43 protein-coding genes and 3 pseudogenes (1 of these 46 running past the window's edge) are annotated in these 57671 nt (G+C 63.0%); 22 read left to right on the top strand and 24 right to left on the bottom strand.

Annotated elements, in window-relative coordinates; all coding sequences use genetic code 11:
• Window positions 1-232 (top strand): annotated as a pseudogene (locus tag AUR65_RS20380) (putative 2-aminoethylphosphonate ABC transporter ATP-binding protein); the annotation flags it as partial.
• Here the strand turns inward: AUR65_RS20380 and AUR65_RS16890 are convergent.
• Entirely contained in the window at window positions 154-1467 is a 1314-nt protein-coding gene (locus AUR65_RS16890) for a DUF6498-containing protein (protein WP_269844100.1), read from the bottom strand. The pseudogene AUR65_RS20380 and the gene AUR65_RS16890 sit on opposite strands and share 79 nt — an antisense overlap.
• Window positions 1468-1589: 122 nt before the next feature.
• Between AUR65_RS16890 and AUR65_RS16895 the strand changes: the two genes are divergently transcribed.
• Complete coding sequence (locus AUR65_RS16895; protein ID WP_058568064.1) at window positions 1590-1937, top strand: hypothetical protein; 348 nt, start codon at window positions 1590-1592, stop codon at window positions 1935-1937.
• A 73-nt stretch (window positions 1938-2010) separates the two neighbouring features.
• Window positions 2011-3435, top strand: coding sequence for a DUF6498-containing protein (locus AUR65_RS16900; RefSeq protein ID WP_058568147.1), 1425 nt, complete (start codon window positions 2011-2013; stop codon window positions 3433-3435).
• A gap of 109 nt (window positions 3436-3544) precedes the next feature.
• Here the strand turns inward: AUR65_RS16900 and AUR65_RS16905 are convergent, their stop codons facing one another.
• The 3 genes from AUR65_RS16905 to AUR65_RS16915 form a co-directional block, all read right to left on the bottom strand.
• The gene (locus AUR65_RS16905; RefSeq protein ID WP_058568065.1) at window positions 3545-3856 is read right to left on the bottom strand and encodes a DUF7521 family protein; all 312 of its coding nucleotides are present in this window, start codon (window positions 3854-3856) and stop codon (window positions 3545-3547) included.
• 1 nt (window position 3857) lies between these two features.
• Window positions 3858-4229 (bottom strand): ArsR/SmtB family transcription factor, encoded by a 372-nt coding sequence (locus AUR65_RS16910; RefSeq protein WP_058568066.1) that lies wholly within the window; start codon window positions 4227-4229, stop codon window positions 3858-3860.
• Window positions 4230-4590: 361 nt separating this feature from the next.
• Complete coding sequence (locus AUR65_RS16915) at window positions 4591-5775, bottom strand: LolA family protein (RefSeq protein ID WP_058568067.1); 1185 nt, start codon at window positions 5773-5775, stop codon at window positions 4591-4593.
• Between the two features lie 178 nt (window positions 5776-5953).
• Between AUR65_RS16915 and AUR65_RS16920 the strand changes: the two genes are divergently transcribed.
• The 3 genes from AUR65_RS16920 (at window position 5954) to AUR65_RS16930 (ending at window position 11378) form a co-directional block, all read left to right on the top strand.
• A complete protein-coding gene (locus AUR65_RS16920) occupies window positions 5954-7519 on the top strand; it encodes a PAS domain-containing sensor histidine kinase (RefSeq protein WP_058568068.1) in 1566 nt (521 codons plus the stop codon).
• A gap of 734 nt (window positions 7520-8253) precedes the next feature.
• A complete protein-coding gene (locus AUR65_RS16925) occupies window positions 8254-11118 on the top strand; it encodes a bacterio-opsin activator domain-containing protein (RefSeq protein WP_058568069.1) in 2865 nt (954 codons plus the stop codon).
• 116 nt (window positions 11119-11234) lie between these two features.
• Complete coding sequence (locus tag AUR65_RS16930) at window positions 11235-11378, top strand: rubrerythrin-like domain-containing protein (RefSeq protein WP_103429269.1); 144 nt, start codon at window positions 11235-11237, stop codon at window positions 11376-11378.
• A gap of 362 nt (window positions 11379-11740) precedes the next feature.
• Here AUR65_RS16930 and fdhF read toward each other — a convergent pair whose 3' ends face one another.
• Window positions 11741-15067, bottom strand: a complete 3327-nt coding sequence (fdhF, locus tag AUR65_RS16935; RefSeq protein ID WP_058568070.1) for a formate dehydrogenase subunit alpha — start codon at window positions 15065-15067, stop codon at window positions 11741-11743.
• The gene (locus tag AUR65_RS16940; protein WP_058568071.1) at window positions 15064-16581 is read right to left on the bottom strand and encodes an NADH-ubiquinone oxidoreductase-F iron-sulfur binding region domain-containing protein; all 1518 of its coding nucleotides are present in this window, start codon (window positions 16579-16581) and stop codon (window positions 15064-15066) included. The genes fdhF and AUR65_RS16940 overlap by 4 nt, the downstream gene beginning before the upstream one ends.
• A gap of 191 nt (window positions 16582-16772) precedes the next feature.
• Here AUR65_RS16940 and AUR65_RS16945 point away from each other — a divergent pair, with 191 nt between their 5' ends.
• Window positions 16773-17048, top strand: a complete 276-nt coding sequence (locus AUR65_RS16945) for a hypothetical protein (protein WP_058568072.1) — start codon at window positions 16773-16775, stop codon at window positions 17046-17048.
• Window positions 17049-17163: 115 nt separating this feature from the next.
• Here the strand turns inward: AUR65_RS16945 and AUR65_RS16950 are convergent, their stop codons facing one another.
• Complete coding sequence (locus tag AUR65_RS16950) at window positions 17164-17544, bottom strand: Rid family detoxifying hydrolase (RefSeq protein WP_058568073.1); 381 nt, start codon at window positions 17542-17544, stop codon at window positions 17164-17166.
• A gap of 396 nt (window positions 17545-17940) precedes the next feature.
• Here AUR65_RS16950 and AUR65_RS16955 point away from each other — a divergent pair, with 396 nt between their 5' ends.
• Both AUR65_RS16955 and AUR65_RS20080 read left to right on the top strand, forming a co-directional pair.
• Window positions 17941-19098, top strand: coding sequence for a glutathione-independent formaldehyde dehydrogenase (locus AUR65_RS16955; protein ID WP_058568074.1), 1158 nt, complete (start codon window positions 17941-17943; stop codon window positions 19096-19098).
• A gap of 74 nt (window positions 19099-19172) precedes the next feature.
• The gene (locus AUR65_RS20080; RefSeq protein ID WP_199180631.1) at window positions 19173-19334 is read left to right on the top strand and encodes a hypothetical protein; all 162 of its coding nucleotides are present in this window, start codon (window positions 19173-19175) and stop codon (window positions 19332-19334) included.
• On the opposite strand, the gene AUR65_RS16960 is transcribed toward AUR65_RS20080, so the two are convergent.
• Complete coding sequence (locus tag AUR65_RS16960) at window positions 19335-20468, bottom strand: CobW family GTP-binding protein (RefSeq protein WP_058568075.1); 1134 nt, start codon at window positions 20466-20468, stop codon at window positions 19335-19337.
• A 277-nt stretch (window positions 20469-20745) separates the two neighbouring features.
• Here AUR65_RS16960 and AUR65_RS16965 point away from each other — a divergent pair, with 277 nt between their 5' ends.
• Both AUR65_RS16965 and yqeC read left to right on the top strand, forming a co-directional pair.
• Window positions 20746-22500, top strand: a complete 1755-nt coding sequence (locus AUR65_RS16965) for an aldehyde ferredoxin oxidoreductase family protein (RefSeq protein ID WP_058568076.1) — start codon at window positions 20746-20748, stop codon at window positions 22498-22500.
• Between the two features lie 51 nt (window positions 22501-22551).
• Window positions 22552-23283, top strand: coding sequence for a selenium cofactor biosynthesis protein YqeC (gene yqeC, locus AUR65_RS16970; protein ID WP_058568077.1), 732 nt, complete (start codon window positions 22552-22554; stop codon window positions 23281-23283).
• On the opposite strand, the gene mobA is transcribed toward yqeC, so the two are convergent.
• The 3 genes and pseudogenes from mobA to AUR65_RS20565 all read right to left on the bottom strand — a co-directional run.
• Entirely contained in the window at window positions 23280-23891 is a 612-nt protein-coding gene (gene mobA / locus AUR65_RS16975) for a molybdenum cofactor guanylyltransferase (RefSeq protein ID WP_058568078.1), read from the bottom strand. The two genes, yqeC and mobA, sit on opposite strands and share 4 nt — an antisense overlap.
• Window positions 23892-24830: 939 nt before the next feature.
• A complete protein-coding gene (locus AUR65_RS20560; protein ID WP_394337346.1) occupies window positions 24831-25739 on the bottom strand; it encodes a beta-galactosidase in 909 nt (302 codons plus the stop codon).
• Window positions 25734-26833 (bottom strand): annotated as a pseudogene (locus AUR65_RS20565) (beta-galactosidase); the annotation flags it as partial. The gene AUR65_RS20560 and the pseudogene AUR65_RS20565, both read right to left, overlap by 6 nt.
• Window positions 26834-27172: 339 nt before the next feature.
• On the opposite strand from AUR65_RS20565, the gene AUR65_RS16985 reads away from it, so the two are divergent.
• The gene (locus tag AUR65_RS16985) at window positions 27173-27811 is read left to right on the top strand and encodes a bifunctional 4-hydroxy-2-oxoglutarate aldolase/2-dehydro-3-deoxy-phosphogluconate aldolase (protein WP_058568079.1); all 639 of its coding nucleotides are present in this window, start codon (window positions 27173-27175) and stop codon (window positions 27809-27811) included.
• Window positions 27808-28764, top strand: coding sequence for a bifunctional 2-dehydro-3-deoxygluconokinase/2-dehydro-3-deoxygalactonokinase (gene kdgK1, locus AUR65_RS16990; protein ID WP_058568080.1), 957 nt, complete (start codon window positions 27808-27810; stop codon window positions 28762-28764). Before AUR65_RS16985 ends, kdgK1 begins: the two co-directional genes overlap by 4 nt.
• 23 nt (window positions 28765-28787) lie before the next feature.
• Here kdgK1 and AUR65_RS16995 read toward each other — a convergent pair whose 3' ends face one another.
• The 8 genes from AUR65_RS16995 to AUR65_RS17030 form a co-directional block, all read right to left on the bottom strand.
• Window positions 28788-29579 (bottom strand): SDR family NAD(P)-dependent oxidoreductase, encoded by a 792-nt coding sequence (locus AUR65_RS16995; RefSeq protein WP_058568081.1) that lies wholly within the window; start codon window positions 29577-29579, stop codon window positions 28788-28790.
• Entirely contained in the window at window positions 29573-30727 is a 1155-nt protein-coding gene (gene dgoD, locus AUR65_RS17000; RefSeq protein WP_058568082.1) for a galactonate dehydratase, read from the bottom strand. Before dgoD ends, AUR65_RS16995 begins: the two co-directional genes overlap by 7 nt.
• Window positions 30728-30790: 63 nt before the next feature.
• Window positions 30791-31540 carry a carbohydrate ABC transporter permease gene (locus tag AUR65_RS17005; RefSeq protein ID WP_233194409.1) on the bottom strand — a complete coding sequence of 250 codons (750 nt, stop codon included), beginning with the start codon at window positions 31538-31540 and terminating at the stop codon, window positions 30791-30793.
• A 168-nt stretch (window positions 31541-31708) separates the two neighbouring features.
• Entirely contained in the window at window positions 31709-32629 is a 921-nt protein-coding gene (locus AUR65_RS17010; RefSeq protein WP_058568083.1) for a carbohydrate ABC transporter permease, read from the bottom strand.
• A gap of 6 nt (window positions 32630-32635) precedes the next feature.
• Complete coding sequence (locus AUR65_RS17015; protein ID WP_233194410.1) at window positions 32636-33991, bottom strand: extracellular solute-binding protein; 1356 nt, start codon at window positions 33989-33991, stop codon at window positions 32636-32638.
• Window positions 33992-34206: 215 nt separating this feature from the next.
• Window positions 34207-35388: an ABC transporter ATP-binding protein gene (locus AUR65_RS17020; RefSeq protein WP_058568084.1), complete on the bottom strand. Its 1182-nt coding sequence runs from the start codon at window positions 35386-35388 to the stop codon at window positions 34207-34209.
• Between the two features lie 349 nt (window positions 35389-35737).
• Window positions 35738-37075, bottom strand: a complete 1338-nt coding sequence (locus tag AUR65_RS17025) for a sulfatase-like hydrolase/transferase (protein ID WP_233194411.1) — start codon at window positions 37073-37075, stop codon at window positions 35738-35740.
• Window positions 37076-37171: 96 nt separating this feature from the next.
• Window positions 37172-37957: an IclR family transcriptional regulator gene (locus AUR65_RS17030; protein WP_058568085.1), complete on the bottom strand. Its 786-nt coding sequence runs from the start codon at window positions 37955-37957 to the stop codon at window positions 37172-37174.
• 341 nt (window positions 37958-38298) lie between these two features.
• On the opposite strand from AUR65_RS17030, the gene melA reads away from it, so the two are divergent.
• On the top strand, window positions 38299-39651 hold the full coding sequence (gene melA / locus AUR65_RS17035; RefSeq protein WP_058568086.1) for an alpha-galactosidase: 1353 nt from the start codon (window positions 38299-38301) through the stop codon (window positions 39649-39651).
• Window positions 39652-39994: 343 nt separating this feature from the next.
• On the opposite strand, the pseudogene AUR65_RS17040 reads toward melA, so the two are convergent.
• Window positions 39995-40880, bottom strand: a pseudogene (locus AUR65_RS17040) (IS630 family transposase); the annotation flags it as partial.
• Between the two features lie 125 nt (window positions 40881-41005).
• Here AUR65_RS17040 and AUR65_RS17045 point away from each other — a divergent pair.
• Complete coding sequence (locus AUR65_RS17045; RefSeq protein ID WP_058568087.1) at window positions 41006-41809, top strand: inositol monophosphatase family protein; 804 nt, start codon at window positions 41006-41008, stop codon at window positions 41807-41809.
• Window positions 41810-42480: 671 nt separating this feature from the next.
• Window positions 42481-43278 (top strand): IclR family transcriptional regulator, encoded by a 798-nt coding sequence (locus tag AUR65_RS17050; RefSeq protein WP_058568088.1) that lies wholly within the window; start codon window positions 42481-42483, stop codon window positions 43276-43278.
• Between the two features lie 54 nt (window positions 43279-43332).
• On the opposite strand, the gene AUR65_RS17055 is transcribed toward AUR65_RS17050, so the two are convergent.
• Window positions 43333-45000, bottom strand: coding sequence for an aldehyde ferredoxin oxidoreductase family protein (locus AUR65_RS17055; protein WP_058568089.1), 1668 nt, complete (start codon window positions 44998-45000; stop codon window positions 43333-43335).
• Window positions 45001-45157: 157 nt separating this feature from the next.
• On the opposite strand from AUR65_RS17055, the gene AUR65_RS17060 reads away from it, so the two are divergent.
• Together AUR65_RS17060 and AUR65_RS17065 are read left to right on the top strand one after the other, a co-directional pair.
• Window positions 45158-46537, top strand: a complete 1380-nt coding sequence (locus AUR65_RS17060; protein ID WP_058568090.1) for an aspartate aminotransferase family protein — start codon at window positions 45158-45160, stop codon at window positions 46535-46537.
• Between the two features lie 42 nt (window positions 46538-46579).
• The gene (locus AUR65_RS17065) at window positions 46580-46966 is read left to right on the top strand and encodes a Rid family detoxifying hydrolase (RefSeq protein WP_058568091.1); all 387 of its coding nucleotides are present in this window, start codon (window positions 46580-46582) and stop codon (window positions 46964-46966) included.
• 63 nt (window positions 46967-47029) lie between these two features.
• Here the strand turns inward: AUR65_RS17065 and AUR65_RS17070 are convergent, their stop codons facing one another.
• Entirely contained in the window at window positions 47030-47683 is a 654-nt protein-coding gene (locus tag AUR65_RS17070; RefSeq protein ID WP_058568092.1) for a hypothetical protein, read from the bottom strand.
• A 458-nt stretch (window positions 47684-48141) separates the two neighbouring features.
• Here AUR65_RS17070 and AUR65_RS17075 point away from each other — a divergent pair, with 458 nt between their 5' ends.
• Both AUR65_RS17075 and AUR65_RS17085 read left to right on the top strand, forming a co-directional pair.
• Complete coding sequence (locus AUR65_RS17075; protein WP_058568093.1) at window positions 48142-49776, top strand: BCCT family transporter; 1635 nt, start codon at window positions 48142-48144, stop codon at window positions 49774-49776.
• A 197-nt stretch (window positions 49777-49973) separates the two neighbouring features.
• Entirely contained in the window at window positions 49974-51332 is a 1359-nt protein-coding gene (locus tag AUR65_RS17085; RefSeq protein WP_058568095.1) for an aminotransferase class III-fold pyridoxal phosphate-dependent enzyme, read from the top strand.
• 75 nt (window positions 51333-51407) lie between these two features.
• Here AUR65_RS17085 and ilvA read toward each other — a convergent pair whose 3' ends face one another.
• Together ilvA and AUR65_RS17095 are read right to left on the bottom strand one after the other, a co-directional pair.
• Window positions 51408-52703, bottom strand: coding sequence for a threonine ammonia-lyase (gene ilvA, locus AUR65_RS17090; RefSeq protein WP_058568096.1), 1296 nt, complete (start codon window positions 52701-52703; stop codon window positions 51408-51410).
• Window positions 52700-54007 (bottom strand): amidohydrolase, encoded by a 1308-nt coding sequence (locus AUR65_RS17095; protein ID WP_058568097.1) that lies wholly within the window; start codon window positions 54005-54007, stop codon window positions 52700-52702. Before AUR65_RS17095 ends, ilvA begins: the two co-directional genes overlap by 4 nt.
• 130 nt (window positions 54008-54137) lie before the next feature.
• On the opposite strand from AUR65_RS17095, the gene AUR65_RS17100 reads away from it, so the two are divergent.
• Window positions 54138-55106: a D-2-hydroxyacid dehydrogenase gene (locus AUR65_RS17100; RefSeq protein ID WP_058568098.1), complete on the top strand. Its 969-nt coding sequence runs from the start codon at window positions 54138-54140 to the stop codon at window positions 55104-55106.
• Window positions 55107-55112: 6 nt separating this feature from the next.
• Window positions 55113-57671, top strand: partial view of an FAD-binding and (Fe-S)-binding domain-containing protein gene (locus tag AUR65_RS17105; RefSeq protein WP_058568099.1) — the 5' portion only. Its footprint extends 582 nt past the window's final position; only the first 2559 of its 3141 coding nucleotides appear in the window; the start codon lies at window positions 55113-55115; its stop codon lies beyond the right edge, outside the window.

Here is a 57671-nt window from a genome sequence, read left to right on the forward strand (position 1 = left end):
GCGCCTGCGGACCGAAATCGGCGCGCTCCTCGCGGAGTTGGACGTCACCGGTCTCTACGTCACCCACGACCAAGAGGAGGCGATGGTGATGTGCGACCGCGTCGCGGTACTGAACGAGGGTCGCGTCGAACAGGTCGGCACGCCCCGCGAAATCTACGAATCGCCGGCAAACGAGTTCGTCTCGGAGTTCGTCGCGCTCGACGCGCCCGACCTCCCGTTCGTCAGCTGGTGATTCGACTGCAGCGGCGCGATTTCGACGGCGTCCGACGGGAGGTGCGGCAGTCGGTACACACGGTCATCGCGTTCGAGTCGGAGCGTCTCGGTTCCGAACAGGCGGTCGGTGGCGCTCCGGACGCACTCTAGTTCGGCCCGCGACTCAGAGGCGAGTCGCCACTGCGGCCCGAACAGTCGGTCGTAGCCGACGACTCGCCCGGGGCCGGCGTCCTCGGCGTCCTTGTCATCCTCGTCCTCGACGCGGTACTCCATCGCCAGATACCGGAACGACCAGTCGAAGACGCCCAGCGCGGTGAACCCTCCAGCGACGACCACCGCTCCCCCGAGCAGTTCGACCGCGACGCCGGGGGTCGTCGCGGTGCTGAGTAGGCCAATCAGCATCAGCGCCCCACCCACTACGAGCGAGAGCGGAGAGCGAAGCCCGCGGACGACCCCGCCAACGACGACCGCCGACGGCCTCGGACGGATGATTTCAGACCCGTCCCGCGAACTCTCGATTCGCTCCCACTCGGGTGTGTTAGGAGCGAATCCGAGTTCGACCGATGTGCGCTCGTCGAACGCCTCCAGTCGGTCGCGGTAGACGTCGACGATGTCGGCGAGCAGTTTCACCGCGAGAACGAACGCCAACACGAACGGCGGCGGGGCACCCGCGATGACGAACCCCCCGCCGATGAGGAGCGCCGAGCCGGTCCCGGCCATCGACGTGAGCGCCGACCGAAGCGGCTGCTGCGGTGGGACCGAGGCGTAGGTTCCTCCGAGCAAGTACCGACCCACGTCGACGGATCGCCCGAAGATGACGGCGAGCACACCCAAGCCGACAGAGAGCGATTCGGCGTCGGTCATCGCCGTGCCCGTGGTCTCCCCCACGCCGCCGACACCGATTGCGCCAAAGAGCGCCCAGCCTACGCTGCCGACGGTGAGCGCCATCAGGATGGCGGGGAGGTTCGCGATCTGAATCGACAACGGCAGGACGGGGAGAGTGATGCGCCCGCGCTTCTCCGACAGGGCACCGAACACGAGCCACGAGAAGCCGTTCGCGTTGTAAGTCGGCTTACCCTCCGCGAACAGCGCCTTCACCGCGGCACCGACGAGGCACGCGCCGAGTTCGACCCAGTAGACCGCCAACAGCGCCACGAGCGACCAGTCGAGCGCGAGCACGCCGACGAGCGGGACGGCGTTGACCGCCATCAACACCGCCACCTTCGCTCGTCGTCTCTCGCTGGGTGTGAGCATTGTTGATAGAGAGACATTTCGCTCGGGACAGTTAGGTAGTCTGACTCCCGTCGGGCGGTCGGAACCGCGCTTCCGCGACTGGAAACCAAGCGTTGATACTGTCAGCGAACTATCCAGAACGCGTGCGTTCCTCGCTTCGATATCTCGTCTCGCTCGTCGTCGGCTTCGTCGTCGCCGGTGTGGCCGTCTCGGTCGCCAACACGCCGGGGTTCCTTCCCGTAGCAATCGCTCCACTGTACGCGGCGACCACCTCGCTCGTCCTCCGCCACCGCGACGGGTGGAAGCGACTCTTCCGATTCGGAAACCAACGCTGGAGCGACCGAAAGCGGGGGGCGCTCGGGGGCGGTATCGCAGCACTCAGTTTCTCGCTGTTACTCAACGTCTCGATTGCGGTCGGTCTCGTCGGAATCGGGCTGATGTTCTTCGGTCAGGCGCTCACGGTCGCCGACTACGAATCGCTCCCCGAATAGTCGCGCGCCGTCGGGGCGATTCGAGAGCGATTTCCATCAGCTATATGACTGGATGTGCGAAACGACGCACTCGATGTCCCCTCCACGGTACGGCGACGTTCCGACTTCGTCTCTCCCCGCCGGCATCGGATTCCTCCCGGTGCTTTCGGCGAATCTCCTTCCCCTCGCCGGCGTGCTGTGGTTCGGCTGGAACCCCGGAACGCTCCTCGCGGTCTACGTCCTCGAACTGCTGTTGCTGTTCCCGCTTTCGGGCGTGAAAGCGCTGTTCGCCGGTCGGCCGCCGACCTCGTCCCGCAAGGGCGGCGTCTTCAGCCTGTCCGAAAGTGACCTCGTGGGCAAGCGCGGAAGCGTCAGTATCCACGACCGACTCCCGCCGGTGTATCCGCGCAACGTCCCCTTCGCGACGGCCGTCGTCGTCGGCGGCGCGTGGGTCGGCGTCTTCCTCCTCGCGCCGCTCTCGGAGGTCGTCTCGGTGCTCGACGTGCTCGCCCGTCCGGAGGCGGTCGTCAGCGTCGCCGCGCTCGTCGTCGGCCAAATCGGCGAGACGGCGTCGACGTTCCTCCGGCGCAACCGATACGCGGAGCGCTCGCCGTACGCCCTCGTCGAGATTCCCGCCCGGCAGGCGATGTTCCTCGCGTGTTTCCTGTTCGTCGTCATCCTCGGCGGCGCGACGGTCGCCCTCGCGGGGTTCGTGTTCGTGAAACTGCTCTTCGAGTGGTCTGGGTTCCACGCGGAGCAGGGCGGCGGCCGGCTCACTAGTTGGCTCTCCGGTCCCGACAGCGACGCGACCCGCGACGAAATCGACGTTCCCGACGGCCACCCATCGGCCGCAATCGACGCGGACCGTCGCGCAGTCGTCGCGGCCGCGGTCTGGCGCGCGGTCACCACGACGGGGCCGTTCTACGTCACCATGGCCGCGATGGTCTGGATCGGTGGAACCGCCTTCGTCGCCGAGGAGGCCTCGCTCGCAGTCTGGGTCGGGTTCGGCGTGTTCGGACTCGCCCTCCTCGCGTTCATGCTCGCCGGCGACGTGGTCGAGGACACGCTCGCGAGCGGGTGGCTGACCTACCGCCAGTTCGGCGGCCGACTCGTCGCTCACGACCGCTTGACCGGCGAACCGCAGTGGGTGGCGACGGTCGGCGACCTCCGTGACGCCGAGGTCGTGGCGACCCGTCCCACCGACCGCTACCTCGGAACTCGGGGTATCGCGGCGACGGTCGGTTGGGGCGACGACGAGACAGAGCGCACGCTCGGGCCGGTCGCAGACGCCGAGGGATTCGTCGAGAGGTTCGACCTGCCGATCGAGTCGACGACTCTTTCGCCGCTAGACCGACGCTTCGTCGGGGGCGCCGTCGCTTCGGTCGTCCTCACGGCGGTCGGCGTCGTCACCGTGGTGCTCACCCCGCTCGGCCCGTCCACGAGTTGGCTCCTCGCGTTGTTCCTGTTCCCGGTTTTCGCCATCGCTCCCAAGGGGTTCTGGAAGCTCGCGCACTCGTGAGGTGAGACGAACAGAGCGGTTTGTGACGAACGAAAACGTGAGCAGAAGAAGGCGCGTGAGGAAACGAGTAGCGCCACGACGAGGCCGCCTGCGACGACCCGCGGACGGACTACCCTCGCGAATGTAACGAGTAGGCGATGAGTACGACGCCACAGAACTGAAACAGCCGCGTGACGAGCGTGAGCGGCTGTTGGTACTGGAGGCCGAGGTAGCCCTGCCGGAGGAGCACCGAGCCGACGAAGGCGACGCCGAACGCGAGGGCGGTGAGGAGGAACAGGCCCGCGGAGAGCGCCCGCATCGCCCGGCTGTCGTGACGGCGGTAGCCGCGATAGGCCTGATAGCCGACGTAGCTCCCGACGAGCGTCGACCCGAGGGCGAGCGCGACGATGAGCCAATCGAGGACGGCCGACAGCGTCGCCATCTCAGAGGTCCTCCCACATCCGCTTGAATCGGTCGGCGGTGTCGGTTTCCTCCTCGCCGGGGAACGACTCGTCGTCGGTGCGCGTCAGGGACGACTCGAACGACCCGTCGTCTAGTGCCACAGAGAACTCGGAGAGCGTGGCAGTGTAGACGCTGTAGTGGTTGTTGCTGGTTCGAATCTCGGTCTGCTCGTCGAGGAGTCCGTACGCTTGTAATCGTTCCACCCGGCGGTAGACCGTCGGTTTGGACATCTCACACTCGTCGGCAAGCTCTTGTGCGGACATTGGTTTGGTACTCGTCGCTGCGAGGATGTCCCGGGCGTACTCGTCGCTGAGGAGGTCGAGAATATCTCCCAGCGCCGGTTCCTCACTCACGGTGGTCGAATGACTGCTCGTCGGATTAATAGGCCCACGGGTTTCCACCCCCGCTGGTCGCGGCGACCGACTCTGGACGGGCGGACGGTGGGGCTGTCGGGATAGCACGGTGGTGCGAGGTAATGTGGCGATACTGCGGGATAGTACGGCGATATTTCGGGACAGTACGGCGATGCTGTGGAGGGGCTGCTGCGTCAGCGATGACCGCGATGGGTGCCGGAGTGCTGTCAGAGGGCACAGTACGGTACTGCTCGGGAGGGCAGTACGGTGTCGGTTCGGCGGGGCCCATCGCAGTTCAACCGATGCGCCGGTAGATAATATAAAAAGGGGGCCAGTTTCTGACCCAGAAACTCGCGCGATTTCAGGCGGGACAGCCGACCGAGCGACCGACTTCGACGAGACGGTCCGTTTCGACGCCAGTCCCGCGGACAGTGTAGCCGTAGCCGTCGCAGTTCCACGACACCGAGGTGGTCGGTCCGTAGTCGATAGTCGCCGGCCGGCCTCCCACCGTCGTGTCGCGCTCGTCGGCGTCGATGTCGAGGGTGTAGTTGAACTTCGCCACCGTGAGTTCGCGGCCGCCGGCGGCGTACCGAAGACCCACCCCGTCGATGCGGCCGGTGGTCCGCGTGGCGTAGACCAGTTCGTACGCGGGCGGGACCGTCGGTTCGGGGACCGAAATCGAACTCCGCGCTTCCAAGTCGACCCTGCTTCGGAACCACTCGGTGCTCGGCGTGTTCGGTCGCTCGACGGTCGTGTTAGCGTCTATCTCCGGGCGGAACGCGTCCGCCGACACGGCCGCGTCGAACGTCACGTTCGTGTACGTCGTCGTCACCGACCGTCGGGTCCCGTCAGCCGTCCACGCCGTCTGTTTGCGAAGCGGGTAGAACCGCTCGCTGTCGAGCCACAGTCGCTGGTGGTAGCCCGCCTCGCTCCGGTTCGTCTCGGGCGCGATGTCGATAACGTACGCCTCGCGTCCGCCGACAGTGTCGGTCCCGACGAGCTCGACCGCGTAGCTACGGTTCGCGTCCGCACCCGGCACGACACCGGCGTGGCGCGGCACGACGGGGAGCGGCGACACGCCGATTGACTGCGGGCGACCGTCGCCGTCGGTCAACCCCGCGGCTGCGACGAGCAGTTGGAGCCGCTCCGCCGTCCGCGACTCGGTCGGCGGCCCCGTCAGTTCGATGACGGTCACGGCGTCCCGGTCGGTGTCGTGAAGCCAGAGCGTCGAGCCGTTCGAGACTTGTCTGTCGTACTGTCGTTTCCCCGCGTCCCGGAAGCGCACGCGCTTTCGCTCCGTCTCGGGGACGAGCGTTACGTCGGCGACGGTCCGAGACGCGACCGTGTCGTTGGCTCGAATCTCGACCGTCTGCGTTCCGGTGAGCGTGTCGATGCCGCGGTAGCGCTCGGTCACGTTCGCGTCGACGGAGGGGTCCACATCGCCTATCGCGCCCCCCGTTGTCCAGAGGACCGCGGAGAGCGCGACGGCGACGAGCACGAACGTGGCGAGCGTGCGTCGGTTGAGTCGGAGTGGAGGGCGAGTCATACTGAGAGCACTCTGCCGAGGAGTTCGACTGCGTGTCGGTGAGCCGGCGGCTAAATACTTCTGGACGACCGGCCGCACCGAACGCCCATCGGACCGATGGCTTACCCTTTGTGCGCTCGCCGTACACCTCTCGAATCGCCGGGTAGTTTAAGCTCGTGTGGATGGTAAACAATCAATAATGTCAAGAAAGCTGAGGGAGTTGTTCGAACACATCGAATCCGACCTCATTCTTCGAGAGTTCTTTCAGGAGGTGACCGAGTACGCGATATTTCTCCTCGACGCGGACGGGCACGTGGCGACGTGGAACGAGGGCGCGAGACGGATAAAGGGCTACGAACGGGACGAGATTATCGGCCGCCATCTGTCCGTCTTTTATCCTACTGACGGAGAAGGGACGTCCCCCGAAACGGTGCTCTCAGTCGCCGAGTCCGAGGGGAGCTACGAAGAAAAAGGGTGGCGCGTCCGGAAAGACGGGTCGCACATCCTCGCACACGTGACCGTCCGGGCGCTGAACAACGACGAGGGGGAACTCAGGGGCTTCACGAAAATCGTCCGGGACATTACGGAGACCTACGAGTACCGACAGGAGTTAGAACGGAATCGAGACCGACTCGAACGCACCGAGCAACTGGCCGATATCGGCGGGTGGGAAGTCGACTACGAGACCGACGAGCTACAGCTAACCGATGGAACCAAGCGACTGGTGGATATCCCGCCCGATACGGAACTGACGCTCGACGAACTGCGGAACTTCTTCCACGAAGACGACCGGACGGTCATCGACGAGGCTATCGAGGGCGCGCGAACCGACGGCGAACCGTTCGATATCGAGATGCGAGTGATAACGGCAACGGGTCGAACGCGGTGGGTCCAAGTTCGCGGCGAGCCGACGGGCGACCGGACGAACGTCCGCGGCGCGGTGCGCGATATCTCGGACAGAAAAGAGCGCGAAGAGCGGCTCACGGTGCTGAATCGGGTGCTTCGCCACAACCTTCGGAACAACCTCAACATCGTCAGCGGCTACGCGCGGGAGCTCCGCCGGGACCTCGACGCAGTCGATATCTCGTCGCTGGGCGACGACGACTACAGGCGGTTGCACGAGACGCTGGAGAACCTCAGCGAGACGACCAAGGGCATCGACGCGGAACTGCGGACGCTCGACAAGTTGGTCGACGCGGCGAGTCAGTTCTCGGAGGAGGCGATGGTGTCGAAGACGAACCGAATCATCGAGAACGCCGACGGCCTCATGTCGACCGGCGAAAAGGCCCGTCGGTTCGAGAACGTCGTCAAGGAGAGCACTGACAGGCGTCCAGTCCGCGTCGAGGACGTGTTCGCCGACCTCAAACGGACCTACGAGCAGAAATATCCCGAGGTGGAGATTCGACTCGAACTGGACGAACGGACTGTACTCGCGAGCACGCACTCGCTGTACCTCGCGCTCGACGAACTCGTACAGAACGCCATCGTCCACAACGACGAGGACCGCCCCGTCGTCGCGGTCTGGTCGCGACGCCTCTCAGGAGAGCGAGTCGCAATCGCGGTCGAGGACAACGGTCCCGGTATCCCACAGACCGAACGGGAGATTCTGAAACGCGGGAAAGAGACACCCCTAACGCATGGGAGCGGGATGGGGCTGTGGACCGTCCACTGGTTCGTCACGCAGTTCGACGGCGAGGTGTCTATCTCGGACCGCGCTGAGGGCGGGTCAACGGTCGAACTCAGACTCCCCGCGCTGGAGAACTGAGGTGGCTATTGGACATTAATTGGGCCATCTGAGTAGTTTAGACTTTTCAGATAATCTAGATTATTTGAATTCCCCTAATACTGGAAGTTCGTCAGGGAACTCACAGTATCCCGGCAATGCAGACATTACGAAGCTAGCCGTCGAGGAACGCGAGCCGGAACAGTACCATACTTCGGGATATCCAGATTATTTGGATTACTAACTGGACCTGACTCGACCTCGAAGCGGGCCGGAAGCGACTAATCCCGCTCATACGCGACGGAGAGAGCGGTCAGAGAAACACGGTAGTACTGAGAACTCTAGTTAGTCGAAGAACCACCGTTATCGAGGCTATCCACGTAGCTTCCGTTATCCACACATGCGCCTAATCTGAGCCATGCGGGCCGTTCTGATTTTCGTAGTTATCTGAATAATCTGCGACTCGTGCAGAACCTCCATGAGTTCGATACCGTGTGGAGGTGACGACAGGTGAACCGTTTAGATTATCTGAGATATGTGGGTTATCTAGAATATATACATAGTTTGGGCCGCCTGATTACTCCGCGCAATTCACAGGAGGAAGCAACCGCGGACAACCTACGTGGCTGGAAGAACTCACGTTTCCTGAGAAATCCGGAACCTCCAACACACTTGTATTATCTGGGAAACCCAGATTATTCAAATTTCTTGAGCTATTGCTAGCTGCAACGGTAAGATAGCGAACGCCTTTGTCAACGGGGGGTTGGGTTCTATCCATGTCCGATGTCCCCGATTCTGGCAGCGTGCTGGTCGTCAGCGAGAGCGACTGGGCGACGCGGTTCGCTGAGGGACTCGATTCACGACCGGGAGTCACCGTGCTGGAAGCCGAGACGAAGGCAGCGGCACTCCGCGCAGTCGAAGCGGACGAGGTCGACTGTGTCGTGGCCGACGCCGACCTCGCGGACGCGACCGCCGTCGACCTCCTCACGGACGTTCGCTCAACGGTCGCAACTCTTCCCGTCGTCATCGCCGCAGACGGTGGGAGCGACGTTCTCGCGAGCGAGGTCCTCGGCGCGGGCGCGACTGACTACGTCGCGCTTGACGCCGACTCGCCGGACGTCGAAACACTCCTCGCGCGGACCGGTCGTGCGCTCCGGTCGGCGCGACAGGACGCCAACGAGCGTGAACGCGCCAGGCAGTTCGACGCGATGTTCGACGACGAACGGACGGCGACGTGGGTACTCGATGGCGAGGGGTCGCTAACTCGGGCGAACCGGACGGCGCGCGAACTCCTCGACGCACCTGTCGACCCACTCGTCGGTGAGGCCTTCTGGTCACTCCCGTGGTGGACGGGGGGAGACGGCCCGACGAGCGACGACGTGCAACAGCTCATCGAGGACGCGCTCGAAGGAACGGCCGGGAACGCGGTCGTCCCACAGCCATCGGTGGCCGGAAAACGACGAATCGTCGAGCTATCGGTTCGCCCCGTGACCGACGAGCGCGGGGAAGTCGCGTCGGTCGTGGTCGAAGGTATCGACATCACAGCGCGGGTGTCACTCGAACGAGACCTCCGGCGTTCCGAGGAACTCCACCGCGTCACGCTCAACAACATGACCGATACGGTCCTCATCACCGACGAGGAAGGGGCCTACACCTACGTCTGTCCGAACGTCCACTTCATCTTCGGCTACACCGCAGACGAGTTGCGTGAACGGGTCCCTATCGGCGAACTGCTGGGGGATGACCTCTTCGACCGCGACGAGCTCGCGGAGCGCGGCGTCCTGAAAAACATCGAGAGCACGGTGACCGACAAAGCCGGCCGCGAGCACACCCTCCTCGTCAACGTCCGCGAGGTCTCGATTCGGGACGGGACGTTGCTTTTCAGTTGCCGCGACATCACGAAGCGCAAGCAGCGCGAGGACGCGCTGACGACGCTTCACGAGACGGCTCGCGAGTTCCTCTACACCGGGACTCACCGACAAATCGCCCAGCGCGTCGTCGACGACGCGCCCAGCGTGCTCGCGCTCAATGCGAGCGCCGTCTATCTCTTCGACACCGACGCCAACGTGCTCAGACCGGCGGCGTACTCGCCGGCGATGCGCGAGGCCCACGGGCCACTCCCGACAGTTCCCGCGGACGGGGAGACGCTCCCGAGTCACAGTTTCGTCGAGAACAGGCCGCTGTACTTCGATGACGTGCACGAGTCCGACCGGTTGGAGAACGCCGTGACTGGCCTCCGGAGCGTCGCGTACGTCCCACTCGGCGACCACGGAGTGTTCGTCGCTGGCTCGACCGAAGTCGGCGCCTTCGACGCGGTGGCGCGGGAACTGACCGACCTGCTCGCGGTGACTGCCGAGGCGGCGCTTGACCGCGTCACGCGCGAATCTCGGCTCCGCGAACAGGACCGAACGCTCCAGCGACAGAACGACCGGCTCACCGAGCTAAACCAAATCAACGAGACCATCCGCGAAATCGACCAAGCGCTCGTCGGCGCCCAGACGCGAGAGGAGATAGACTACACCGTCTGCGAGCTACTGACCGCCGTCGACCGGTTTGCGTTTGCGTGGGTCGGTTCCGTCGACCCTATCAGCGAAACCGTTGAGCCCCGCGCGTGGGCCGGTGACGAACAGGGCTATCTCGACAGCACTACGTTCGAAATTGCGGCGTCATCGGTCGACCCGGCAGGACGCACGGCGGCGACCGGAGAGGTGACTACCGTTCCCAACGTCGCGTCCGGTTTCCGGGACGAGCCCTGGCGAAAGGGCGCGCTCACCCGAGACTACCTGTCGGTACTCAGCATCCCGCTCGTCTATAACGACCTCTCGCACGGCGTGTTGACGGTGTACGCGACGACCCACGACGCCTTCGACGAGACGGCAACCGCTGTCTTGGCCGAACTCGGCGAGACCATCGCGTCGGCGCTGAGCGCCCTCGAACGGAAGAACGCACTGCTCACCACGGCCGTCACCCGCGTCGGGTTCGTTGTCGACGACCCCACGTTCGTCCTCTCGCGGCTCGCCCGCGACGCGGAGTGCACGCTCACTTACCAAGGAGGAGTCCAGCAGTCCGCCGAAGGGAACTACGTGTTCGTCACCGTCGAAGATGGGGCAGTCGAATCCGTCGCGGCCGCGGCCGACGAACTGGTCGCTGTCGCCGACGTGCGACGGATAAGCACCGACGGGGACGCCGGCGTCCTGCGTCTCCGCTTGACGCAGCCGTTTATCGCACCGGAGCTTGCGGACCACGGTGCCGTCCTCGCCGAGGTTCGGGCGACCCCCGAGGAGACGACGCTCGTCGTCGACGTCCCCGAGAGTATCGACGTTCGAAACGTCACGCACCTCGTCGACGAAGCGTTCGCCGGCGTCGAACTCCGGACCAAACAGACGCTCGACCAATCGACCGAGCGCGACCTCTTCTCGCGGTTCCTCGACAAGCTGACAGAGCGGCAGCTCGAGGTGCTCCAGACGGCCTACTACAGCGGCTACTTCGAATCGCCACGGGAGAACACGGGCGAGGAGGTCGCCGCGACGCTCGGCATCTCCCCGCCGGCGTTCTACAAACACGTGCGGACCGTCCAGCGGAAACTGTTCGCGACGCTGTTCGACGAGCACTCCGGTTCCGTCTCCGGACGGGCTGTGTAGGTTCGTTATCTAGCTAAAACTCTCTCGATTGGTTTGGTAGTTAACCACCTCATATTCCCTTGTACACCTATTACGCATCGGTAGAGCGTCTGGGACACGACCGGCGCTCGGGAACCATGAGAGATGTTGAACCCACCCCCGACGAGAAAGGAACGTACGAATGCTTCGAGTGTGGCGGTATCGTCCTCACTGAACACAACCCGCTGCGCTGTCCGGACTGCGGTGGGGCGATGCGCAACCGGCAGACCGCGATTGAGTAATCGACGGCTCGAAAGCCTCGCCTCACTCAGCGGTGGTCGACCGTCGGCGCAGGCAAGCTATCACTGTCTCGCTAGATTATACAGATTATCTAAATTATTCAAATAATCCAAATTATCTAGATTCTTTGATATCGCCCTCCAGTCTTGTCTAGTTTGCGCAAGTAATAGCAGGTCACAGAGAGACAAGGAGGAAGTCCACGGCTTTAGCCGTGGGAGGAATCCGACGCGCGGTATGGCCGTTTCGAGTCACTCACGGGAAGAAACGCTGCAGGCACGGAACCGGTCGCCATAGCGTCAGCTTCAGCAGAAGTCAGTACACGAGACGTTGAGAAGGAGACAACAAAACGAAACGACCGCGGCCGTCAGTCGTTGCCGTGTGCGGCGCTCCCAGCGCCTGCGTCCGGAGTCCGCAGCACGTCCGGGTCTGCGTCAGGTCCGAGCGGTTCGACGCGCACGCTCGATACCTTGAACTCCGGAATGCCGGCCTGTGGGTCGAAGGTCTCCTGCGTGAGTTTGTTGACCGCACCGGCCGCGAAGTGCATCGGGATAAACAACGTCCCGTCGCCGACGCGGTCGGTCACCTCCGCTTTGACGACGATGTCGCCACGGCGGGATTCGACCCTGACGTACTCGCCGTCCGAAACGCCGAGTTCCGCGGCGGTCGTCGGATTGATTTCGATGAAACTCTCGCCGACGTGGCTCATGAGACCCTCGACGCGTCGGGTAATCTGTCCGGTGTGCCAGTGGTAGAGGACCCGCCCGGACGTGAGTGTGAAGGGGTACTCCTCGTCGGGGAGTTCGCCGGGGTGGCCGCCGTCCGCCGGCACGAAGCGGGCCAAGCCGTCGTCGAAGTTGAAGTTCCCTTCCTCGTAGTCGTAGAGATACGGTGTTCCGGGGTGGTCTTCGTCCCAGCACGGCCACTGAAGTCCGTGCTCGTCGCCCGAGTCGAGTCGCTCGTAGCTGACGCCGCCGTAGATGGGCGTCAGGTCGCTAATCTCGTCCATGACTTCCCGCGGGTGGTCGTAGCCCCAGTCGTAGCCCAGTCTGGCTGCCAGTTCCTGCGTAATCTCCCAGTCCTGGCGCGCCTTTCCGGGCGGTTCCGCGGACGCCCGAACCCGCTGTATCCGGCGCTCGGTGTTGGTGAACGTGCCGTGTTTCTCCGGCGAGGTCGCCGCCGGCAGCACCACGTCCGCGTGCTCTGCGGTCTCCGTCATGAAGATGTCCTGTACGACGAGGAAGTCCAAGCTATCGAGCGCCTCGCCGGCGTGCTGGATATCGGGTTCCGAGAGCGCGGGGTTCTCCCCGACGATATACATCCCGCGGAGATTGCCCTCGTGGGCCTCCGAAAGCATCTCCGGCACTTTGAGGCCGGGTTCGTCCGGCGGGCGCTCGCCCCACGCCTCGGCGAACTTCTCGCCGACCTCGTCGTCGGCCGGGTCCTGATACCCGGGGAGACTGCCGGGCAGAGTTCCCATGTCGCCGCCGCCGCCCTGCACGTTGTTCTGGCCGCGGAAGGGCGACAGTCCGGCACCCGGTTTCCCGACCTGCCCGAGGGTGAGCGCGAGGTCGGCCATCGCGAGGAGGTTTTCCGTCCCGTGGCTGGATTGGGTCATGCCCATCGCCCAGCCGAAGACGACGTTTTCGGCGTCTGCGAGCGTCTCGGCGGCCGACTGCAGTTCGTCGGGTGAGACGCCGGCCAGTTCCTCGACTTTCTCGGGGGTGAACGCCTGGACGTTCCGTTTGACCTCCGCGAACCCTTTCGTATTCCGTTCGATGAATTCCTCGTCGTGCAGGTCGTGCTCGGTGAGATATCGGATGAGTCCGTTGAGCCACGCCACGTCGTAGCCGGGCGTCGTTCTCGTGTACTGGTCGGCGTGTTCGGCGATGCCGATTTTCCGGGGGTCGAACACCACGAGGTCGGCCCCGTCGCGGACGTTCTGCTTGATGCGAGTCGCCAACACCGGATGCGACTCGGTCGTGTTCGACCCGCTGATGAGGTAGGCGTCGGCCTCGCCGATGTCCTCGTTGATGCGGTTCGTCATCGCACCGTAGCCGAGCGTCTGTTGGAGCGCCGCCACCGTCGACGAGTGACAGAGCCGGGCGCAGTTGTCGATGTTCTTCGTGCCGAGCACCTGCCGCGCGAACTTCTGGATGAGGTACGCCTCCTCGTTGCTCCCCTTCGACGACGCGAGGCAACTGACCGCGTCGACGCCGTGTTCGTCCTGAACCTCGCGGAGTTCGCCGGTGACGTAGTCGAGCGCCTCGTCCCACGACGCCGTCTCGAACTCGCCGTTCTCGTTTCGAATCAGTGGCCTCGTGAGCCGCTTCTTGCTGTTGGCAAAGTCGTGTCCGAACTTCCCCTTCACGCACGTCGAGAAGTTGTTGGCCGGGGCGTTGTCCGGGTCGTCGACGGGTTGGACGCCGAGGGCGTTGCCGTCTTTACCCCACATCTCGAACCGGCAGCCGACCGCACAGAACCCGCACGTCGTCTCCGCTTTGTCGATTTTCCCCAGTCGGTAGTCGCTGACGAGCGACGCGATGTCGAATAGTCGACCCTCCGGCAGCGTCTGCGCCGCGATGTTCTCGGCGGTGTGTTCGCCCGCGAGCATGGCCTTCCGACCGTACTCCCCGAGGAAATCGGACGCTCGGCGTTTGCTCTGGGCCATGTATCGGGCGATGCCGCTTCGTCCTTCCTGTCCCGCCTCGGCTTCGCCGCCGGCGCTCCCCGCACTACCGGGTGCGGGCGAGCGGTTCGGTGCCGTCGTGTCGTCGAGGGTCTCTACCTCCTCGTGTTCGATGACGTTCCCGACTGAGTTTCGCTGCGTGAACCCCGGAAGCGGAAGCGTCCCCGCGCCACCGATGCCTTTCTCAGTCAGGGCACCGGTCGGACAGACCGTGGCACAGTGTCCGCAGGAGACGCAGTCGGAGTCGGCCATCGTCTCGGCGTCGGACTGGAAGCCGATGCGGGTGTCCTCTCCGGAGCCCTCGATGCGGAGAACTCCTTCGACCTGAACGTCGTTACAGCCCTCGACGCACCGATTACAGAGGATGCACTTGTTGCGGTCGATTTGGATGAACGAGGAACTGTCGTCGAGCGGTTCGTACTCGCTTCGCTCGTCGAAGACGCCGTAGCGCGGGTGGTCGACCCCCTCGTTGATGGCCGTCTCCTGGAGTTCACACCGCCCGTTCCCGTTACAGGTCGTACAGCGCAGATTGTGATTGGAGAGGACGAGGTCGAGGTTGACGCTCCGGGACTCCTCGGCGGCGGACGTGTCGGTCTCGACCGTCAGCCCGTCGGTGGCCGGGAACGAACAGGAGGGGACGACCCCATGTTCGTCGGTTTCGACCATGCAGGTTCGACACTCGCTCCGAGGGCCGATTTCGTCGCTCGCGTCGCCCTCGCGGTCGTAGTAACAGAGCGCCGGAACGTCGGCGTCTTCGTCGAGGCTGTCGGCGCCGGGGTCCACGCTCACGACCTCGTCGTCGACGGCTTGCATGGCGTCGATGACGGTCGACCCCGGTGGGACGGTGACCTGCGTTCCGTTGACGGTGACCGTCGTCGGGGTCTCGCCGTCGGTTCCGACGGGTGGGTCGTTCGCGGTCCCGGTCTCGAACTCCGCCGTGACCGGCGTCTCGTGCTGCGGGTCGTCTAGCTCCGGAACGCCCGGGAGTGGGTCGTCAGTACTCATAGTTTGTCAGAACAGGTTCCGCTCGGACAGCGGCCGTCGGCGTGTGCTTCGAAACTCGATTCGAACTCGTCTATCGCAGTCAGCACCGGACGCGGTGCATCGGCGCCAAGCTGGCAGTTACTCGACTGGGTCATGACCCGACCGAGTTCGCGTATCTTCTCCCGGTCGAACGAACCTCGGTAGACCGCTCGCAACAGTTCGGTGAGTTGGACGGTTCCCTCCCGTCCCGGCACGCACCGCCCGCTGTTGGCTTCCGAGGCAAAGCGCGCTCGCTCTCCGGCAGTCGCGACCGCACACCGCTCGTCGTTCAACAGTTCGACGACGCCTTCCGTTCCGAGGCCGGCCGCAGTCAGTCCGGCCGCAGTCGGTGTGACGTCCAACGTCCGGGAGAGGCCGCCGAAAACCCCGCCGACGCAGGCCATCTTGAACGACCCCTCCAGTTCGACGGCGTTCCGAACCGCCGAGAGGTGGGCGTCCGAGCCGACCTCTATCGTCGCGGGCGCGGTCACGTCGCCGGTGACAGTCAGCAGTCGCGTCGTCGATTCGGCGTCTCTATCGTTGCCCTCGGGGTCCGAGAGCGCGAGACGTATCTGGGCGAAGGTCCGCGGCGTGTGGATGACCGTCGGGCGACCGTACAGTCCGTACTCGGCCGGCGTCGGGGGCTGGAGACGGGGCTCGATTCTATCCGCACCCTCTATCGCTTCCAGCGCCGCCGTCGGTTCGCCGGCGCGGTACTCGTCCGGACCGGTGACGACTGCCGGCACGACCGGGAGTTCGTCCGCGGCGGCGTCGATAGCCTCCTGAAGATGTGCTTGCAGTTCGGTGTCGGTCTCGGCGACGTGGATGACCGCGTCAGTCGTCCCGAGGTACTCGGCGACGGCCGCCACTCCGTCGAGCACCGACATCGGCGACCCGGCAAGGAGTGTTCGGTCCGCGCGCTGGCGGTCGTCCGCGTCGTTCGCGTTCACGACGACGACCGGGTCGCCGTCGGTCTCTCGCGCGCGTCGCCAGACGTCCGCGGCCGGTTCGTCAGCGGCGGCGTCGCCTCTGCCTCGACCGACGAGTCCGGCATCCGCGATGGCGCCCGCGTCTCTCTCGAGCGAGTGAAACAGGTACGCTGTCGGGTCCAGCGGGTCGACCCACCCACAGGGGCCGAGGACGCTCCGCGTTCCCACCGCGAGCGGCCCGTGGGTCGGAACCGGGAGCGTCGTCGTCTCGGCGTCGTGTTCGACGACTGCCGCGGCACCGTCCGTCGGTAACTCCCCTTCTTCCATAGCGGTGACGAGGTCTCGGACCCTCGATGTCTCCGGGGCCGGGAAGAACGCTGTCCGCCCCGCGTCGGTCGCGAGAACCAACGGGTCGTACTCGCTGATTCCGGTGGGCCCCGTTCGAAGGACCGCGACGGAGTCGGCGGTACTGCGTGCGGCACTCAAGACACGCGCTCCGCGCTCCGTCCGTCCGGCTCCCGAGACCCGGAGTACCGGCGACCGGACTGCGTTTCCTGTGCGACTCATTCTCACAGATAAGGAGACACGGCGGGGTTAAAAAATCATCCCAACCCACTCGCGTCGGAGTGCGACTTCGAGGCGTTCGGGAAGCCGACTGGAAGTCGATTCGAGCGCGAGTGGGCGGGAAACAGGTGACTGCTTCAGACGGGATAGCGAGTGGAGCAAAAAGCTAAGGCGGCGACGCGTCGTCTACCGTGATGATGACGAACCCACGGTTCGACGACGTGCGAGAGAAGGCGGCCGACGCGACTCGCGAAGACGACGTCCAGTCCGTGTACACCGGACTCGTCCACGACGACGGTCGACAGGAGTACTACTTCGCCAACGACACCGAAGAGGCGTCGGAGTTACGCGAGACGGCGGCGGTCCAACTCGGGATGTTGGTTCGCGTCCTCGCGGACCGCTCCGAGAGTGACATCGAGGAAATCACTGAACTCGCGGCCGAGCGAGCCGAGAACATGCGATTGGAGTAGCCGACGATTGTAACACCGGCTGCTCGGAAGTGCATTCTCTCGGGACGTGTCGGCTCGAAAAATGCCGGGCGCGTCGGAATCGTCGAGCGCCCTTCAGAGGTCAGCGGCGGTTCGCTTATTCGGTCACCGCAACCGCTTCGATTTCTATCGCGGCTCCTTTCGGCACGTTGCCGACTTCGACCGCGCTCCGCGCCGGCGGCTCGTCGTCGAAGAACCCGCTGTACACCTCGTTGAACTCCTCGAAGTCGTCGATGTCGTCGAGGAAGACGGTCGTTTTGAGCACGTCGTCTAAGGACGCGTCCTCGGCGGCGAGAATCGCCGCCACGTTTTCGAGACACTGCTCCGTCTGGTCGCCGACCGAGGCGTCGTCGAGTAGCTCGCCGTCGGGCGTGAGCGGGAGTTGTCCCGCGGTGAGGAGTAGCTCGCCGTTCGTCGTCGCTTGACTGTACGCGCCAACAGCCGCCGGGGCGTCCGAAGTGCTAATCGTGCGCTTCATGGCCGGTCGTTCCGGACGGCCCGTATTAAATCCAGTTCGGGGACGGACGCCGCACACGTCGTGTAAGAAACCGGAGTGCTTGTGGGATGTCTCGGCGCACACGTGAGTTGACGACTACCGTTACAGGTGGTCGAGCGGTGGTGCGTCAACTGTCGGTCTGTCAGGGTGCGCCAAGCGTGGCCGGAACCGTCGACTGCGATGGAACCGGGTCATCGTCGGTGTGTTCGCTAGACAAGTACGGCGTGAGAAAACACAGATAGTAAAATATCTGGTAGTTTGAGAATACACTACACTACTCTACTCAACCGTAATATATCATATTCTATAAAAATAAAGTCTACCCGAGCTATAAATGGTGACTGTTCGCAGAGGTTGAGTGGAGTTCACACAATGTCTATGGACGCAGTCGTCTACAAAGGCGAACGAGACGTCGCAGTCGAAGCGGTCGAAGAGCCCCAGATTCAACACCCGAACGACGTCGTCATCGACATCACGACGACCTGTATCTGCGGGTCCGACCTGCACATGTACGAGGGGCGGACGGCCGCGGAGCCGGGAATCGTATTCGGCCACGAGAATATGGGTATCGTCGAAGAAGTCGGCGAAGCCGTCAGCAGTCTCGAAGTCGGCGACCGCGTCGTCGCGCCGTTCAACGTCGCCTGCGGCTTCTGTGAGAACTGTGAAAACGGCTACACGGGCTTCTGTACGAACGTCAATCCGGGGTTCGCCGGGGGAGCGTACGGCTACGTCGCCATGGGCCCCTATCAGGGAGGGCAGGCCGAGAAGCTCCGCATTCCGTACGCTGACTTCAACGCGCTCAAGCTACCCGACGGGCGGGAGCACGAGGACTCGTTCGCACTGCTCGCGGACATCTTCCCGACGGGGTGGCACGGCACGGAACTCGCCAATCTCGAATCCGGCGATTCCGTCGCCATCTACGGCGCCGGTCCGGTCGGCCTGATGGCCGCCTACAGCGCCAAACTCAAGGGCGCGGCCGAGATTTACGTCGTCGACCGCGTTCCCAGTCGCCTCGCGCTCGCCGAAGAACACTGTGACGCCACGCCCATCAACTTCGAGGAGAGCGACCCCGTCGAACAGATCAAAGAGATTCACGGCGGCGGCGTCGACAAGGGCGTCGACGCGGTCGGCTACCAGGCCATCGACCCGGACAAGGAAGCCGACTCCGCGTACGACCCCGCCCGGGAGAACCCGGCCGTCGTCATCAACAACCTCATTCGGACGGTCCGACCGACCGGCGAACTCGGCATCCCCGGTCTCTACGTGCCCGACGACCCCGGTGCTCCCGACGAGATGGCCGCGCAGGGCCGTCTCGGTATCGACTTCGGTCTCCTCTTCGAGAAAGGTCAGGCCCTCGGCACCGGCCAGTGTAACGTCAAGGAGTACAACCGAAAACTCCGCGACATGATCATCGAGGGACGCGCCGACCCGAGTTGGGTCGTCTCCCACCGCGTCGGCCTCGAAGACGCGCCCGAGATGTACGAGAAGTTCGACAACCGCGAAGAGGGCGTCACGAAGGTCCTGCTGGAACCCTAGGACTAGGAGCAGCGGAGCCTCCTAACCCGGTTCCCACCGATACTCCTTTGCCGGTTTGCCCGGTATCGCGTTCTATGTGCCAGTACTGCAGTTACCGGTATCACGACGGTTGGACGCAGTTGTTGGAGTACGACGAGGTGTATCAGACGGTAATCAGCGGTGAGTCGGAGTCGACCTACGGGTTCCACGAGTCGTGGGACGAACTCCGAGACGAGGTCGACTTCGGTGCGGCCTAATCAGGCGGACTCGCGGGGAAACGGGTCGTCGGGATACGCCGCCCCTCGCTCGTCCGTCGTCGCCAGACACTCGTCGAGCTCTCGGGTTACTGCGTCCTCGTCGAGGTCGCGACCGATGAACACGAGTCGCGTCTCGGGGTCATCGTCTCCCCATCGACCGATGGGGCCGGCCTGCACCGACGGTCCCGCCTGACTCACACCGAGAACCGCCTCGGGACGACTCGCGACCCACGCGAACCCCTTCGCGCGGACGACGTTCCCCCGCCAGTCGTCGAGCCACGCGTCGAGTCGATGCGGATGGAACGGACGGTCTCGACGGTAGACGAAGGACTCGACGCCGTGGGCCGTCGCTGCCGAGACATCCTCGTCGTGGGTATGGTCGTGGTGGTGGTCGGTGTCGTGGTCGTGGTCCGCCTCGGCCCCGTCGCTCGCGAGGGCCTGTTTCCACCCCTGGTGGCGCTTCGCCGCCTCGAAATCGAAGCGCCCCGTATCGAGAACCCGCGTCGGGTCGACTTCGCTGTAGGTCGTCCGGTGGAGGCTCGCACGCGGCTGGAGCTCTCGAATCTCCGCTTCGACGGCGTCCAACGCGTCGTCGGGGACCATATCGCACTTGTTCAGCAACAGCACGTCACAGAACTCGACCTGCTCGACGAGTACCTCCGTCAACGGACGCTCCGGGTCGGGGGCGGCGTCCGGAAGCGACTCCGCCGGGTCGAACGCCTTCCAAAACCCGTAAGCGTCGATGACCGAGACCGTGGTGTCCAACCGGAGTTGTTCCGGCAGTCCGCCCTCGTTCGACTCGCTCGCCAGCGTCCGCGCAATCGGAAGCGGTTCGCTGATGCCCGAGGCCTCGATGAGGAGATAGTCGAACGAACGGTTCTCCGCCAACCGCGTCACTTCGGTCACGAGGTCGTCCTGTAGCCGACAGCAGATACACCCGTTCGAGAGGTCGATGACCCCGTCGTCCGACTCGGACGCGACTAACTCCGCGTCGACGTTCAGTGCACCCATGTCGTTGACGACGACGGCTATCTCCCTGTCACCGGGGTCGTTCAGGAGTCGGTTGACCAACGTCGTTTTACCCGCGCCGAGTGGACCGCTAACGACCGTAATCGGTATTTCCGTTGTAGACATGTCGATGCTGTGTGACGCCTCGGGAGTGCTCGTAATGAAGACTGGGTCGGCCGACCCACACGGGGGCAGAACCCGTCATTCTCCGAACTCCCGCCGTGAAAACACATCGTCTGTTTTGATTGACATATCTGGTTTGCCGTCGGTTCGCATCGTGTGGCTCGTCCTCCGAGCGAACCGATGAGTACGGCTTTGACGGAGGCGTTCGCGACGCCGAATTCGCTCGGCGGTCCGCGAGAACGGCACATCTTTTTGGTCGCCGGTACTGACGAACGACCAGATGGCACCTCCAATCGCTGACCGATTCCTGCGGGTCGACTTGTCCGCCCGCTCGGTCGAGAGCACGCCGATTCCGGACGAGTGGCGACGGCGATACGTCGGCGGCAAAGGGTTGGGTGCCCGCTATCTCTACGACGAACTCGACGCCGGCGTCGACCCGCTCGGCGAGGAGAACGCGATTCTGTTCATGCTCGGCCCGCTTTCGGGCTATCTCCCGGGTGAGTCGAGATACGCCGCCATCACGAAATCCCCGCTGACGGGGTGCTTTCTCGACTCGTACGCGGGAGGCGAGTTCCCCGACTCGCTGGCCGGCGCGCTCGGGTCGCATATGGGCCTGCTCGTGACGGGTGTCGCGTCCGAACCCGTCCACCTCGTCATCGAAGACGGGGACGCGACAATCGAACCCGCCGAGACGTGGGAGGCCGGGACGGTCGAAACGTCGCGGGCGTTCCCGAATGCGTCTGTCGCGTGTATCGGCCCCGCAGGAGAACGACAGGTCGCATACGCCACCATCGCGTCCGACGCCGGAGACCATCACGCGGGCCGGGGAGGAGCGGGAGCGGTGATGGGTTCGAAGCGGCTGAAAGCAATCGTCGCGCGGGGAGACCCTCCGGACGGTTTGGACGACCTGCGAGAGGCCTACGCGGCGAAGTATCGAGAGACCGCCACCGGGCGGTGGCTTCAGGCCAGTGGAACCGTCGAGACGATCGATTTCGCGAACGAAATCGGCGCACTCTCGACGCGAGGCTGGAGCGACGGACAGTTCGAAGCGGCGGACGAGTTAGGTATCGCGACAGTCGAAGACCGGGCCGTCGGTCGCGAACACGCCGACACGGAAACTCCGGGCGGCTATCGCGTGCCTACGGAGGAAGGCGACCACGTCCCGCGCGGCGCGACTGCGATGACGCTCGGAGCCGGACTCGATATCGACGACTTCGACGCCGTCGCAGTGTTGGGACAGACCTGCGACCGACTCGGGATGGACCTCATTAGCGCGGGGAGTGCGGTCGCGTGGACGGTCAAGGCCAACGCCGCCGACGTACTCGACCGCTCGCTCTCGTTCGGTCAGCCCGACAGCGCGCGGGCCCTCTTAGAGGAGATTGCGGAACGCGAATCGGACCTCGGCGACGCGCTCGCGGACGGGGTCGAGGCGGCGGCGACGCGGTTCGGCGGGCGAGCCCTCGTCCCCACGGTGAAGTCGATGGAGCTACCGGCTTACGACCCGCGCGGCGCGCAGAGCATGGCACTCGCGTACGCGACCAGCGACCGGGGAGCGTGCCATCGACGGGCGCGACCCATCGAACGCGAGGCGTTCGACGGTGACTGGGGAGCCGACCGGACCGCGGCGGAGGTCATCCGCGAACAGGACCGGCGGTCGATGCTCTGGAGCCTCATCGCAGATGACTTTTTCGGCGACGCGCTCGACGACCTCGGCCGGGAGTGGCTCGAGTCGGTCGGCCTCGAAACCGTCGGGGGACTCGCCACAATCGGCGAGCGGATTTGGAACGTGACGCGACTGTTCAACGTCCGCGAAGGCATCTCGCGCGAGGACGACTCGCTCCCGGCCGCGCTCCAAGAGCCGATTGAGACGGGGCCCAGAGCCGGTGCGACCGTCGACCGCGACGACTTCGACTCCATGCTCGACGCGTACTATCGCCGCCGCGGCTGGAACGACGACGGCGTGCCGACGACCCAAACTATCGACCGCCTCGGCCTTACTGAACTCACCGATGACTTCGACACCCTCGATGCTTGAACACCGCACGAACGGCTGGACGACGAACCGCGCACACCCCAGAGAACGAACATGACGCTCGCTGATGCGCTCTGCGCTCGACGCGGCGTGGTCTGCGTCGTCGGGGCAGGCGGGAAGAAGTCCACGCTGTACGCGCTGGCGCGCCTGCTCGACCGCGCCGTCGTGACGGCGACGGTCCGCATCCCCATCTTCGACCAGCAGGTCGCCGACGTAGTCGTCACCGACACGCCGGTCGAAGCGCTCGAACGGGCGACTGACTGGCCGGTGGGCGTCGTTCCCGAGCGTGACCGCGACGACCGCTACCGCGGGTACGACCCCGACGTGGTCGACGCCATCGAGGACTCAGACGTCGCCGACGTGGTATTGGTGAAGGCCGACGGCGCGCGGATGCGCGAGTTCAAGGCCCCGGGCGACCGCGAACCTCAGCTCCCGGCGACCGCCGACACCGTCCTCCCCATCGCCAGCGTCCACGCCGTCGGTGAACCACTCGCCGACGACACCGTCCACCGCCCGAAACGGGTCGCCGCCCTCACCGACCTCGAACTCGGCGACACGATTCGCCCGTCGGACGTCGCAACCGTGCTCACCAGCGAGCGCGGCGGCCGCGCAGACGTCCCCGACGGTGTGACAGTCGTCCCCGTGCTGAACAAGGTAGACGACGCGGCCCTCGAAGTTGTCGCGCGGGAGATTGCGTCGGACATCCTTGCTCGGTCGGACGTCCCGCACGTCGTACTGACGCAGTTGACGGCGTCCGAACCCGTCGTGTCGGTCGTAGAGCGTTAGCGCAACTGTTCCGCCGCGCGAGCGAGCTCTTCGGGGGTGTTGATGTTCTCGAAGGTGTCGAGACTCGCGTACTCGGACACCTCGTCCTCCCCGAGGACGACGTAGTCGAGCGTGAACAGCGGGTCGATGATTTTGTGGCTCCCCTCGGCCAGCGCGACCTCGCAAGCGTCGGCCATCGCCGAGGCCCGATACACCGCGTAGGTCGGCTGGAACCAACCGTCACCGACCCGCGGCACGGCGGCATCGTGACCGCCCGCCCGCTCGAACAGTCTCTCGATGAGCGCGGGTTCGAGAAAGGGCATATCGCAGGCGGCGACGAACGCGTACTCCGTCTCTGCGGCCCGCAGACCCGTCATAATTCCCGACATCGGCCCCTCGTCGCAGTCCGTGTCTTCCGCAATCGTTATCGGGTGGTCGTAGCCGTCGAGCGCGGTTCGGAGTTCGGCAGTCTGTTCCGGTCGGCAGTTGACGACGAGACGGTCGACGGCCCCAGTCATCCGGTCGGCGACGCGCCGGATGAGTGGCGTTCCAGCGAGAGATGCGACTGCTTTGTCCTCCTCACCGAATCGCGTCGAGTACCCACCGGCGATGATGACACCAGTTCGCATACTGGTAGGTTCACTTTCGTCGTGGAAAGCAGTTGTGCTACGAGTCGTATATCGGTTCTTTCGTCAGTTTCGTGCCGGGGTTGGCTATCGCTGTTCTATATTCTCGGGCTACTGTCACTTGCAGTCCGAAACGTTCGACGCTTTTTGAGCGGTCAGAGACTTCGCTTTCGGGACGCGCGAGTGAATGAGAACACACACATTACACAGCTATCCGTGTTATCCAGATTTTCATTTTATTTAAAATTAACGCAGAATCGGAACGAGCTGGAGGTGATGACTGCTGAATCGTCGAGTGTTACTCGATGCTCGTTGGCCGCTCGGACGACGGTCCCCATTTTGATTACCACTTGGCCGTTACGCTGGGGCTGAAAACCCTCGGACGAAAACAGATAGGTATCGCTCTATACAGTTTATGGGCTCCGCGACTGTCGGGTTACAGTACGAGACGAAAAACGCGTGAAGGGAGGTCGAGGCCACACCGAACCACCGCAGAATCGGTTCGTGAGGGCCAAAGCGATCTATTTCCAGAACTAACGTTCTGCTGGCGACGTACATTTCGACGGAAATTGCAGTACCGGACTGTCGATGTACCAGGAAACAACTCATCGACCAAGTTCGATATCTCATCTGCGAGTTGCTCGTTCGGTCCACAAACCCGGGGGTCGAAGCACCCAAAGCGACCCGCTGTCGACCGATCCGAATCTGAATACATGATTTTCGAGACAATCGGCGATTGTGAAATATATTTGAATGTAATACTAGTGTCGTTGTCTGCGTAGGACAACGAGGGTTAGCAATATATCGACCCGCTGCCGGGATTACTCAATGAATCATATATCGCTATACTAAATTTGTTGGTCGGGATAGCAAATTTCGGAAGGTGACGTGTTGTATGCTCCCCGTTCAACCTCAATAGTACAATCGTGAGCGTTTTCGCCCCTATAGGCCTTCACTCGAGATGCTGATCAAGTGTGGCGCGGTGGATACGACAGCCACATCAAACGCACCAAGTGTCTGCCCACCAGTTACGACATCTCCGGTTGGTACATCCATTTCGAACGTACGGCTAGTGAAGTTCGTCACCCATGTCAGGTCGTCGCGTTCGTTGAATCGAACTCCGTCCGGAAGTCGGGAAGTGTACTCGATTCCGCTGCGGGACAGCAGATCAGCAACGAGTTCGTCAAGCAGTTTTGACCCCGGCCAGACACCACAGTACGCTACTGAGCCGTCGCCACGGTCCCTCCGGGTGACTGCCGGACGTCCAGCTCCCGGACCGAAAGTGTGCGTCGCTACGATGGTCGTCTGTGGATCGGGGTCGAGCCACTCCGCCCAGGTTGTGGCAGCGTACTCATCGCCATCAACTTCCACGGCGAGTGGGACATCTTCCGGGTAACTCTCGTGTTGGTCGACGACGAGACCGGTGAGGTCCGCGAGTGGCCCCGGTGCAAGCGTCTCGTGTAGCTGATTGGCCGGTGTCTTCACGCCAGATCGTGCACCGACGAGTAACTGACCACCCTGCTCGACGAATTGAGTAAGGTGGTCCGCAAGTTCGGTATCGACGAGGTGAAGCCCAGGTGCGACGACGGCGTCGTAGTCGTCTAGTGGGGCGTCCGGGTGAACGACGTCAACCTGCACGCCACGCGCTCTGAGTGCACGGTAGTAACATCGGAGATGCTCCCAATAGTCGAATTCAGGAGCATGAGGCTGTACACCGATAGCCCACCAGTTGTCGTAGTCATGGAGAAGCGCAACGGAAGCGTCAACGTGGTCAACATCAACTGCGGTGAGTTCTTCGGCTGCAGCCTTCGCATCGCTGTAGCCACGGTCCGGCGATCCATCTTGTTTCATGAGCCCAGCGTGGTACTGTTCTTGACCCTCTAGACATCGCCGCCAGCGGAAGTACAGAACTGCGTCGGCCCCATGGCCGACTGCGTGGTGTGCCCAGAGTCGCATCGCACCGTCACCCGGTTGTGGGCAAGAGGGTGGCCAGTTGACGTCACCGGGTTGTTGCTCCATCACCCAAAACGGAGCATCATTCGTCGCCCGGCAGAGGTCGTGGTTCAGGCCAACTTGATCTGGGTCGCCCGCTCGGAATTCATCCATCGACGGGTCGGCGGCGCGGCGGTCCTGAACGAAGCCCGTTGGATACGAGTCCCACGAAACGAGGTCCAAATCGTCACTGACCTTGTGCATGTCGAGCGTCTCGAAATCCCCCATGAAGTTGTGCGTCACGAACCAGTCACCATGCTCGCGGATGATATCTGCATGGATACGGTTGTATTCGACGACGCTATCGGTCGCAAACCGGTAATAATCCAAGAGGCGTGAGGGGTGATGGTCTGTCGGTGTCGGCCGCGGGGGTCGACAACTTCGAAAGAGGCGTACTGTTGGCTCCAGAACGTCGTTCCCCACCGCTCGTTAAGGTCGTCAATATCGTCGTACTTCGCCGCAAGCCATTCGGAGAAGGCGGTCGAACAATCCTCACAGTAACACCGTACCGTCTCATGGCAACCAAATTCGTTGTCGGTCTGCCAGCCGACAACAGCCGGGTGGTCCGCGTAGTGGCTCGCCATCGCTGAGACGATACGCCGTGTCTCCGCTCGGTATTGGGACGAATTGAAACAGTAGTGGCGACGCGAGCCGAAGTACCGAGGCGTCCCGTCGGGGTCGGTCTGCAGAATCTCCGGGTGTTCGTCGACGAGCCACTTCGGCGGCGTTGCCGTGGGCGTACAGAGGACGACGTTCAGACCATGATCAGCTAGTATATCGACCGCCTCGTCAAGCCACGAGAAGTCGAGGTCCCCGGGTGTCGGCTCAATGACGCCCCACGAAAACTCAGCCAGACGGACGTATTCGATGCCGGCCGCCGCCATTTGCCGCGCGTCAGACTCCCACCGTTCGCGTGGCCAGTGTTCTGGAAAGTAGCAAACACCAATTGACATTGTCTATGATAGGAGATATGGTACCGCAATAAAAAAAGCCTCGGTCAGTTCGACCTCACTCGTTGCTGGCTCGGTAAGTGGCGATACGGCCTAGCCAGCCCCCACGGTTGTGTATTTTTCAGCTTATCTCATGCTTCGCTCCCGAATCACAACCTCGGCAAGTGTCGCTGTTCGTGGGCAGCCAACGTATCCATCGGTACTGTCCGAGAGAATCAGAGGATGCAAAGCAAACAGTTGGTCAGCATCAACTAGTTGTACGACTGGGCGTCTCGCTTGAGCCCAAGTGGTGCCACCATCACAAGAAGTTATATTGGTCCACTTGGAGTCTTAGATGTGTCTATGAGTGAAGTCTCGATTCACCAGCGTATCGTCGATCCTGGAATCATCGCGATCGTACGTGGCATCGATTCAGCTGTCGCACCCGACGTCGTTCGTGCTATCGCAGCCGGTGGCGTCAACGCGATCGAGATTACAGCCAACACGCCGGGGGCGGTCGACATGATTCGAGAGGTCTCCAACAGCGTCGACGATGTTGCCATCGGTGCCGGGACGGTTCTCGACCCGGAGACTGCTCGGGCCGTCCAACTCGCCGGTGCTGAGTTCGTCGTCACCCCGACAGTGAACACGGACGTCATTGAGACCTGCAATCGGTACGAAACGCCTATTGCGACGGGTGTGATGACGCCGACGGAGGCACTCACCGCGACTGAGGCCGGGGCGGACTTCTGTAAACTGTTCCCTGCGTCAGCTGTCGGCCCCCAACATATAAGTGCGATAAACGGACCACTCCCGCAAGTCCCGCTGATACCGACGGGTGGCGTCTCGACCGACAACGCAGCAGCGTTCTTCGAAGCCGGCGCGGCTGCCCTTGGCGTCGGTAGTTCTATCGTCGACGGTGAGGCCATCGCCACCGGCGACTTTAGTGCGTTGACCGATGCGGCCAGCGAGTTCGTCGCAATCGCCGAGGAGTACCGATGACACCCGACCTCGTCACCTTCGGCGAGACGATGCTTCGGCTGAGTCCGCCTGCGGGCGAACGGTTGGAAACGGCGACGGAACTCGATTTCCGAACGGCGGGGGCAGAGAGCAACGTTGCCATTGCGGCGGCACGACTCGGCACCGACGCTTGCTGGCTCTCAAAGCTCCCGGACTCAGCGCTCGGCCGCCGCGTGACGAACGAAATCCAAACCCACGGTGTTGACCCCCGAGTTGCGTGGAGTACGTCGTCACGCCAAGGAACATATTACATCGAGCAGGGGGCAGCACCCCGGCCGACGACGGTCATCTACGACCGGACCGACGCAGCCGTCACCACCGCCGAGCCGGACGACCTCAATCGCGAGGCGATTCGTAACGCCCAGGTGTTCTACACGAGCGGTATCACTCCCGCACTCTCGGAGACGCTCGAAGCGACGACGGCCGAACTACTCGCTGACGCACAGTCGGCGGGAACGGCGACCGCGTTCGACCTCAACTACCGGGGAAAGCTCTGGTCGCCGGCTGAAGCGAAGGCAACGTGTGAGTCACTCTTTTCTGACGTTGATATTCTCGTCGCGGCCGAGCGCGACATCCGGCACGTCCTCGACCGCGAAGGCGATGCTCGAGCACTTGCCGACGGATTAGTAGACGACTTCGGTTTCGAGACAGTAATCGTTACCCGTGGTGACGAGGGCGCGCTTGCCCTCAACGACGGGACGGTGTACGACCAACCGGCATTCGAGACAGAGACGGTCGACGCAATCGGCACCGGTGATGCGTTCGTTGGCGCGTACCTCTCACGACACATCGCCGGTGACACGGTCGGTGACGCGCTCTGCTACGCCGCGGCGACTGCCGCACTCAAACGGACTATCGAAGGAGACCTCGCAGTCGTGACGCCAGCAGAAGTCGAACGGGTGGTAGAAAACAGAGGAGGTGGTATCGCGCGGTAGGCCAAGTGGGGGCGCAGCGACCGCTAGTAACGCTCTTTGTATTCGAGGTAGGTGTGATCCTGCATGACTGCAGTCCGACCGCCGTCGACGAGGAGGTTCGTCCCAGTCACAAACGATGCCTCATCGCTGGTCAGAAAGGCTACTGTCGCGGCAACGTCCTCGGGAGCGCCGATGCGACCGACTGGGTGGATTGCCTCGACACGTTCACGGTCGTCTGCGCTCAACTCCTCTTGTGTGCGTTCGACCTCGACCCATCCCGGATTGACGGTGTTGACGGTGATTCCGAGAGGTCCGAGTTCAAGCGCAAGTGCACGCGTCATCCCGTTGATACCCGCTTTGACGGCATTGTAGGGGAACAGCCCAGGCATCGTCAAGAAGGCATGATTCGAGGACATGTTGACGATAGAACCCCCCGCAGGCATATGTTCGGCGGCGTGTTTGGCGCACAGCCAGAACGAACGGAAATCAGTCTCGAGAACGAACTCCCAGTCGTCTATCGTCGCCTCGGCCGCAGTCGTCTCCGTCTGGACGCCGGCGTTGTTGACGAGCACGTCAAGTCGTCCGTAGCGGTCCACAGTCTCATCGACCAGCGCCTCGATGGCCGCGGGGTCGCGCATGTCGGCCTCAACGAACGTCGCTTCGCCACCGACCTCTCGGATAGTATTGACTGTCTCCTGGCCATCGGTGGCTGAACGGCCGTTGACGACGACGGCTGCACCCTCGCGGGCGAGGCGCTTTGCGACGCCTGCACCGATGCCTTTCGTCGACCCCGTTACGATGGCGACCCGGCCCTCGTGTCGTTGTGAGTCTACCATTCGGCGACTCCTCCATCGTCGTGTCGCCAGACCGGATTGTGCCAGTCAACGTCAATTTCGGCGCGTTCACGAACGTAGTCGATATCGATGTCGACGCCGAGGCCTGGACCGTCTGGGAGGTCAACGTAGCCATCATCGTAGTCGAACACTGAGGGGTCTTCGAGGTAGTCAAGTACGTCGTTGCTCTCGTTGTAGTGGATGTCGAGGCTCTGTTCTTGGATAAGCGCGTTTGGTGCGACGGCGTCGACTTGGAGACATGAGGCGAGCGCAAGCGGCCCGAGTGGGCAGTGTGGTGCCATCGCTGCGTCGTACGCCTCAGCCATCGCTGCGATCTTCTTCACTTCGGTGATGCCGCCAGCGTGTGAGAGGTCTGGCTGGATGATATCAACCGACTGGTCTTCGAAGACATGTTTGTAGTCCCACCGGGAATACATTCGTTCGCCGGTTGCGATAGGTGTCGATGTCTGTGCCGCAATATCAGGGAGCGCGTCGTTGTGCTCAGGGAGAACAGGTTCCTCGATGAAAAACGGCTCGTGTGGTTCGAGCGCCTTCGCCAGTCGCTTGGCCATCGGCTTCGTGACTCGCCCGTGGAAGTCGACGCCGATGTCGACCTCGGGACCGACCGCCTCCCGGACGGTTCGGAGACGGTCGACAGCGTCCGCGACAGCGCTCGGGTTGTCCACTCGTCGAATCTCCGGCGTCGCGTTCATCTTGAGCGCCGTGAACCCAGCGTCAACCTTCTCTGCGGCGGCCTCGCCGACGGCGGCGGGGCGGTCGCCACCGACCCATTGGTAGACACGAACGCGGTCCCGAACCGGGCCACCAAGGAGCTCGTAAACTGGTGCATCGAACTGTTTGCCCTTGATGTCCCATAACGCCTGGTCGATACCGGCGATTGCGGACATCAAGATTGGACCACCGCGATAGAAGCCACCGCGGTACATCGTTTGCCAGTGGTCTTCGATTCGGCTCGGATCTTCGCCGAGGAGGTACGTTTCCATGAGTTCCTCAACGGCAGCCCGAACGGAGTGTGACCGACCTTCGACGACTGGTTCTCCCCAGCCGACGATGCCATCGCTCGTCTCGATACGGAGGAATAACCACCGCGGCGGTACCTCGAACAACTCGTAATTAGTGATTCGTGTCATTGTGTGTCTTAGCGTATCAGTATATCTGTGTCTCGCTCTTCGAACGGGGTGGTGAAAACGGGGTTACATCCCTTTCATCCCACCGCTGGCAAGCCCCTCGACGATGTAGCTCTGGACGAAGGCAAACAGGACGACCACAGGCACGATCGTAATCGTCGCTGCGGTCAACAGAAGTTCCCACGCGACCGTGTTCTGCGACTGGAACAGCTGGAGACCGAACGGAAGCGTTCGCGTCGCGGCTGTCTGCGACAGGATCGAGACGAGAAGGTAGTCGTTCCACGAGAGAATAAACGTGTAGAACCCCGCAACAGCGATGCCGGGCAACGACAGCGGGACGATAATACGCCAGAGGATGTCCAGACGCGAACAGCCGTCCATCTTCGCTGCCTCGTCGAGCGATGCCGGGATGTCATCGAAGTATCCTTTCAACAGCCACGTACCGAGCGGAATCCCCCCGACAGAATGCGCGATGACGATGCCGAGATACGAGTCGATGAGATTCAGCGAGAACATCAACAGGAAAAACGGGATAAGGATGAGCACGAGCGGGAGCATCTGCGTCGCGAGGAACGACAGCAGAATCGACTGCCGGCCGGGGAACTCAAATCTACTCAGTGAGTATGCCGCTAGCGTCCCGACAACGAGCGTGAGGGTGGTCGTCGAAACCGCGATGACGACTGAGTTGACGAAGTACCCCTGGAACGCCCCCGTCTGCAGAACAGTGAGGTAGTTCTCGACGGTGAGGTCACCGAGCGACGGGATGAGTTGTGGCGAGTAGAGGAACTCCTGGGATGTGAACGTCACGAGCAGCATGTACCCCACCGGAAGCAGGAGGAAAGCGAAGTACAGGCTGAGGACAGCGTACACTCCGACGAGACGACGCGGCGACATGTCGTCGGATAGCCACGCGTCGAAGCGCTGAATCAGCGAACGGTCCGAAGACGAGTGTGTGGATGAGTCAGTTGCCATTGGTCTGTTCGGTTAGTCGCGAGCCTCCAGTCTCACGTACACGACGGTGAAGGCCATCATGATGATGAGCATCACGAGTGCCATGCTCGCCCCGTATCCGAGGGCGTACTGTTCGAACGCCTGCTTGTAGATGTACGTCGACATTACCTCTGTGTTCCCGAGCGGCCCGCCGCCGGTCGAGAGATAGACGATGTCGAAGTTGTTGAACGTGAAGATGACGTGCAGCACGATCATAATCATCGACACGTACGAGATCTGTGGGAGGGTGATGTATCGGAAGGCCTGCAACGGTCCTGCACCGTCAAGTCGGGCAGCCTCGTACTGGGTCTCCGGAATCGACTTCATCGCGGCCATGAGTGCAATGGCGTAGAACGGAACGTTACGCCACACGTGCATCACGACGATGAGCGGGAATGCGACACCGGGACGGCCGAACCAGTACGTCGTCTCCAACCCCAACTTCGCGAGGACGATGTTGGCCGGGCCGAAATCGGGTTGGACGAGAAATCGGAAGATGATAACCATCACGATGCCGGGAAGCACCCAGGTAATCATCGATGCGCTACGGAAGAAGCCAGCTCCAGGCACTTTCTCTTTGAGTGCCAGCGCTAATCCCAACCCGAGGAGGTACTGTAGCGAGACGGCGACGGCCGTCAGCAGAACCGTGTGCCAGAGCGCCGACTTGAACGTCGCGTCCGACAGCATCTGACCGAAGTTGCTGAGTCCGACGAAGGTCATCTGGTCGGGGTTCAAAAGCGACACTTCGAAGAACGCCAGTTGGATTCCTCGAAGCGTCGGGTAGACGATGATGGCGCCGAGCATAATCACAGCCGGGAGTACCATCGCATAGCCCAACCAGGTGTCCGAGACGAACCGCTTGAACTCCGCTACGTACGGCGAGAGTGGACTAGACGAGATGTCTTGTGTGGCCATGGTGTTCTACAGTTCGCTTTCGAGTGCGGTCAGTTCCTCGTGGAGTTTCGTACCGGCCTTGTACGGGTCAGTCTTGCCGTAGGAAACCTCCTGCATAAGGCGGTAGAACGGCTCTCGGACGGGGCCCCATCCAACTTTTGCGAGTGCGCGACCAGTCTTGAACACGTCGACGAACGGTTCCCAGTTCTCGTTGTCGATGGTTGATTCCACCTCGTCGTGGACGGGTGTCATCGCGTTTCCGGGAGAGTCCTCACCCATCGCGTTCATCGTGTCTGGACTGGCGAACGTGGCGATTGCATCCCACGCGGCGTCCTTCTGGTCGCTGTGTGAGTTCATCATTATCGGTTTGACTTCGAGGAACGTCCCCTTCGAACCACCGTCACCGTAGGGGAGGTGGCCGACGCCGGTGTTCTCGTTGAGGAGCGTGGCCGTCGCATCGGTATCGTTGATGTTGGTCCCAGTCGTCCAGCCACGGAGCCACGTCCCACACTCGATAAAGGCGAACTGCCCGTTGAGGTACCCGGGGTCGTTGACCTGCCACCCGGTCCCAAGTTGGTCCGGGTTACCGAGTGGTTCGTCGGCCGCCCACACTTGGTAGTACCAGTTGTCGAAAATTTGGCCGAGCGTGTCGGCGTCGATATTCAACGCCCACGCGTCCCCCTCGGGAACGTAGAGCTGGTCCGTATGTTGATAGACGTGCGACATCCACTCTTGGAACGCTCGGACGCTGCCGTCTTTCGTACAGTTGTGGTAGGCCTGGATGCCGTCGACTTCCTTGTTGATGAGCCGACCGATTTCCTGAAACTCCTGAGCGGTCTCCGGCGGCTCCTGGCCCAACTCTTCGAGAACGTCCATCCGGTAGATGAGTGCACGGCCGTTGCCCGTGTACGGAAGCCCGTAGAGCTTCCCTTGGTACCGCATCGCGTCGAGCGCAGAGTCGACGAAGCCGTCGAAGTAATCGAGTTCTTCGACACGATCGTCAAGTGGTTCGAGATGTCCCGCCTTGATATACTCCGTCAGGTGAGCAAGGACACCCTCGATGACATCGGGATCACCGGTCCGAGCACCCGTGAGAAACTTTTGTCTGAGATCCTCGTATGAGAACCGCCCGATAGTCAACGGTGCGTCGCCCCGAGCGTTGTAGTTCTCTTTGAACGTGTCCTTCCAGATAGGAGGTGAGTCGTCGTTGGGGAAGGTGTACTCCCAGAAGAGCACCTCATCCCCGCTTGCATCACCGCTACTGTTACTCTGGTCGGTAGCGGTATCCCCATCGCCTCCGCCGAGTTGCCTGTCGCCTCCACTATTACCGCCACCCGTACACCCCGCGAGTGCGACGCCTGCGCCAACACCGAGGCCCTTCACGAGTGAACGCCTGCTCAAACTAGATGAGTTACTCTCTGTCATGGGATGAACCCTACAGCACACATTAGACCACCATTATTTATAATTTACTAATGGACACATATTCCACAGACATCGGCAACGGCGGTGTTAGCTACACTATCGGGAAGAGAAAGTTCGATCCAAGCGACGACGCTTCGCTAGCAGAGTGATCGACTAGTGACTGTCCCGCAGCATCACTCGGCTCCGACCTCAACGCTGCCGACGTTGTCGAGACCAACGAGTGCGTCGATATCACTAGACTCGGGTGGCTCGCGGTTCCGAAGTGTCTCGCCCGTCTTCCCGTCGAAGAGATGAATCCGGTCCTGCGGGAACTGAACGGTTAGCTGCCTCCCCGGTTCGATGACGATGTCTCCTTCGAGCGTTGCAGTATACTGCTTGCCACCGATTTGAAGGTAGACGTAGGTGACATCGCCTAGTGGTTCAGTTACCTCCACTTCCGGCGACAACGCGTTGTGTGTGCCTGCTGGAACCGCTTTGATATCTTCAGGACGGATACCTAGGGTGAACTGTTGTCCCGAGTTTTCGATATCTGCGTAGACGTCATCGTCCAATTCGTAGCTAAAGGCGTCGTGAACGAGCGTTGGCGTCTCGCCGCTCGTGTCGAGTTCGACATCGAAGAAATTCATCGACGGTGAGCCAATGAAGCCGGCGACGAACTGATTCTCCGGCTGGTGGTAGCATTCCAGCGGAGTCCCAATCTGCTGCAGTTCACCGTCGTTGAGCACGGCGATTCGGTCAGACATGGTCATTGCTTCAGTCTGGTCGTGCGTGACGTAGATAGTCGTCACGTCGAACTTCTGCTGAATTTTCTGGAGTTCCGTCCGCATCGTCGTCCGGAGTTTCGCGTCGAGGTTCGATAGCGGCTCGTCCATCAGAAACACTTCGGGTTCACGGACGATAGCACGACCAAGCGCAACGCGCTGTTGCTGCCCCCCGGAAAGGTCACCCGGCTTCTTACCGAGCAGATCATCGATACCCATCATCTCGGCCGCCTCGTGAACCCGTTTTCGAATCTCGTCCTTCGGGAGGTCGGTCGTCATCTTTAGCCCGAAAGACATGTTTTCTTCTGCAGTCATGTGCGGGTACAACGCGTAGTTCTGGAAAACCATCGCCATATTCCGCGCCTTAGGCTTGTTGTCAGTAACTGCCTCGCCGTCAAGTACTAACTCACCAGATGTTGGTGTCTCGAGACCTGCGATACATCGTAGTGTCGTGGATTTCCCACAACCAGAGGGACCGACGAGAACGATGAACTCGCCGTCTTCGATCTCCACGTCGAAGTCGTCGACAGCAACGATATCTCCGCTATTGTCGTGGAACACCTTCTTGAGGTGCTGAACGTCTAGCTTACCCATACCACGTCCAAGATTGTTATTCGTGTTAAATCTTGCTCTCGTAGGAATTTCTCCGGTAAGCCCTCTCGGCAAGACAGAGGGCAAGCTCGGAGCAGTCGGGTGACTTCAGAGATTGACCCCTAAGCTGTAGCAGGCGGACTCAACGGCAGAACTCGCCCCACAATATTCTATGTTACATGAAACAGCTGTGGTTGGCAACAGTCAACTCATCGGGATGTGCCACCTGTGCCCATCTCTGGCCGATATCGATGGCATTGAGATTTTTATATATCATGAAACTAAATCAAAGACCGTTTCGAAGACAAGCCAATTGGAGGTATCGAGGCGAAAGAACACCCAACAGAGGGGGTCAGTAGTCCTGATATCCGGGGTTGGAGACCGGATCGATAGTCGGGTCTTCACCTTCGACATCACGGATATACTCAAGCAATCGGTCTCTGAGCCGTTCGAAGACGGCTCTGTACTCAGGCCGACCGACGAGGTTGACCTGTTCGGCGGGGTCACGCGCGAGGTTGTATAGGTATCTCTCGACGTAGTGGTCGCTCGACTTCTCTGCTTTGCCCCCGCGCCATCCGGTCAACGTCGGTGCGGAAACTCCCAGTTTCCAGCGGTCCGTTCGGATTGCTCGGCCGATTTCCGAGCCACTGAGCTGGATGAACGCCTCACCCATTCTGGGGTGGTCGTCGTCGAGTAAGCTGTGGCCGTGCATCGACTCGGGAACGTCATTGCCAGCGGCGTCGAGAATCGTCGGTGCCCAGTCAACAAGGCTGACGGTCCGTTCGACGACGCGTCCAGCGTCGATTCCCGGTCCATGGAGGACAGCTGGGACATGGACTGATGCATCATGGCAGGTGCGCTTATACTCACCGGGGCGACTACGGAAATGGCACCCATGGTCGGATGTGAATGCAACTATCGTCTCGTCACGAACACCTGTGCGTGCAAGCGTATCAGTAAGTCGGCCAATACACTCGTCTATACGTTCGACTGCGCCGTAATAGTCCGGCAGTTCGTTGAACCAGTTTCCTGGCCGGTCACGGAGATCCGGCGGAACGTACGGGTTGTTTCTATAGCGTTCTGCGTATCCCTCAGGGGCGACGAACGTCTGCTGGTCGTTCTGGTCGTGTGGCTCCAAGAAGCCGACCATCAAGAAGAACGGTTCCGAAAGCGTCTCGATTGCGTCGATAGCGAAGTCAGCGAAGGCGTCCGCACGGTATTTATCGAACGTCACGGGCTCGCCGTTCTCGTCGAACAGCATCCCTTCCGTAGGCTGAGTCATGAACTCGGGAACATCAGCACCGATCCAGAAGTCCTCGTAGCCACCACGGTGGGACGTTGGCACCGGTTCGTCAAATGTCCCCGCCAGATGCCATGACCCGACGAAACCCGTCTCGTACCCGTTCTCAGCGAAGTAGTGTGCGAGCGTTCGTTCCCCGTCAGCAAGTGGAAGTGAGTGACGCCAAACGCCCGTCTCAGTTGCATATCGACCAGTGTGAATAACCGATTGCGACGAACCACAGACCGGCTGTGGAGTGACTGCATTGTCGAATCGAAGACCCTCGGCGGCGAGTTGATCGATGTTCGGTGTGAGATCCATCGGAGAACCGTGCGCACCAACTGTGTCCCACCGGTGTTGATCGGTCACGATCATGAGGACGTTCGGTCGATCAATCGAATCATCAGCCATACGTCTGCTTTCGTTAGTTGGTAATATATATGTGTGGGCATGGCCAGAATTGTGTTCGGATAGAGATTACAAGCATATGAATGTAATTTTGTCAGACTATCTGAACCGTAGTTTACTCTCGATAGAGCTCACCGTACTCCCGAGTAAGTTCTTGAACTCGGACATGTCTGTCGTATCCGCATTAGGGTCGACCGGCTTTTTGATACCTACCGCACAAATAGCTTCGTCGTCATCGTCCGTAACCGGAGCGGCGACCGCATGCCACTCTTCGAACTGCTCACGACGCGAATGGGCGGCCCGTCTGTCCCGCACAGATTGCAGCTCTGACTGGAGTTCCTCTGGGTCCGAAATTGTGAACGGCGTCAGCGACGGAAGCGTCCGGTTTTCCAACCACGACTCGACAGTTTCTGTCGGTTGGTAGGCGAGAATGACTTTTCCCCCAGCGGTAGCGTGGAGGTGTGCTCGCTCACCCTCTTGATGTGGTGGAGTCGTCGCACCCGAGGGGACAATCTGGGTGAGGTAGACACCAAACCCGTGTTCTGGAACCATGAGCGTCGTCACACCTCCAGTCGTCTCGGCTAAGCTTTCGAGTGAATCGTAGGTCTGGTTATAGAGATTTCGCTGGGTGCGGGCAGCAATACCTAGTTCAAGAAACCCCAGGCCGAGACGGTACTCAGATCCATCTTTGTCGACATACTGGATCGACTGAAGCGTGTTGAGATGTTTGTAAACGGTCCCCGAGGCGAGCCCTAACTCTTCGACGAGTTGCTGGACTGTAGCACCGTCGTGGCGTTTTAGAGCCTCAATGATACGGAAACTCGTAACGGTCGTCGTCGCTAGATATCCATCGTCTTGGGCCACGTCAAAGCGGTTGGTTGTCATAGTTCAATTCACGGTATCATCACACATAGTTGTTTTCATGATACGTGAAATAGCGTCGGGAAAGATGTTACGGGCATTTCACCGCCATCAATCCACAAAGCCCGAAGAGAGCACCATTCTACACTATTTATAGTTCTTAATTATTTCACGATTCATGAAATTGATGTTCCCACAACCCGTTGTGTCGAGGTAGGGGCCGCACGCTAAGACCCATCGGGACACACTCAGACAGTACGTGTGCTACCCTACACCACACGCGTCCCTAAGCCTCGATAAGTTGTAGTAGAACTGAGGGCGGCACGGCGAAATACTTATAACAAACCCAGAGACACGTAGTAGCAATGCCAAAGATTGCCCTGATCGGAGCTGGGAGTATGGTATTTGCAAAGAAACTCATCGGCGACATCCTCTCGTTCGACGAGTTGTCTGACAGCCATATCGCGTTGATGGACATCGACAAACATCGACTCACACAGACGCAACGTGTCGCTGAGGCGATGGTTGAAAACGAAGGACTCGAAACGACTGTCTCGGCGACACTTGACAGACGCGAAGCCCTTGAAGACGCGGACTACGTCCTCAACATGATCAACGTTGGTGGGACTGAGCCCTTCGAAAACGAGATCCGGATCCCGGAAAAATACGGAGTGAAGCAAGCAATCGGTGACACGACTGGACCGGGAGGAATCTTCCGTGGCCTTCGGACGATTCCGACAATCCTCGGCCTCGCGGACGACATGGAAGAGCTGTGTCCCGATGCTCTTCTACTCAACTATACGAACCCGATGGCCATCCTCTGTAAGGCTGTCTTTGACGCGACTAACATCGAGGTCGTTGGTCTCTGTCACTCCGTCCCGCACACGGCCGAGGCAATAGCAGAGTACACGGAAACGCCACAGGACGAACTCGAGTACTGGGTCGCCGGCATCAACCACATGGCTTGGTTCCTCACCTGCGAACACGACGGAGAGAGTCTTTATCCGGCACTCAAAGAGGCCTACGACGACGAAGAGACGTACCGCAAGGACACGGTCCGTTTCGAGATAATGAAGCACTTCGGCGCGTTCCCCACGGAATCGAGCCATCATATGAGTGAGTACCTCCCGTACATCCGAACAGACGATGCACTTATCGAGGAGATGGCCGGGACGAACTTCGCCGAACGGATGCCAACCGCGACGTACCTAGAGGGATGGCTTGCGCGGTCCGAAGAGCGCGACGATCCCGAACTGGACGTCGACCTCAACGAGGTTAGTGTCGAACGTTCCGAGGAATACGCGTCCCGGCTCATCCATTCGTTGGAAACGGGAACTCAACGCCGGTTCAACCTCAACGTGTCCAACGAATCGAACGCCATCGAAAACCTTCCTGCAGACGCTTGTGTGGAAGTTCCGGTCTTCGTCGACGGTACCGGCCTTCACCCAGCTTCGGTTGGAGAGTTGCCGACACAACTTGCCGCTCTGGACCGCCAGCACTCTGCAATCTACGAACTGGCGGTGGAAGGTGCCTTAGAGGGTAACCGCGAGAAAGTCCACCAAGCAGTAAAGCTCGATCCTCTGTCAAGCGCCGCTTGTTCACTAGACGAACTACACGAGATGACCGAAGAACTCATCGAGGCAAACGCAGATTACATCCCGGACCTGGAGTGGCCGAGTAAGCAAAACCCGGAGAGAGCAGTCCCCGCAGATGACTAATCGAAACACAGCGTAACAGCGTGAGTCAGAGGCAGTACACCACTGGGTACAGTATTCCGATCGGTGGTGCGTGTCATCTCCACGCATCGGTTCTGGCTCGGAACGCAGTCCGTTGAAGTGGACCCCGGTCGACAATGTGGACCTCAGTCCGTCGTTCGGTCGGTCTACCTTTATGAATTAACCAACACCGATTGATCTTTTCAGGTTACAACGGGAGACTCACGATAGGCCAGTCTTCCTGACAATGAGGGTCGTTCCAGCGAGCACACCCGGATCGAATTACGAGTGAAAAGACCAACTATTGTTGGTTAAGACGGCTACAAGGAACTGTCTATAGTAGTAGTTAGAAATAGTTGCTCACTTTTGGAATAGAGATGTGATTGAGAGCGGTATCGATTGCGGTTGTCAGCTTGTCAAGCGACTCAAAGAACCGGCTGCGAACTGCCTTTGCAGCGGTCTCCAGCATTCGTCGACCGGATTCAATTCCGGTGAATACGAGAGTAACGTCACGAAGGCGAGGTCATCACGGGCCGCCAGTTCCGTGACGGCCGACGCCTGAAAATACGGCGCTCCGTCCAGTACGAGCATCAGGTTATTATTGAATTCAGTCTATGATGGTAAAATGAAAGTTTTGCGTGTTTGGTCGTGACGTACTCGATGAATCGAGAGAGAAGCGACCACCATGCTCGGTAATTGCGCCCAGTCGGCACGTCCAGCCACGTTGGCCAGACAGCTCGACAGAGGGCCGCGTGCCGCGTGGTTTCCGCGCGGCACATGGCTCAACTTGCACGAATTTCTTGGTCTGGTCGATACAGACGACGGTGGCGTCCATTTCCCGCCGCTTTTTGATCTCATCGTGAAACGTTCTTGCTCGTCTTCGCCGTCTTCAGCGACTGTGCAGCGCGTACTTTGGTATTATACACCGTTTCTTTCAGCAACCGCCGACAGCTTGGGATCGAATACTCGACGCTGTAGGTTTCTTCGAGAAGATCTTAGACACGCGCCGGCGTCCACGCCGGCGCGTCGACGCAGACTTCTTGGGGGTAGTTCGTGAACGGCTTCTTCAAATCTAATATATCGTGTTTTTTATATATTTTGCATTCTACCAGTTTATTTATCATTAAAATAGTTGGATCAAGCGACTTGTCGGCGTCGAGTCGCTTGAGCTAGCCGCAGATGGTCCGCCGCTGAACGTCGTCCCACTCAGCTAGCTCGGTCAGATTATGACCCTCAGAGCGCGTGCATCTACTCACGGGGGAAGGCTAACTGGCACTACAGTAGCGTATTCTCCACGAGACAGCAACGATTTGACCGCGGTCCAAGGCTTTTTCTCGCCGTGTAATGCATAGTCGCCATGGACGCAGACCCGCGCGAGGCAGTCGCAATCGAGGCCGCGGAGGTCGGTGCCGACCACGCGTCGGCCCGGTTCAGGACCAAACTGGACGTCGAGCGAAAGGGCGACGAAATCGACCTCGTGACCGAAGTCGACCGCGAGACACAACGCCGGGTCATCTCGACGATTCGAGAGCAGTTCCCCGAGGACGCGATCGTCGGCGAGGAGGAAGACGAGCTGAAGACCGTCCCCGAGTCCGGGTACGCGTGGATTATCGACCCGATAGACGGGACGCAAAACTACACGCGGGGGGCCCGCGAGTGGGTGACGAGCGTCGCCGTCGTCGAAGACCGGACGCCGATTGCGGCGGTGAACGTCTCCCCCGAGACGGGCGACACCTACGTCGCCACGGCGGAGCGAGTCGAGCGGAACGGACGACCCATCTCCGTCAACGACGAGTCGAACACCAGCGCGTTCCTCGTCTCCTCGACGCTTCGGTATCAGGTCGGCGACCGGCCGGGAATCGAACGGCTCGCGGGAGACATCTTCGGCACGTTCGGCGAGATGCGAAAGCTCGGGACGACGCAACTGACGCTCTCGCGACTCGCCGACGGGTCGATAGACGCGGTCATCGGACTCGACGAACACCCGAACGCGTGGGACACCGTCGCCGGTGCCTACCTCGTCGAGCGCGCGGGCGGAACGGTAACCGACATCCACGGAAACGAGTGGGGACCGGGACAGCCCGGCCTCGTCGCGTCGAACGGGCGCGCACACGACGAGGTGCTCGAAGCGGCGCAGGCGGCGTTCGAGGCGACGCAGTAGTCGCATCCTCCGGCGCAACCACCCACAGCACCCGACGACCGGACAGAGTTCGTGACGGGCGGATTCGGGCAGTTGAATTACATAGATATGCCTGTAATGGAGATGGGCGGTTCCGCGTTGACTGAATGCGTACTCGGACGCGGTCGTCGCGCGAGTCTAATTTTCTTGTCACGAGAGCGTGCGCGTGCGTTCACCGCGAACTGACCGATGACAGCGAGCGGAACGACGACGCTCGACACACGGCACGGAGAGAAGTGTGGTCGTGTCGCCCAGTATCGCCAGTCACACTTAAACGTTCACGCGTCCGAAAGCCGCATCGAGAGTGGCGGTCTCAGGCGCTCATTCGGCCGTGAAACCGAACCTCACACGTCTCGGGACACGCGACGTTCCCGTTTTCCGAATACGTATATAGAGATGAGCCAGTTTCCTCCCGGATGAACGAATAATTACAACACCTTCCGTTCGTAATCATCTCATAGGAGTGTGTTAACTATTGACAATCGAGAGAGCTACGTATAAATGTTCGACTCTCCGGAACAGCCTGAATCGCCGAGCAGTCGGGACAGGTCGTGTCGAGCGAGCGTTCAGTCCCGGTATCGCGGGTACCTGCTGACACGGCCGCCCCAACAAACGGAGGTACATCTTTAACCCCTGACCGTGGATTCCCCTCCATGAATAGACACGACCCGTCCGGCGTGCTCAAGACGACCGCCGCCTCGTTGGCGCTCGTCGACCACATCCTCGAACTGGAGGGGGCGACGATGAGCGAGTTGGTCGAGGCGACCGACCTCGCGAAGAGCACCGTCCACGCTCACCTGAAGACGCTCGCAGAGTACGGCTACGTCGTGAACATCGACAACGAGTACCAGCTGGGAGCGAAGTTCTGTCATCTCGGCGACTACGTCAGGACGCGCAAGGACTACTACCGAGTCGCTCAGGAGACCGTCTCGTGGCTCGACAGCGAATCGTCGATGGACGCGGACTTCGCGGTCGAAGAACACGGCCGCATCGTCTCTCTGTACGGCGACCTCGAATTCGCGAACTCCCCGCGGTTTCTCATCGACGGCAGTCCGTTCCACGTCCACACGACGAGTTCGGGGAAGGCGATTATCGCCGAGTACCCGGAGACGCGAGTGCGGGACATCATCGACCGCTGGGGACTGCCGGCGGCGACGGACGCCTCCATCACGACCGAAGACGAACTGTTCGCGGAGCTGGCGACGGTCCGCGAGCAGGGATACGCCGAGAACAGCGGCGAGGCGGTCGAGGGCTTTTGGGCCATCGGGAAGGCCGTGAAGTCGCCGCGGGGCGAGGTGTACGGGTCGCTGAACCTGAGCGGTCCCGCCTACGTCATCGACGAGGAGACGCGGGCGACGCAGGCCGAACTGCTCGAACGCGCCGCCGAGCGATTCGAACAGGGCATCGCGGAGCTATACCAGACTCCGGCGGGCGAAACGGACGAAGAGTGAGAAGCGGGGGGAGAGAGACGGAGAATTCGTCGGGCGGAAGGGTACGCAGACGCGTTACGCCGGGACGTTTCCGGCCGGGACGACGCCGTCGTCGGTCCATCCGCGACGCTCGTAGTACGCTTCGAGCGCCGCCTCGAACCCGTCTAACTCGTCGGCGTACGGGAGCGTGTCGTCGCCGCGGTCGAAGCCGCGCTGGTTGTTGAAGTGCCGTTCGAGCGTGACGATGCGGTCGCCGACGGCCAGCAGGTCCTCGAAGTCGGCACCGAACAGCATCTCGTAGCGCTCGGGGGTCATGAAGTCCCGCGAGAACTTGCAGACGATGCCGCTGTCGTTGAGCGCCATCTGGTTTTCCTTCTCGATGAGGCGCTTGGGCTTGCCCTCGAAGCCCTCCGGCGGATAGGCGTCGTCCTTGCCGACGAGCGGGTACTCCTGCGAGTAGAACACCGCGTACATGTGGTCCGCGCCGCGGTTGGCGACGGCGTACGACAGGCCCTGTCCGTGGAGGACGCGCCCCTCGTGGGCGGCGAAGTCCATCCCCTTGACCGTCCAGTTCTCCACGCCGAGGTCGTCGTGCACGCGGGCGATGCCCTCGGCGAGGTCGTCGCCGACGCCCTCTCGGAGCGCGATTTTCTCCACGAGGTCGTGGATGAGGTCGGTGTTGCCGAACTCGTCTTCGCTGGCGAGGTACGCCGCGACGGTGTTGCCGGCCGAGATAGCGTCGAGGCCGTAGCGGTCGCACAGTTCGTTCGACTTCATCACTTCGACGATGTCGTCGACGCCGGAGTTCGACCCGAACGCCATCGTGACTTCGAACTCGGGGCCCTCGGTCTCGACGCCCGCCTCCTCGTCTCTCGTGGGGAGTTTGCACGCGAACGCGCAGGCCGAACAGGTTCCTTTCTTGTACTTCTTCTCCTCGATAGCGTCGCCGTTGATGCCCTCCGCACCCTCGAAGTGACGCTCGGAGAAGTAGTACGACGGGAGACCGTCCATCTCGTTGGCGAGGTCCAGCACGGCGACGGTTCCCTGTCGCTTCATGATGTGGTCGTCGGTGGCGGCCTCGCGGTGAATCTCCATCTGCGACGCCGGAATCTCGATGTCGGGCGCGGAGTCGCCGCCGAACGTGAGCGCCTTCACGTTCTTCGACCCGAGGACCGCGCCGAGACCACCGCGGCCGAACGCGCGCTCCTCGCTCGTCATGATGGAGGCGAAGCGCACGAGGTTCTCGCCGGCGGGGCCGACGACCATCGTCCGGTCGGCTTCGATGCCGTGTTCGTCGTCGAGGTACGCGACCGTCTCGGGGACCGTCGCGCCGGCGAGGTCCGGGACGGATTCGAACTCGACGCCCTCGTCGGTGACGTGGAGGACGACCAGTTCGTCGCTCGCGCCCGCGAGTTCGACCGCCGAATAACCCGCGTCAGCGAAGTTCCGCGAGACGAACCCGCCCGCGTTCGACGAACAGAGGCCGCCGGTCAAAGGCGAGACGCTGGTGCAGTTGGTCCGGCCGGTGAAGCTCATGTTCGACGCCTGCATCGGACCGGTGCTGAAGTAGACCCGGTTCTCCGGGCTGAGCGGGTCCACGTCGAAGGGGACGCGCTCGTGAGCGAGTCGGGTGGCGACCCCACGACCACCGACGTAGGATTCGAGAATCTCGTCGATGTCTTCCGTCCGACTCGTTTTGTCTCCCAAGTCGACCGTGAGCAGCGGACCTTTTGCGTGTAACATTAGAAAAAGAAGGAGTTGCCTCGCACAAATCCATTGTGGTTACTGTTACGTAGCTAACCTGACTACCGCGGGAACCGGACTCGAAACCGAATACTGTGTACGTTATCAATAGGAATCGTGGACAAATTATTTATGACTGTTCTGCATGGGTTGAGGCATGGTCGCAGGTCCACCGATTCACGAGTTGCACTTCGACGACGCGCCGAGCGTGGACGACGTTCCGGGGCCGAAGTCGACGCGACTCCTCGAAAAACAGCAGCGAATCGACAGTAGCGCCGTCTCGTACCCCGAGGATATCCCCATCGCGTTCGACAGCGGGAAGGGCGCGACGGTGCGCGACGCCGACGGCAACACCTTCATCGACATGTTCGCCGGCATCGGCGTGCTGAACGTCGGTCACTCGAACCCGTACGTCCTCGACGCGGTCCACGAGCAGACCGACAAGTTCGTCCACACCGTCGACTTCCCGACGGAGGCCCGACTCGACCTCATCGAGAAACTGGACGAAATCGCGCCCGAGGGACTGCGCGGGAACAACCGCGTCGTCTTCGGCGGCCCGACGGGGAGCGACGCCATCGAGGCGTCTATCAAACTCGCCAAGTACAACACCGAGGGAACCGGTCTCGTCGCCTTCCGCGGCGCGTATCACGGCGCGACGAGCGGCGCGATGAGCCTCACCGGTAACAAGAAGTTCAAGGGCGACTACTCGCCGCTCCTCCCCGACGTGGTCCACGCGCCCTACCCGAACACTATCGAGATGGGCAAGGGACCGCAGGAAGCGGTGGACCACTGTCTCGAAGAAGTCAAGGCCATCTTCGAGGACCCCTACGGCGGCCTCGCCAACCCGGCGGGCATCTTCGTCGAGCCGATTCAGGGCGAAGGCGGCGTCGTCACCCCGCCGAAGGGCTTCCTGAAGGGCCTCCGCGACATCGCCGACGACAACGACGTGCCGCTCGTGTTCGACGAGATTCAGAGCGGCCTCGGTCGCTCCGGCAAGTGGTGGGCCAGCGAGTGGTACGGCGTCACGCCGGACGTGATGACCTCGGCGAAGGCGCTCGGCGGGACCGGCTTCCCGCTGTCGGCGACTATCTACCACGAGGACCTCGACACGTGGGGGTCGGGCGACCACGCCGGCACCTACCGCGGCCACGTCGTCGGGATGCGCGCCGGCACCCGCGCCATCGAGTACATCCAGGAACACGACCTCCTCGCGCACGCCCGCGACCTCGGCCAGTACATCCGCGGACGGCTCTCCGAAGTCGCAGAAGACAACCCGCGAATCGTGGACGTTCGCGGGAAGGGGCTGTTCATCGGCGCGGAGTTCGTCGACGCCGACGGCAACCCCGACGGCGACGCGGCCGACGCGCTCCAGCAGTACTGCTTCGAGCGCGGCGTGTTGGTGTGGAAGGCCGGTCGACACGGCAACATCCTGCGCCTGCTCCCGCCGCTCGTGCTCACCCGCGACCTCGCGGAGACGGCGCTCGACGTCATCACCGACGGCATCGAAGCGGTCACGGCCGAGAAACAGCGGCTCTGAGTCGCGCGCTAAGCGCACACCACACGATTCACGCACACCACGATGCCACCGGAACGAGTCATCACGGACGACGCCCCGCGCACGGACAACCCCTACTCGCAGGGCGTCGTCGCCGGCGACACGCTCTACGTCTCGGGCTACGGCCCGGTCGACCCCGAGACGGGCGAGGAGGTCGACGGCGACATCGAGGAACAGACCGACTGCGTACTCGACAACATCGCGGCCGTCGTCTCCGAGGCCGGCGGCGACGGCCTCGACGACGCGGTGAAACTGACGGTGTACGTCACCGACCTCGACGACTACGAGCGAGTGAACGAGGCGTACGGCGCGCGGTTCGACGAGGTGCCGCCGGCCCGCGTCTGCGTCGAGGTCGCGCGCCTGCCCGGTGACGTGCGGGTCGAGATGGACGCGATAGCGTATCTCGGGTAAGTCGCGGAGCGCGGGGATTCAACCACGCGACCGCCGGTTTGTCGAGGGCCGACGAACCGCGGTTCAGTCGTTCAACTCGTCGACTCGGCGGTCGCGCCGCTCGTTCGCGGCGTCGATTCGCTCGACGAACTCGGACATCTGCGCTTTCATGTCGGCGCGCAGGTCGGTCGCCGAGAAGTCCTCGGACTCCGCGAGGAGCCTGACGAACGCCTGTAGCTCCTCGTCCGTGAGCTGGTCGAACGCGCCGCGTTCGAGCTTGTCGATGACGGCGTCCACGTCGATTTGGCCGACCGGTTCGACGTTGAAATCGACCGTGACCATCCGGTAGTCGGAGCCGGCCAGTTCCTGTTCGGCTTTGTTGACGCCTTCCGCGAGCATGTCCTTGAACGGGGTGTAGTAGCCCATCGTCCCGAGGTGGAGAAACGCGAGCATGTCGGTGATACCCCGCGTGTACGCTTCGCGATCGGCGGCGTCGGGGTTGAACACCGTCTCGCGGTCGCGGTCTTCGAGCGACTCGAACAGGATGGTGAAATCGAGGATGGCGTTGCGGAGGCGGCGTCGAATCCGGTTTCGCTTCTGCTTTTTCGAGTGGTCGGTGTAGTCGGTCTTCCGGCCGAGCAGGAACTCGCGGTCGCTCGGGGTGAGGATGCCGCGGCCGCGGTCGGCGGCGTAGGCGAGGTCGTCGGTGCCGTCCGTTCCGTCGGCGTCGTTTGCCATATACAGAACGCGTGTACGAATTCGATTAAGCGTTACGAACGGACCGAAATTCCGGGTGAGATGGGCCGAGAGTCCGGAAATCCCCGGTTTCCGTCTACAGTTCGTGTGAACGCGCCGGAAGCGCGCGAACGAGAAACCCAGTCAGGAACGAAGCGCCCGACTGCGACGTGGCAATCCACCGAAGGCGAACCGACCACCGATTTTTCGACCGTTTGTAAACGGATTCCGTTCTCGGCGTCACCGATAACCACAAATTTTATAGTAATGTTTGCACTTGTCGTGATGTGAGACATCACGTAGCATGGTGTCCGTCGGAGCGATAGCATGACAGACCACATTACAGCACACGGGTGCAACGGTCATCGTGGCGCACAGTTCGGGGCGCGGGCCTCGACCAGTCAGTCGGGAGGTGGCGGTCCCGTTCGGACGGGGTCGAACGGGGCGGTTACGCACGGGAGGTGTCGGCGGTGAGTTCCTCGAACGGCGTGGTCAGCGAGTTCCTCGACGAGATCGAGCCGGTGATATTCGCGTTCGGCGCGGCGATAACCCTGCTCTTCGTCGGCGCGTTCAGCCTCAACCCCGAGGGTTCCTACGAGTTCGTCCTCGGCATTCGCCGGTGGATTCTCGCCACGTTCAACTGGTTCTTCCTGATAGCGATGCTCGGGTTCGTCCTGTTCTTGGGCTTCGTCATATTCGGGCCGTGGGGGAACCTGAAGCTCGGTGACGAGGACCCCGAGTACGGTTTCCTGTCGTACTTCGCGATGATGTACTCCGCCGGCCTCGCGGCGGGTATCGTCTTCTGGGGCCCTGCGGAGGCGCTGTTCCACTACTCGACGGTCCCGCCGCTGTACGGGGCCGAGGCCCAGTCTTCGGCGGCGATGCCGCTGGCGGTCCAGTACTCCATCTTCCACTGGAGTCTGACCCAGTGGTCGTGTTTCACCGTGATGGGGCTCGCCATCGGCTACTTCGTCTACAACTACGACGCGCCGCTTCGCGTGTCGGCGGTCCTGACGCCGATTCTCGGCGCGGACAACGTCGACGGCGCGATCGGGAAAATCGTCGATATCCTCGCCGTGTTCGCGACCCTCGGCGGCGTCGCCACCTCGCTGGGCTTCATCGGGAGCCAGTTCATCACCGGCCTGAACTTCCAGTGGGGCATCCAACTCGGCGACGCGGGGACCATCCTCGTCATCACGGGCATGGTCGTCATCTTCACCGTCTCGTTGGTGCTGGGCGTCGACAAGGGGATTCGCCGGCTCTCGAACTTCAACATGGTCGTGTTCGGCCTGCTGATGCTCGCGACGCTGATATTCGGGCCGACCTTCCGCATCCTCGAACTCGGCACGCAGGCGACCGGCGGCTTCATCGGCGACTTCTTCCAGATGAGCCTGTTCACGCAGGCAACCGCGACCAGCGCCAGTAAATGGGTCAACGCGTGGACCGTCTTCTACTGGCTCTGGCCGCTCGCGTGGTCGCCCTTCGCGGGCCTGTTCATCGCCCGCATCTCGCGCGGTCGAAGCGTCCGGGAGGTCGCGTTCGCCGGTATCGGCGCGACCTCGCTCGCGACAGTCCCGTGGTTCGCCATCGTCGGCGGCGCGGGCGTCATCATGCAGCACACGGGCGCGGCGAACGTCCTCGGGCCGGTCTCTGAGTACGGCGAAGCGGTCTCGGGGTACGTCCTCTTCGGCAACCTCCCCATCGTCGGACCGCTGCTCCTGTTCGGGTTCCTCGTGCTCGTGACGACGTTCTTCGTCACCTCCGCCGACTCGTCCACCCTCGCGGTGTCGATGATGACGACCGGTGGCAAAAAGGAGCCGTCCGCGCTCAACCGCATCTTCTGGGCCGTCCTCCAGGGCGCGGTCGCGTCCATCTTGATGGTCGTCGGCGGCGTGAACGCCCTGCAGTCCGCGGCGATTATCACGGGCGCGCCGTTCGCCATCATCTGCGTGATAGCGACGCTCGGACTCATCCGAACCTTCCAAGACGACTACGGAAGCCTCCTCCTCCAAGACGAGACGAACCTCTGGGGGAAATCGGAGTCAAGCGGCGGGCAAACGCCGGCCGCGAACGTCTCCAGTCACGACGACGACTGACGCCGAATCCAGCCGAACGCGGTCCCGTCCCCGTCTCTGTCCCCGTCGCCGTCCGTCTCCATTCTGCGAAGGCCAGTACCGGCCGAGTCCGTCGCGGTCTCGGACGCGCGGCCGAGCGACGAATCCGCCGCGAGCCGTGCGGTGTGGTAGTTCCTATGATACCAAGTTTTAATGTACACCATTAACAAATCCTGTGTATGGATCGGGATACCGCAGAGCCGGACGCAGCAGCGCTGCCCGGACCCAACGCCGAGAAGTGGGTCGAGTTCCACCACAAGCACGCCGCGCCCAGCGAGTACTCCCACGAGTTCGTCTGGGACGTGACCGCCGAGGCCGACGGCCCGTTCGTCACCGACGTGGACGGCAACGTCCTCTTGGACTTCACCTGCCACATCGGGGCCGCGCCGCTCGGCTACAACAACGAGAAGGTGCTGTCGAAGCTCCGGGAGTTCGACCTCGTCGAGCCGATGAAAATCGCCGGTCAGGACATGTACTTCGGAGCCGGACCTGACCCCGAGACGGCCGACTTCCCCGGGGCGAGCCACCTGATGGACAAGCTCACCGACGTGTCCTCTCACTACGGGATGGACACGGTGTTCCTGTCGAACTCCGGGGCCGAGGCCGTCGAGAACGCGATGAAGATAACGCACGACCACAAGTCCCCCACGAAGTACGGCTACGCCTTCGAAGGGAGCTTCCACGGGCGGACGCTCGGGACGCTCTCGCTCACGAAGTCGAAGGAGGTCTACACCCGCCACTACCCGCAGGTCGCGGGCATCGAGACGGTGCCGTTCTGCGCGGACTCCGGCTGTTCAGCGGACGCCTGCGACTGCGGCTTCTTCGCCGGCGGCGGCTCGCAGTTGCGGAACTCCCTGTCGCCGGAGGGCGGCCACGTCAACCCCGACGAGGTCGCGTTCGCGATTCTCGAACCGATTCAGGGCGTCGGCGGCTACCGCTTCCCGAGCGAGGAGTTCATGGCCGAGGTGGGCGACGTCTGCGACACCTACGACATCCCGCTCGTCGTGGACGAGATTCAGTCGGGCGTCGGCCGCACCGGCGAGATGTGGGCCGCGGACCACTACCCCATCGAACCCGACGTCATCGCCAGCGCGAAGGGGCTCCGCGTCGGCGCGACCGTCTCGCGGTCCGACGTGTTCCCGACCGAGAAGAACCGCCTCGGGTCGACGTTCGGCGGCGGCGACCTGCTCGCGTCGATGCAGGGCGCGCTCACGCTCGACGCCATCGAGGAGTACGACCTGCTCGACAACGCGACCGAGCGCGGCCGGCAGGCGAAGGAACTCCTCGCCGACGACGCGCCCGACCACGTGGTCGATATCCGCGGCAAGGGTCTGATGCTCGCCGTCGAGTTCGACACCAAACAGCGCCGCGACGCCGTCGTCGAGGCGGCGCTCGACCGCGGCCTGCTCACCCTCGGCTGTGGGAAAAAGACGATTCGCCTCCTGCCCCCGCTCGACTCCACCGAGCGCGAAATCGAGATGGGCGTGGGCATCTTCTGCGAGGCGATGGACGCCGTGGCGACCGAAGTGGCCGCGTGAGCGTCGGCGTCGCCGGCCGAACAGCATCGAAAAGACACGGACCCGAGATGGGCCGTCCCCGTTTTTCTGGACTCGTCAGGCCGACTCAGTAGACTCGCCGCGCTCGTCCAGCGAGTGCGAAGCGACTTCGACGCCGTCGAGCGCCGAAAGCGAGTCGAGGGCGTCGGCGAGGTGGTCCGGGCCGCTCCCGTCGAGTCGGACCTCGACAGGGACCCGGTTCGGCGCGTCGGACGCGGTTCGGGCGGCGCGCTCGACGCTGTCGAGTTCGGCCCCCGACGCGGCGACGGCCGCGGAGAGGTCGCCCAGCACCGCCGGCCAGCCGTCGAGTTCGAGGCGCGCTTCGACGGCGCGCCCGAGCGTCTGCATCCCGACGCGGGTCAGTTCGGCGTGTTCGGAGAGGCCGACGTTGCCGCCGGAGACGACGGCGGCGACGCGCTCTCCCTCGACGTCGACCGCGCCGGAGAGGAGCGCGGCGACAGGGGCCGCGCCGGCCGGTTCGGCGACCGTCTTCGCTCGCTCGGCGAGGACCGTCGTGGCGACCGCGAGGTCCGTGTCGTCGACCGAGACGACGTCGTCGACGCGGTCGCGGACGACCGCGAACGTCCGCTCTAACAGCCGCGCGTCGGCGATGCCCTCGGCGACGGTATCGACCTCCGAGAGCATGCGAATCTCGTCGGCCTCCAGCGAGGGCTTGGCGTGGGCCGCGCCCTCGGGTTGGACGCCGACGACGCGCACGTCGGGGTCGCGCGCCTTCATCGCGGTGGCGATGCCCGAGATGAGGCCGCCGCCGCCGATGGAGACGAGAACCGTGTCCACGTCGGGCGCGTCGGCCGCGATTTCTCGCCCGACGGTTCCCTGTCCGGCGATGACGGCCGCGTCGTCGAATGGATGGACGAACTCCAGACCCTCCTCGTCGGCGAGTTGCAAGGCGTGTTCGTACGACTCCTCGTACAGGTCGCCCTCGACGACGACGTCCGCGCCGTAGCCGCGGGTGGCGTCGATTTTGACCGCCGGCGTGATTTCGGGGACGACGATGGTCGTGTCGATGTCCAGCAGGTCGCCCGCGAGCGCGACGCCCTGCGCGTGGTTGCCGGCGCTGGAGGCGACGACGCCCCGTTCGCGCACCGACTCGGGGAGTTGCGCCATCGCGTTGTACGCGCCGCGAATCTTGAACGACCCCGTCCGCTGGACGTTCTCCAGTTTGAGGTCGACCCGCTCGGCCCCGCAGCGGTCGGCTATGGTCCGCGAGCTATCGAGCGGCGTCCGGTGGACCACGCCGTCGAGTCGCTCGTGGGCGTCCGCAACGTCGTCGGCGGTGACGATTTCGGACGCCGGCGGTGCCGACTCGCCGGTGACGCGCCCGTCGCTCATCGGTTCGCTCCCGCGAGTTCCGGTACCGACTCGACGCCTGCGACTGACAGAATCGACCGCGTGAGGACTTCGACGCCCGTTTCGAGGCTCCGCTCGTCCACGTCGAACGTCGCGGTGTGGTGGCTCGTCGGGTGGTCGGTGCCGACGATGGAGTAACACGCGAGGCCGCCGTCGCGCTGGACGCGCTCCATGAGGAACGTCGCGTCCTCGCTCGCGCCGAAGTCGGCGGTCGGCACGACGCGGTCGACGCCGCGCACGCCCTCGGCGGCGTCCGCGACCGTCTCCACGAGTTCGGGGTCGCTGTCGGCCCGCGGACTCTCGCTGACCACGTCGACCGTCGCCTCGCAGCCGTGCAGTTCGGCCGCCTTCTCGAACCGCCGGCGGAGTTCGGACTTCGCGTACTCCATGAGTTCGGTCGTCTCGCCGCGCGCCTCGGCGACGGCTTCGACCTCGTCGGCGATGACGTTGCTGGCGGTGCCGCCTTCGACCCGGCCGACGTTGACGCGGGTCATCCCGTCGGAGTGTCGCGGGATGCCGTAGACGCTCTCGATGGCGGTGCCGAGCGCGTGGATGGCGTTCGCGCCGGCCTCCGGTTCCTTGCCGGCGTGGGCGGTCGTCCCCTCGATTTCCGCGTCGATGTGGCACATGGCGAGCGGTTTCTCGATGCCGGCGACGACCTCGCCCGTCGGGTGGTCGAGGCCGACGTGGACCGCGAAGAAGTAGTCGATGCCGGCGGCGTACTCGCTTTTCGCCATGGGCGCGCCGCCCCCCGAGATCTCCTCCGCGGGCTGGAAGAACACGACGAGGCGCCCGGAGAAGTCGCTTTCCTTGACGGCTTCGAGCGTCGCCAGCCCCCACGTCATGTGGGTGTCGTGGCCGCAGGCGTGCATCGTCTCGCCCGTCTCCGAGCGGAAGCCCTCGGCGGCAGGGACGTGGCCCGCGTCGTCCGACTCCTCGATGAACAGTCCGTCGATGTCGACCCGGAGGCCGACCGTCGGCCCCTCGCCGCGGTCGAGGACGGCGACACAGCCGGTCGTCCCGCCGCGGAGGGATTCGAGGAGTTCCGGGTCGGTCCCGCGGTCGAGCGCCCGCTCGTACCACTCGTCGAGCCGGTCGTCGCTCGGGACGGCCATCCGGTCGTCGGGGTCGTAGGCGTCCGCGCCGACGGCGAGTTCGTCCACGCCGATGGCGCGCAGTTCCTCGACGAGTCGCGCGGTCGTCTGGAACTCGCACCAGCCCGGTTCCGGGTGGCGATGGAGGTCTCTGCGAAGCTCCGCTAATCGCGCTCGAACGGCGTCAGCCATGCGTACACGTACCACCCGCCACCCACTTAAGTATAAACGGTATCCGTGGACACCGACTACACAAAAAGACTAAGGGAGCGTCACCCAATCGATGTAGCAACCGCGCCCGCGACGCGCGCGACCTATCACCATGACCGAGACAGACATCGTCGTCCTCCGCGAGGGGACCGAGGGCCTTTCGATGGAATCGTACGCGAACGCGCTCCGCGAGCGCCTCCCGGACCGGACCGTGACGCTCGCCCGGACGCCGAAACAGGAACGCGAACTCGTCGCCGACGCCCGCGTCGTCACGGGCATCACGATAGACGAGGACCTGCTGGACCGCGCCGACCGACTCGAACTGTTCGCCTGCACGTTCGCCGGGACCGACCACGTCCCGATGGACGCGCTCGCGGAACACGGCGTCGCCGTCACCAACGCCGGCGGCATCCACGCGCCGGGCATCGCCGAGCAGGCCATCGGTAACATGCTCGTGTTCGCTCGCCGCCTCCACGAGGGCTGGCGGCGCAAGGAGCGCGCCGAGTGGCGGCACTTCCAATCGGGCGAGTTCACCGACAGCACGGTGACGATTATCGGCCTCGGCTCCATCGGGCAGGCCGTCGCCCAGCGGTTGCAGGGCTTCGAAGTCGAGACGATCGGCATCCGCTACACCCCGTCGAAGGGCGGCCCGACCGACGAAGTCGCCGGCTTCGAATCCGACGCGATTCACGACGCGCTCTCCCGGAGCGAGTACGTCGTGGTCGCGTGCCCGCTGAACGACCTGACCCGCGGGCTCATCGGCGACGCGGAGTTCGCCACGATGCCGACCGACGCGGTGCTCGTCAACGCCGCCCGCGGCGGCATCGTCGATACCGACGCGCTCGTGTCGGCGCTGCGGTCGAACAAGATTCGCGGGGCCGCGCTGGACGTGACCGACCCCGAACCGCTCCCCGCGGACCACCCGCTGTGGGGGCTGGAGAACTGCCTCATCACGCCCCACACGGGCGGGCACACGCCGAAACACTGGGACCGTCTCGCCGACGTCGTCGCCGGGAACCTCGGGCGGCTCGACGAGGGCGAGGAGCTGGAGAACCAAGTGCTGGCCGCCGAGTCGAACTGACACCCGATGGCGACGCAGGAACGCCCCGACGACCCTCGCGGCGACCGGCAGGCAGACCCGAACGCCGGCCCCAGCGACGACCCGCGCGCCGACTACGACTACGTCGGCGGCGACACCGACCGCGAGGCGCTCGTCTCTGACCTCGACCGCCTCGTCGACGGCGACGTGCGGTTCGACGAGTACACCCGACAGCTGTACGCGACCGACGCCTCGGCGTACGAAGTGCTCCCCGTCGGCGTCGTCATGCCGACTTCGACCGCCGACGTGGCGGCCGTCGTGGAGTACTGCGCCGAGCGCGAGATTCCCGTCCTCCCGCGCGGCGGCGGCACGAGTCTCGCCGGACAGGCCGTCAACGAGGCGGTCGTCCTCGACCTCTCGCGGCACATGGACGGGGTCGAATCGGTGGACGCCGAGGCGGCGACGGCGACCGCACAGGCCGGGGTCACGCTCGCGGACCTCAATACCGCCGCGGCCGACCACGGACTCACGTTCGGCCCGGACCCAGCCGCGGGCGACCGGAGCGTCCTCGGAGGAGCTATCGGCAACAACTCCACGGGCGCGCACTCGCTGAAGTACGGCAAGACCGACTACTACGTCGAGGAGTGCGAGGTCGTCCTCGCCGACGGGAGCGTCCACCGCTTCGGCGAGGTGCGCGTGGACGAACTCCGGGAGAAAGCCGACCCCGAGAGCGACGCGTGGGGAGCCGACGGCCCGGCCAGTCCGCTTCTCCCCCGAATCTACGCCGAGGTCGTCCGCGTGCTCGACGAGGAGCGCGAGGAGATAGACGCCCGCTACCCGGACCTCAAACGCAACGTCTCCGGCTACAACCTCGACGCGCTGGTCGATGAGGCCCGCGGGGAGCGCCCGCTGGCCGACGGAACCGGCACCGACCCGGACTGCGAGTCGGGGACCGTGAACCTCGCGCGCCTGCTCGCCGGCAGCGAGGGCACCCTCGCCGTCGTGACCGAGGCGACCGTCTCGCTCGAACCGCTCCCGGAGACGAAGGCGGTCGCGCTCCTCACCTACGAGGACGTGTTCGACGCCGCCGCCGACGTGGCCCCCATCCTCGACCACGACCCGGCGGCGGTCGAACTCATCGACGACGTGCTCATCGACCTCGCGCTCGACACCGCGGAGTTCCACGACGTGGCCGCGTCGCTTCCCGACGGAACCCGCGCGGCCCTGCTGGTCGAGTTCTACGCCGACTCCGACGCGGACGGCCGGCGGAAGGTCGCCGACCTGCTGACGGCTCGCGCGCCCTCGGTGACGCCGGAGGCGACGCCGTCCGAGGGCGTCGGCGTCGCCGACGACGCCCGCGCGTTCGACGCGCTGGAAGCTCACGACGAGGCGGCCCGCGCGGGGCTCTGGGAGATGCGCAAGGCCGCCGCGCCCATCCTGCTCTCGCGGACGACCGACGAGAAGCACATCTCCTTCATCGAGGACTGCGCCGTCCCGGCCGACGAACTCCCGGGGTACGTCGAGCGGTTCCGCGAGGTCATCGACGACCACGACGCCAACACGAGTTTCTACGCCCACGCGGGGCCGGGCGTGCTGCACGTCCGCCCGCTCGTCAACACGAAGACGCTCGACGGCCTCGACTCGTTCGAGACCATCGCCGACGAGGTGACCGACTTCGTCGTCGAGGCCGGCGGGTCGGTGTCGGGCGAACACGGCGACGGCCGCGCGCGGACCCAGTGGAACCGCAAACTGTACGGCGACCGTCTCTGGAACGCCTTCCGCGACCTCAAGACCGCGTTCGACCCCGACTGGCTCCTGAACCCGGGGCAGGTCTGCGGCGACGTGTCGATGACCGAGAACCTCAGATTCGACCCCGACTACGAGTTCGACGCCGGATTCGACCCGGAACTCAACTGGGACACGGAAAACGGCTTTCAGGGGATGGCGGAACTCTGCCACGGCTGTGGCGGCTGTCGGGGCGACCAATCGACCACCGGCGGCGTGATGTGTCCGACCTACCGCGCCACGGAAGAAGAGGGGCTGTCCACCCGCGGTCGCGCGAACATGCTCAGACAGGCGATGAGCGGCGACCTCGACGCCGACGCGACGGACACCGAGTTCATGCGCGAGGTGCTGGACCTCTGTGTCGGCTGTAAGGGCTGTGCCCGCGACTGCCCCAGCGAGGTCGACATGGCGAAGCTCAAAGCCGAGGTCGAACACGCCCACCACGAGTCTCACGGCGCGAGCCTCCGGGACCACCTGTTCGCCGAGGTGGACCGGCTGAACGAACTGGGGTCGCGGCTCGCTCCGCTTTCGAACTGGGCGGCGAAGATTCCGGGCGCGCGGACGGTCATGGAGAAGACCGTCGGCATCGCAAAGGAACGGTCGCTCCCGACGTTCCACCGCGAATCGCTGGAAGACTGGTTCGAGGCGCGGGGCGGCGCTCGCGTCCCCGAGGCCGAGGCGACCGACAAGGTGCTTCTGTTCCCGGACAGCTACACCAACTACAACCATCCCGACGCGGGGAAGGCCGCGGTCCGGGTCCTCGAAGCCGCCGGCGTCCACGTCGCGGTTCCGGACGACGTGACCGCCACCGGCCGCCCGGCC

Origin of the sequence: Haloferax marisrubri (assembly GCF_001469875.2) — an archaeon.
Classification (GTDB): Archaea; Halobacteriota; Halobacteria; order Halobacteriales; family Haloferacaceae; genus Haloferax; species Haloferax marisrubri.

What these genes read in the sequence shown, in the direction of transcription:
- AUR65_RS16890 (WP_269844100.1), bottom strand. Translation starts at nt 1,467, where the DNA reads ATGCTCACACCCAGCGAGAGACGACGAGCGAAGGTGGCGGTGTTGATG.
- AUR65_RS16900 (WP_058568147.1), top strand. Translation starts at nt 2,011, where the DNA reads ATGTCCCCTCCACGGTACGGCGACGTTCCGACTTCGTCTCTCCCCGCC.
- AUR65_RS16905 (WP_058568065.1), bottom strand. Translation starts at nt 3,856, where the DNA reads ATGGCGACGCTGTCGGCCGTCCTCGATTGGCTCATCGTCGCGCTCGCC.
- AUR65_RS16915 (WP_058568067.1), bottom strand. Translation starts at nt 5,775, where the DNA reads ATGACTCGCCCTCCACTCCGACTCAACCGACGCACGCTCGCCACGTTC.
- AUR65_RS16920 (WP_058568068.1), top strand. Translation starts at nt 5,954, where the DNA reads ATGTCAAGAAAGCTGAGGGAGTTGTTCGAACACATCGAATCCGACCTC.
- AUR65_RS16925 (WP_058568069.1), top strand. Translation starts at nt 8,254, where the DNA reads ATGTCCGATGTCCCCGATTCTGGCAGCGTGCTGGTCGTCAGCGAGAGC.
- AUR65_RS16930 (WP_103429269.1), top strand. Translation starts at nt 11,235, where the DNA reads ATGAGAGATGTTGAACCCACCCCCGACGAGAAAGGAACGTACGAATGC.
- fdhF (WP_058568070.1), bottom strand. Translation starts at nt 15,067, where the DNA reads ATGAGTACTGACGACCCACTCCCGGGCGTTCCGGAGCTAGACGACCCG.
- AUR65_RS16940 (WP_058568071.1), bottom strand. Translation starts at nt 16,581, where the DNA reads ATGAGTCGCACAGGAAACGCAGTCCGGTCGCCGGTACTCCGGGTCTCG.
- AUR65_RS16945 (WP_058568072.1), top strand. Translation starts at nt 16,773, where the DNA reads ATGATGACGAACCCACGGTTCGACGACGTGCGAGAGAAGGCGGCCGAC.
- AUR65_RS16950 (WP_058568073.1), bottom strand. Translation starts at nt 17,544, where the DNA reads ATGAAGCGCACGATTAGCACTTCGGACGCCCCGGCGGCTGTTGGCGCG.
- AUR65_RS16955 (WP_058568074.1), top strand. Translation starts at nt 17,941, where the DNA reads ATGGACGCAGTCGTCTACAAAGGCGAACGAGACGTCGCAGTCGAAGCG.
- AUR65_RS20080 (WP_199180631.1), top strand. Translation starts at nt 19,173, where the DNA reads ATGTGCCAGTACTGCAGTTACCGGTATCACGACGGTTGGACGCAGTTG.
- AUR65_RS16960 (WP_058568075.1), bottom strand. Translation starts at nt 20,468, where the DNA reads ATGTCTACAACGGAAATACCGATTACGGTCGTTAGCGGTCCACTCGGC.
- AUR65_RS16965 (WP_058568076.1), top strand. Translation starts at nt 20,746, where the DNA reads ATGGCACCTCCAATCGCTGACCGATTCCTGCGGGTCGACTTGTCCGCC.
- yqeC (WP_058568077.1), top strand. Translation starts at nt 22,552, where the DNA reads ATGACGCTCGCTGATGCGCTCTGCGCTCGACGCGGCGTGGTCTGCGTC.
- mobA (WP_058568078.1), bottom strand. Translation starts at nt 23,891, where the DNA reads ATGCGAACTGGTGTCATCATCGCCGGTGGGTACTCGACGCGATTCGGT.
- AUR65_RS20560 (WP_394337346.1), bottom strand. Translation starts at nt 25,739, where the DNA reads ATGAAACAAGATGGATCGCCGGACCGTGGCTACAGCGATGCGAAGGCT.
- AUR65_RS16985 (WP_058568079.1), top strand. Translation starts at nt 27,173, where the DNA reads ATGAGTGAAGTCTCGATTCACCAGCGTATCGTCGATCCTGGAATCATC.
- kdgK1 (WP_058568080.1), top strand. Translation starts at nt 27,808, where the DNA reads ATGACACCCGACCTCGTCACCTTCGGCGAGACGATGCTTCGGCTGAGT.
- AUR65_RS16995 (WP_058568081.1), bottom strand. Translation starts at nt 29,579, where the DNA reads ATGGTAGACTCACAACGACACGAGGGCCGGGTCGCCATCGTAACGGGG.
- dgoD (WP_058568082.1), bottom strand. Translation starts at nt 30,727, where the DNA reads ATGACACGAATCACTAATTACGAGTTGTTCGAGGTACCGCCGCGGTGG.
- AUR65_RS17005 (WP_233194409.1), bottom strand. Translation starts at nt 31,540, where the DNA reads ATGCTGCTCGTGACGTTCACATCCCAGGAGTTCCTCTACTCGCCACAA.
- AUR65_RS17010 (WP_058568083.1), bottom strand. Translation starts at nt 32,629, where the DNA reads ATGGCCACACAAGACATCTCGTCTAGTCCACTCTCGCCGTACGTAGCG.
- AUR65_RS17020 (WP_058568084.1), bottom strand. Translation starts at nt 35,388, where the DNA reads ATGGGTAAGCTAGACGTTCAGCACCTCAAGAAGGTGTTCCACGACAAT.
- AUR65_RS17025 (WP_233194411.1), bottom strand. Translation starts at nt 37,075, where the DNA reads ATGGCTGATGATTCGATTGATCGACCGAACGTCCTCATGATCGTGACC.
- AUR65_RS17030 (WP_058568085.1), bottom strand. Translation starts at nt 37,957, where the DNA reads ATGACAACCAACCGCTTTGACGTGGCCCAAGACGATGGATATCTAGCG.
- melA (WP_058568086.1), top strand. Translation starts at nt 38,299, where the DNA reads ATGCCAAAGATTGCCCTGATCGGAGCTGGGAGTATGGTATTTGCAAAG.
- AUR65_RS17045 (WP_058568087.1), top strand. Translation starts at nt 41,006, where the DNA reads ATGGACGCAGACCCGCGCGAGGCAGTCGCAATCGAGGCCGCGGAGGTC.
- AUR65_RS17050 (WP_058568088.1), top strand. Translation starts at nt 42,481, where the DNA reads ATGAATAGACACGACCCGTCCGGCGTGCTCAAGACGACCGCCGCCTCG.
- AUR65_RS17055 (WP_058568089.1), bottom strand. Translation starts at nt 45,000, where the DNA reads ATGTTACACGCAAAAGGTCCGCTGCTCACGGTCGACTTGGGAGACAAA.
- AUR65_RS17060 (WP_058568090.1), top strand. Translation starts at nt 45,158, where the DNA reads ATGGTCGCAGGTCCACCGATTCACGAGTTGCACTTCGACGACGCGCCG.
- AUR65_RS17065 (WP_058568091.1), top strand. Translation starts at nt 46,580, where the DNA reads ATGCCACCGGAACGAGTCATCACGGACGACGCCCCGCGCACGGACAAC.
- AUR65_RS17070 (WP_058568092.1), bottom strand. Translation starts at nt 47,683, where the DNA reads ATGGCAAACGACGCCGACGGAACGGACGGCACCGACGACCTCGCCTAC.
- AUR65_RS17085 (WP_058568095.1), top strand. Translation starts at nt 49,974, where the DNA reads ATGGATCGGGATACCGCAGAGCCGGACGCAGCAGCGCTGCCCGGACCC.
- ilvA (WP_058568096.1), bottom strand. Translation starts at nt 52,703, where the DNA reads ATGAGCGACGGGCGCGTCACCGGCGAGTCGGCACCGCCGGCGTCCGAA.
- AUR65_RS17095 (WP_058568097.1), bottom strand. Translation starts at nt 54,007, where the DNA reads ATGGCTGACGCCGTTCGAGCGCGATTAGCGGAGCTTCGCAGAGACCTC.
- AUR65_RS17100 (WP_058568098.1), top strand. Translation starts at nt 54,138, where the DNA reads ATGACCGAGACAGACATCGTCGTCCTCCGCGAGGGGACCGAGGGCCTT.